This is a genomic window from Paenibacillus sp. FSL L8-0333 (assembly GCF_037965665.1).
GTDB classification, from domain to species: Bacteria; Bacillota; Bacilli; order Paenibacillales; family Paenibacillaceae; genus Paenibacillus_AQ; species Paenibacillus_AQ odorifer.
Map to the genome: position 1 here is coordinate 3,401,792 of NZ_CP150186.1, position 57,671 is coordinate 3,459,462.

The window sequence follows — 57,671 nt, forward strand, 5'->3', positions numbered from 1 at the left end:
TACAGCCTAGAAGATATTATCAAAGGTCTACAAGATGCTTATCGTGAGATGAAGCAAGAAGTTCAACAAAATTACGGAATCACCCTCCAAACCGTTGGTTCAATCGGGTTTTCTGCAATGATGCATGGATATATGGCTTTTGACGAACAGGATCAATTGCTCGTTCCGTTCCGGACTTGGCGTAATGCAACAACTGGTAAGGCAGCCAAAGAATTGACGGATGTATTTAAATTCAATATCCCGGAACGTTGGAGTATTGCTCATCTTTATCAGGCGATCTTAAACAAAGAAGAACATGTGCCGGAGATTCGGTTTGTTACGACGTTGGCAGGATACATTCATTGGTTATTGACCGGCAACAAAGCACTTGGTGTTGGGGATGCTTCAGGTATGTTCCCGATTGATGAATCCATAGGGAATTATAATGAATCCATGATACAACAGTTTGATGAGCTTATTGCTGGCAAAGGTTATTCGCTGAAGACCAGCGATCTTCTTCCTAAGGTGTATGTTGCCGGTGAGCAAGCGGGTCTATTAACCGAAGCAGGAGCCAAAATTCTGGATCCATCATTGCAATTACAAGCTGGGATTCCGCTTAGCCCTCCAGAAGGGGATGCGGGAACCGGTATGGTTGCTACCAATAGTGTAAGAAAACGTACCGGGAATGTCTCCGTAGGAACCTCTGTTTTTGCCATGATCGTATTGGAACAAGAACTTTCTAAGGTTTATCCGGAAATTGATATGGTGACTACACCAGACGGAAGTCCGGTAGGTATGGTTCATGCTAATAACTGTTCAAGTGACCTTAACGCCTGGCTCGGATTATTCCGTGAGTTCTATGAAGCAATGGGGCAAAAGGTAGAAGCTGATAAATTGTACAGCGTATTGCTGAATAAGGCTTTGGAAGCAGACGCAGATGCGGGTGGATTGCTCAGTTACGGTTATTTCTCGGGTGAGAACATTACGGGGTTAGAAGAAGGCCGTCCGCTATTTGTACGTTCGCCTGAGAGCAAATTTAATCTGGCTAACTTTATGCGTGCACATTTGTTCAGCGCCTTTGGTGCTTTGAAAATTGGAATGGACATTTTGACGAAAGAAGAGAATGTAGCCATAGATAGTATTTTAGGACACGGCGGTATATTTAAGACTCCGGTTGTTGGCCAAAGAATGATGGCAGCTTCACTGAATGTTCCTGTTTCCGTAATGTCGACTGCTGGAGAAGGCGGCGCATGGGGAATGGCTATTCTTGCCTCATACATGATGAACAAAAATCAGGAAGAAAGCTTGGAAGACTTCCTCGATCAAAAAGTGTTCAAAGATGTAAAGGGAGAAGAAATTCATCCCGATGCAACCGACATTAAAGGGTTTGAAACCTTTATCGAACGTTATAAAAAAGGTCTGGCGATTGAGCAATCCGCTGTTGATAATTTAGTCTGAGAATGGAGGGACCAAGATGTTAGAACAACTTAAAGAAGAGGTTTTTCAAGCCAATCTGGAATTGCCGAAACATGGACTTATCAAGTATACATGGGGAAATGTGAGTGCAATTGATCGCGAAAGTGGATTATTCGTAATCAAACCTAGTGGTGTAGATTATGAAACAATGAAAGCCAGCGATATGGTAGTCGTTGATCTGGATGGCAATGTGGTTGAAGGGGAAATGAGACCTTCCTCCGATACACCTACTCACGCAGTACTTTATAAACATTACTCCGAAATTGGCGGAATCGTGCATACACATTCCACTTGGGCAACTATCTGGGCACAAGCAGGACTTGACGTTCCTGTAATGGGAACTACGCACGCTGATACATTCTATGGCTCCATTCCTTGTGCGCGTTTCTTGACGCAAGAGGAAATCGATCGGGGTTACGAAGCGGAAACAGGTAATGTAATCATCGAAACCTTTGAACAACGCGGGATAGATATTATGGCGGTTCCCGGTGTTTTGCTTAAAGGCCACGGACCCTTTACTTGGGGAAAAAATGCAAAATCCGCTGTAATGAACAGCGTAGTGTTGGATGAAGTATCAAAAATGAATTTATTTGCTAGAGAGTTGAACCATTTTGCGGAAGAATTGCCACAACGTATTCTAGATAAACATTACTTGCGCAAACATGGGAAAGACGCTTATTACGGTCAAAAATAATCAAACTACAAAATGATGAAAAGAGGATGAATATGTCAACAGCAGTAGCAAAAGAATTTTGGTTTGTCGTAGGTTCGCAACATCTTTATGGGGAAGAAGCATTGGCTGAAGTTAAAGCGCACGCACAAACGATGACAGATGCTTTGAATAAAAGCGGAGTTTTGCCTTACCCACTAGTATTGCAGGATTTAGCTGTCAGCGCAGATAAAATCACCAACATTATGAAAGAAGTTAACTATCGTGACGAAGTTGCCGGTGTCATCACTTGGATGCATACTTTCTCACCTGCAAAAATGTGGATCCGCGGAACAAAAATGCTGCAAAAACCTTTGCTTCATCTAGCTACGCAATATAATGAAAGTATTCCATGGGCAACAATTGATATGGACTTCATGAATCTAAACCAAGCAGCTCATGGTGACCGTGAATATGGTTTTATTAACGCCCGTTTGAACAAACAAAACAAAGTGGTTGTAGGCTATTGGGAACGCCCTGAAGTTCAAAAGCAAATTGCAGAATGGATGGACGTAGCCGTTGCTTATAACGAAAGCTTCAATATCAAAGTTGCTCGTTTTGGTGACAACATGCGTAACGTTGGTGTAACTGAAGGAGATAAAGTTGAAGCCCAAATTCAATTTGGCTGGACGGTTGACTACTTTGGTATTGGTGACCTGGTTCAAGTCATTAATGAAGTTAAAGAAGAAGAAATCGATGGTTTGTTTGCTGAATATGCAGAGCTGTATGAATTCGACTATGGCACTAACAGCAAAGAAGCATGGGAAGCTAGCGTAAGAGTTCAAGCAAGCTATGAAATTGCTATCAAACGTTTCCTTGATCAAGGTGGCTACAATGCCTTCACCTCAAACTTCGAAGATTTACATGGAATGAAACAACTTCCAGGACTTGCTGTTCAACGTTTGATGGCACAAGGATATGGTTTTGCTGGAGAGGGAGACTGGAAGACTGCAGCTCTCGACCGCTTGCTTAAAGTGATGAGCCATAACCAATCCACTGGCTTTATGGAAGATTACACTTATGAATTGACGGTTGGACAAGAATCTATTCTTCAATCCCATATGCTTGAAGTAGATCCTACTTTGGCAAGCAACAAACCAAAAATCATCGTGTCTCCACTAGGTATTGGTGGCAAAGACGATCCAGCCCGTTTAGTATTTGACGGTAAAGCAGGAGACGGTGTAGTGGTTTCCATGGCTGACTTCGGTACGCATTACAAACTTTTGATCAATGAAGTGACTGCTTTTGAACCAACTGTTCCAGCTCCAAACCTTCCAGTAGCTCGTGTGCTTTGGAATGTTAAACCAAACTTCCAAGACGGGGTAAAAGCTTGGATCGAAAATGGTGGCGGTCACCACACCGTTGTTTCTTTAACTCTTACAACAGACCAAATTATTGCTTACGCAAAACTTGTTAACTTGGAATATGTAGTAATTAAATAATAGCAAAGCTTTATTACGATTAATAGGACTCCATTCCTCGACCTTTTCGAGGAATGGAGTCCTATTGTTTTGTTCGATATACTTCAATAAATGCGATAGTTTCCACTTAGGGCCAATAAACTAAAGAAGTACAGACAGTTATCATAATAACGACTTTGTCCAGTTCGCAAAGGTGTATCCCAAAACAAACGGACAAAATGCTCTGCCTCCGGGCCATCCGAAGCAAGCGAAGCCATGGCGATGGTTGCCAAAAGGCCTACCGGATGCAGCGCCGGTTCGTCGAATGCCTGTCCCTCAATAGTATACCGCCGGTAATTGGAAACTTCGATATTCCTAAAAAAAGCTTGAATCCGGTTACATTGATCGACCTGCCAGCTGTCCTTTTGGAACCATGCCCAGTCCAGACCGATATTAGCCGCAACCCGGTAAGCATCACTGAAAAAATGGCTGAAATCACCATGAGGCTGGGGTTCTGCCGGAGTGCCGTTAAAATTGGCATATTCGGGAGCGAGACCAGTTACAGGATGGCATGTAGTGTGTAGATAAGTGCGGCTGGCTTCCGCCGCTTCTCGCCAAAACATGTGGTCACCTTCATCAGCCCACAAAGCGAACAAATCATAGAAATGGGGGAGATGGTAAGATGGATCACTGAAGGTGGATTCCGGTACGAATTTAATCAGTTTCGTTTCCGCGTCCCACATTGAGTCACCAGCACCTGTTTCAGTTTTATGTACACAAGCACGCAATATTGTTCGAGCCTGCTCAGAATAATTATAAGGTTCCGGACCGTTTCCCCAACGTTTCGAGGCAAAAAACAGGGCCATGGCGAAAAACTCTTCCCCGTCCGGTGCGGGTCCCTGAGAAATTCTTGTGCCGTCAGGCTTGCAGTGCCAAGCAAAGTAATCGGCATAACGGCCATCTTTGTGCTGCATAAACGTCTTGGAGAAATTCCATAAACGATCAAACTCATCTTTTTTATTCATTTGAACAGCCATCATCATCCCGTAGGACATTCCTTCAGACCTAACATCCAGATTACCTGTATCCAGAATATAGCTTTTTTCCTCGTCCAGCGGATAGTAGATTCGTACGTTCGGATCTCCGTAAAACAAATCACTCCAAGTTTCTTCGAGTTTAGCGTTGATTTGATCTTCAGAAAAGCCAAGCTCCTTAAATAAATTGCGATATTTCCCGGTATAAAAAGCACCTTGTTGTGTTATTGGCATGATATTTCCCCTCCTGGTGCACTACAGCATGCACTCCATTTCAATAAAAACTAAGGATGGATGGTTTGAATGGTGCCATCATCGTTGTATTTCAGCTCCGTATATTTTACAGATCGCTTGTTGTCAGCACCACCAGATAAAGAACTATCATGATAAAATAAATACCACTTCTCTTTAAACTGAACAATAGAATGGTGTGTTGTCCAGCCCAGGACGGGTGTAAGTATTTTTCCTTGATATACAAAAGGCCCAAGCGGATCTTTACTGATAGCGTATACAATATTATGGGTAGTTCCCGTGGAATAAGAAAGATAATAATAACCGTTATATTTATGAACCCATGGACCTTCAAAATATCTTCTTTCTTCATCTCCAGCAAGAATCGCATTTCCGTTCGTATCGATGATGGATATTTCTCTAGGCGCACCTTCAAAGCTCAGCATGTCCTCGCTCAGCTCCGCTACGATAGGTCCAAGAGCTGGTGCCGTTTCAGCCGGTCCCTCGGCATTCGCAACAAATGAGCCGGTTTGCCATTTTTCAAGTTGACCGCCCCAAAGACCCCCAAAGTATATATATGATTTGCCATCATTATCAACGAAAACAGCGGGATCAATGCTATAACTGCCAGGAATGTAGCTTGGTTCAGGTGTAAAGGGTCCGGAAGGTGAAGTTGAGGTGGCAACCCCGATTCGGAAAATATCGTCATGGTCTCGGGCTGGGAAAAACAAATAGTAGGTATTGTTTTTGTATGCTGCATCCGGAGCCCACATTTGCTGTTTAGCCCATGGAACATCCTTCACATGAAGTACTTCACCGTGGTCGATACAAGGGGAGCCATCTCCATCAATAGACAGAACATGGTAATCCTCCATATTATATTGGTCACCGTTGTCATTAGAGATCATATCGTGATCCAGGTCATGAGAGGGATAAATATAAATCTTGCCTTCAAATACATGAGCAGAAGGATCCGCAGTATAAATATGAGTTACGAGAGGTTCATTGGGTTGCACTGGCTTTGTCAAGTCATTTCCTCCTATAAAGTTAATCGCTTACAAAGTTAATGGTATAAGAACTTTAGGACTCTGTATATATAGCAACTATAGTTTATACCCCACAAAGTTTAGATGTTGCTTCTTGACCTTGCAGACCCTTTCTCATTTATGCTGCCTCGCAATATTTTCTCTAGATAATCTGGTACAATAGAAATCTCCAAACTTTGACCTTACAAATACATTGAGGTGGGATTAACATAAGGGAATATAAATCATAATTTTACACAAGAATGAATGTTAGAGCGAAAGTCACCAAGTATTCCACATTATATTTTTTAAAAGATGAGGTTAGCTTAATGCAAAAAATTCAAAATTCTAGAATCTACTTTATAGGTATACATGTGCTTTTGTTAATCTTATTGTTCACCTCTTTGTATGCTTATTCCCCCTGGATTCGCATTAAAGTAAAGGAAATTATCATGCCTGCGGATAAAGTATATACAATCGCTCACCGTGGTGCTTCAGGATATGCTCCTGAGAATACAATACCTGCATTCGAACTAGCTATTGATATGAAGACCGATTATATCGAGTTAGACATTCAGTTAACAAAAGATCATGTTCCTGTTGTTATTCATGATGGGACCGTAAATCGCACCACGAATGCTAAAGGGTATGTAAAGGATTTTACTTTAGAGCACATCTCAAAATTAGACGCGGGTTCATGGTTTAATGAACAATATCCCATGTTCGCTAGAGATAAATATGTAGATTTACGTATTCCGACACTAAAAGAGGTATTTGAAAGGTTCGGAAAAGAAGTGGACTATATGATTGAGATTAAAGATCCCACGTCGAATTCGAACATCGAGGCATTGTTAAATGAAGAAATCTTAAATTATGATCTGTCGGCTCATGTTGCTATACATTCATTTAGTGAAGCGAGTTTACGTAGATTCCATTCCATAAATCCAGCAGTCCCTCTTTATCAAATTGTATGGTATGATTTTCCTGTTTATAAAATATCAGAATCCTATGTGAATAGATTAAAAACTTATGCGGTAGGCATAAGTCCTAACTTTCAAAAAATAAATGCGGCATATGTCGCGCAGGCAAAAAATTCAGGGCTAAAGGTGTTTCCATATACTGTGAATTATCAAGTGAATATGGATAAAGCCGTAATTTGGGGTGTAGATGGTGTACATACAAATTTCCCTGACCGCTTTAGCGAAGTAATTAAGAATAATAAAAGGTAAAGGGATGTGAAATCACCCTTTTCTGGACATAAATAAAGCTGTCGAGACTTTCTCGACAGCCGAAGAACCTTTATCCGAAGGTTCTTTTTTTACGGAAAAATAAAATATTTTTGATTCTTCGTATTACTGAAGAAGTCTTTTCTCGTGAAATTGTAGATGAAGCTCCCGTACTTGTTCTGCAAGATCCGGTACAGGGCCATCTACGAACGCATCGTGAATAACCTCTTGAATCCTTAAATTACGGACGGGTGATGCTGCAATTCCCATATCATTTAACCACGCCGATAATTGCTTCGAGGAACTGGCATATACAATTCGTCCTAAACGAACCCAACCGTGTGCCGCTGCACACATAGGGCAATGTTCTCCGGAGGTATACACTGTTGCCTGCTTACGTTCTTCCAGTGTCATATTCTGAGCTGCCCAGAGGGCTAAAGCGAATTCGGGATGCTGAGTATGGTCACCGCTACCTACATGGTTGCGGTCTTCCGCCAGCACTTCTCCACTTGCTGATACAAGGACTGAACCAAAGGGTTCGTCCCCAGCTTCTAGTGCAATTCGGGCAAGTTCAATACAACGCTTGAGATGTTTTATATCCGTGTCGTTTATCATGATGGTAGAACCTCCTGGATTTTAATTTATAGATAAGTTTCATGAATAGTAGGCCTGAGCCTGTTTGTTCACCACATTCTTCTATGTTAGCATGTAAAGTATTCGATGAAAAATATATCATGCAATATCAAGCTAGAGAGGATATATAAAAATGAAGCACCCATTTATATTGAACGCCGTATGGAACGGTGGCCGTAACAGTGACGGAACTATTGAAGCTGGACAGCTTAAGACTCAAATTTCCATTCCGAAAGAAATGGGAGGACCCGGAGTAGGAACGAATCCGGATGAGATGCTTTTGGGAGCAGCAGCAACCTGTTATCTCATTACACTTGCAGCAATGCTGGAGCGGGCAGGGCTGACGACTTCAGAGCTGACGTTAACCTCAGAGGCGACGGTCGATGTAACGAATAACATTTTTACATATGAAGCCATCAAACATTCACCCCTAATCACCCTTACCAAAGATGCGTCACAGGACGATATTGATAAAACCATCCGTATTGCCCATAAAGCAGAAGGCTCCTGCATGATCTCCAGAGCTGTTGCAGGAAATGTAGAAATCACGACAGAGCCAACGGTGCTGACTGCAAGCCTATAAAATTGAGTTCTAGGTAATCAGAGAGGAGACGTTAACTTTGAATGTTGAGTTATATAAGGATTTGATCAAGGATGATCGCGGAAATTATTACGTAGCTGTACAAAAAGAGGGCAATGAGCTGACTTTGGTAAACGCAATGCTAGAGCGGTCTTACCAAGAGCTGTGGGAGTTTAATGAAGCTTTCAAAAAGAAGTACGCGGAATACGAGCATCAGTTCATCGGCAAAATGATTATGGATAAGCTGCGGCACGATGTTGTTTTTGCCTCCAAAGAAGACGGCCATGGCCAAATGTATGATCTGGCCGCGGTTGCAGTTGATTACAAGCTTATTTTTATCGATATGATCGAATTTTACCGAAACCCTCGAGTAGGACTTAATCATGACAAGAACATCCATTAAGCTTAGTGTATTAGATCTCGTACCTGTTTTTAATACGGTGGATGCTATTACCGCATTGGGACAAGCAGTGAAGCTGGCTCAGACAGCAGAAAGACTGGGATATTCTCGTTATTGGGTTGCTGAACATCATGATATGCCGGGATTAGCATGTACCTCTACGGAGGTGCTTTTATCGCATATTGGAGCGAAAACAGCACACATTCGCCTTGGCTCAGGCGCTTTATTGCTGCCACATTATAAGCCGCTAAAGGTGGTGGAAGCATTTCATTTGCTGGCCAGTTTGTACCCCGGACGCATCGACCTTGGATTAGGCAGAGCTCCCGGAGGTACTGCTGAAGTAAGTTTAGCACTGAGTGGCAATTTTCTCGAAAATGTTTGGAAAATGCCAGAACTACTTAAAGGAGTCACTGAATTATTACAGGGCAACTATTCCTATGAAGGACGTTCAATAACCGCCCGGCCGGTCCCACCCGTATCTCCAGAGCTATGGCTGCTGGGTACAAACAAGAAAAGCGCGGCATATGCTGCCGAGTTTGGAGCAGGTTATGTGTTCGGCCAGTTCATGAGCGATGTAGCAGGGGAGGAGGTTTTGCAAGCTTACCGTGAAACATTTACTCCTTCTTCACTTTCTCCTGAACCGCGGGCCATGGTTGCTGTTGGCGTCATTTGCGCCGAGACTGAGGAAGAGGCAGAGCGATTGGCCTCATCTGGTACGGCATTATTCCAACAAGAAGGTTCTGCCGAAGCGAAGTCTGAGCCCTTGGAACGCAAGCTGCTGGTAGGTACTCCGGAAAGTGTTAAAGGTAAGTTGGAACGGTTATCTCTTTTGTATGGAGTTAATGAATTCATTATCGTTACCATGATTCCAGATTATGAGAAACGATTGCATTCGTTCGAACTGCTTGCCCAAGCGTGCTGGAGTTCTTAATAAAGGAGGTCCATATGTATGAAGTCTCATACCTCTGATCAAATTAAAATCCCACCAGGATTTTGGGCTGGATTAAGTCAATTAGGGATAACTGCACAAGATGTAGCCAGCAAAGCAAATCTTCCACTTAGCCATCTCAGAGAGTCAGAAGTCACCACTGCTCAATATTTCGCAGTCTGGCAGGCATATAACGATCTCATTGGGGATACTGCCGAAGGAATCATTAAGCTTGCAACCGTCTTTGAAACCACACAATATCCGCCGACGGTTTTAGCAACATACCATGCTAAGGACTATCGCGATGCTCTTAACCGAATGGTACGATACAAACAAATGTGCCCTCCTGAAAGCTTGCGTATTACCGAGGAAGGCGAGCTATGTACAATCGAATTGGAATGGCAGCATCCCGGGCATTCTGGTCCACCGCTGCTGCTCGGCCTCACTTTGGCATTTCTTCTAGAACTCGGACGGCGAGGCACAGGTCTACCTTTGACAGCACAGCTTGTCGAGTTTTCACAGCCTATAGGAAATGTAAAGATTCTTGAAGCTTATTTCGGTTGCCGAATTCAGATAGATGCTCAATATAATCGTTTGACGTTGCGTCGAAATGATTTGAATCATCCTTTTATCTCGTACAACGAAGAGTTGCTGGAGATTCTGACTCCCGTTTTGGACCGGACGCTTGCTGAACAGAAGGGCACACGCTCTATAACCGAGAGGGTCAAATGGATCATGAAACGCAGCTTCAGCGGAGGACGCCCTGACATTCAAGCTGTTGCGAAGGTATTAAGTATGAGTGACCGTACCTTGCAACGCAGGCTTACTGAAGAAAACACAAGCTTCAAGCAATTGCTGACACAAGCTAGACATGAGCAAGCACGAGAGTATCTGGCAGATCCTTCGCTTGATATTAAAGAAGTGGCTTTCTTGATTGGATATGAAGACCAGAACTCGTTCTACCGTGCCTTTCGTCTTTGGGAAGGTGATACTCCTTCAAATTGGCGTAATGAACATTTAGGGTTAAACACGATACCCTCTTCATAAAGACAGTATTTTCAGAGTTTTATCATTGGCGTGTTAAACAAGAACTTTGGCGCAATCCGCTAGTTACTGAACAACCCCGGTACGATAATATAATCCTAGCCGGCACACAGGACTGTTCTTAAAATGACAACTACTCAGCACGCCGTGATAAAAGGAGAAATGTAATATGGATATGGGATTAAATAATAAAACAGCTTTAATTACAGGATCAACAAAAGGTATTGGTAAAGCAATCGCCATTGAACTCGCTAAAGAAGGAGTTAATGTACTAATTAATGGACGGAATTATGATCAGGTAGAACAGACTGTAAATGAAATAAAGTCGAATTTCCCGGCTACCTCTCCACAAAATGCTACAGCGGATATTGTGGATATTGCGCAAAGAGAAGCCTTATTCGAAAAATACCCTAATATAGATATTTTAGTTAATAATATGGGTATCTATGAAATTATGAAATATGAGGACGTTAACGACGAAATATTTGAAAAATACTTCCGCACTAATGTCCTTGCTGCGAATGGATTAACAAAATTCTATTTACCTAAAATGTTACAAAAAGATTATGGCCGCATTCTCTTTATTGCTAGTGAAGAAGCCATTATGCCTTCAGGCCAAATGCCTCAATATGCAATGACCAAATCAATGTTATTATCATTGTCAAAAAGCTTATCTAAGTTAACGATAGGAACTGAAGTTACAGTCAATACAATCATGCCAGGACCAACACTATCTGAAAATGTGCATCAAATTATTGATGGGATATACTCCAATGAGGATATGACTTTTTCAGAAAAAGAAAGAAAATTCTTGACTACAAATCTTCCTCAATCTGAAATACAACGATTTATTAAACCTTTTGAAATAGGCAGACTAGCAGCATTTGTATGCAGTCCTTATGCCTCTGCATTTAAAGGTTCTCCAATTCGCATGGATGGGGGAATGGTGCCGACTATTTTTTAAGCGTACTCTAAGAGGATATAGATAACGATACAAAAAAGCCACTCCTTATGGAGCGGCTTTTTTGCTTGAAAAGTTATCACTGTCCTCTGGTACAACAAAGGATACCAAGGTGCCTTCTCCAGGCTTACTCTGGATCGAGAGACCTTGACCATATAATTGACTTAACCTCCGATGGGTGTTGGCCAGCCCGATGCCACCTTTGCCTTCCATCAATGGCTTCAGCAGTAAAGAGAGTGTTCCGGAATCTATGCCTTGCCCATCATCCTCCACTTCAATCTTTACAGCCTTGTGCAGACGGATAATACGTATTTGAACAGTTCCACCCTGTTGGCGCTTAAGTATACCGTGCTTAACAGCATTTTCTACCAACGGTTGGATGGATAGAGGAGGGATTAGGATATCAATATTCGGATCTATCTTCCAGACAACAGATATCCTTTCTGCAAATCGAGTCTGTTCAATATACAGATAAGATTCTACCAATTCCAGTTCATGGGAGAGGTTCACGAGCTCTCCGACATTTAAAAAGTCAAAACTGATTCTTAAGAAAGAAGTAAACGCACCAATGAGCTCCTGCATTTTTTTAGTATCCAAATCACTGAGTGCGGCAATAGAGTTTAACGTATTGAATAAAAAATGTGGTTGTATCTGTGCTTGTAGATATGCTGCTTCTATCCGCACCCGTTCATTGAAGGATAGCTTCATTGCAGTTAAAGCCCGAATACGATATTTAAGCTCCACTGCGTCCACAGGTTTTGTGACATAATCATTGGCACCGGACAAAAATCCAGTATAAATATCCTCAGGCTGACTACGGGCAGTAAGCAATAGAATTGGAAGCTCATATAAGGAGTAGCGAGTACGAACCTTCTGTGTTAATTCGTATCCCGACATCTGTGGCATCATAACATCGCCAATAAGTAAGTCCCAGTTCCTTTTATCCAACAATTCCAATGCTTCATGGGCTGAGTTCACGGTAGTTATGATATAAGGTTCGGTTTCAAGAATACCCTTTAGTACATTCAGATTGACAGGATCATCATCTACCACCAGAATATTTACCTTAATCTCTGTAAAAAGCGGTGGAATTTTTTCAGAGTGATTACTTGGCTGATGTTCGGAAATTCCCCACTCAGTCATCTGTCTATGAATCTCATCTGCCATATACGAAACTGTAGGTTCCGTCTGTCTTATTATCTGTTCGCTGTAAGAATCGGCAAGAGAGAGTGTGAAACTAAAAGTTGAACCTTTACCAAGCTCTGATTGAATGCGTAGGCTGCTTCCATGCAGTTCTACCAGCTGCCGGCATATGCTTAATCCCAGCCCAATTCCACGCCCGTCATTTATTCCGTGAGGGCCTTGCTCATAGGGTAGAAATATCCTTGCCATAGTCTCTTCAGTCATGCCCACTCCGGTATCTGTCACATAGATAAGAACCTGTCCGTCCTGTTCCTCAGCCTTAACAGCTACAAGTCCTGCTTCGGTGTATTTGAGCGCGTTGTGCACCAGATTTAATAAAACCTGCACCAGTCTTTTCTCGTCCGCAAGAACTGGCGGCATAGCTTCCGGGATATCCATAGATAGCTGTACTGGCTTACCTTCAATCATATATTGAAGCATACTAATCACACCGGGAACTACCGATTGAACCGAAATAGGTTCCTGTTGTAAAATAACACGATGCTCCTGAAGACGGACCACATCCAGTAGATCACCAAGCATATGAGACATACGGCGGCTGATTGTAATCAGCAGCTCCATATCTTGACGGCTACTTTCGTAAAGTCTGTCCTTTTCCTTTGTGACAATATTTTGTGCGATATTCATGATTCCGTGAAGCGGTGTGCGCAGCTCATGTGAGGTGTTAGCGAGAAACTGGTCCTTAAGTTTGTCTGCTTTTTTCAGCTGCTCATTCAGTTCCATGTTCTCTTTAGCATTTTGAAAATACTTTTTAAACCAATATGCTGAGAAGCCCACGATGGCTGCGATAATATCCAAAGGATAATAGACAATTGAATAGTGTCCGTTACTATCCCACAAATTCCATAACAAATTAGAAACGATCGCCGCACCTGATAACAGCAGAAAAACAACATCTTTATCATCTTGCTTTTTGAATAATAAGCGCCCTAAGCTATAGAGCAACCAAATGAAGGGAATATACTGGAACACTTGAATGATTCCCAAATGAATGGATGTGCTGACCCAATAAGCTGGGACGGTAAGTATAAAAACAGAATAAAGACCAAGACTCACTACGTATGCACGTAACCCCTTATTGATTTTGGCAACTGAGGTGAATTTTCTAAAAACAAGCAGAATAAAAAGATTTTGCCACAAAAAAGCAAGCAATCGGATCTTTAATGACCAGGTATAATTAATCGGCACTATTGCAAGAAGTAAGTTGTCATTACGGGCTAAAATGATAACAGCTACGGATAATGTCATTAACCCTACAAGAAACAAAGCACGTTCTTTAGGATTAAATAAATAAAGAATGCAGGCATAGAGCCCATGCAATAACAGGATAATTGCTGTTAACAATTGAAAACCTACGGTATAAAAGTATGTACGGTCAACTTTTTCCTGAGAACCAAAATAAACAGGCCCTGCAATCCCCCCCTTATAAGGTAGATCAAAGTTTGCTACACGAATAAGCACATCAATTACTGTTGTGTTTTTTGTGAAATAGGATACTTTATATGAGGTGGTTTTGGGCACATAAGTATCGGCATCAAGAGATATTGTCCCATTATTGAGCAATAGGCTACCGTTAATTTCTACGCTGGATGCAGTATAGATTTGTTTGATCCACAATGCTACAGGCTGCTGAAGGGGTTCTACCAAAATTCGCAGACGGTAAGTACCAAAACCGTACGAAGAAGGGTCATCCGTTCCTATCGCGCGGCTCCAGTCTCCGGGAACTTGAAGCGGGAGGGAAGGTTCTGGTAAAGTTGAAATATCCTTGGACGTTACGAATTGCGAAGGATAGAAGCTCCATTCACCATCCAGCCTGAATAAGTTAGACTGCTCCAGATCCTGGCCGCGTAAATCCAGTACACCATTGTTAATCACAGGTACAGGGTTGGAAACCTTAAATATACTCAACCAAATGCAGCGTAGGCCAAAGAGAATGCTTATAAAAAGTAGAATGATAGCTAATTTGTTTAGAATAGTTTTATTTTTCATGAGAACATTATAGCAAATAATTCTAATCTAGAATCTAAAATGAAGATTATTTACATAAGAAGGAGAAGTAATGAGCAATGGACACTGCGTGGGGTTAGGAGGAATGATCTCCCCATGGAAGAAGCATGATGTAACTCCTTGAACACTTGAGTACTCGAATTTGCTGTAGGGCGTTTGTATTACTTGATGTGCGACTATGCTGCTTGTTTGGCGTCTGTGATACCGAATGTGCTATTTTGCTGTTTGTTTGGCGTCTGTGATACCGGATGTGCGACTTTGTTGCTTGCTGCTTGTTGTAAGTTTTGCATTCCCACACTCTCTCTTCACGATGAGCGATCGGACTCAGTTGCAGCTATTTGGCTGAATTTTGTCTTTTAAGAAGTGTTTCGGACCCCAGAGGCGTTATTCGTTCCAAATATGCGCGATATGAGGGATTTTCGAGCCAATAGCGACTATAGAGTCCGATAGGTTCTCAAATGAGCCGAATTATGGCTAATAGCGACTCTGGAGTCCGATAGACTTCACTCATGCTTCTATTGTCATTTGTCTTAAGCTTGGCTTCTCGTTTATTGGTGAATATGATGTTGAATACCCCGTTGGCACTACCATTCGATGTAATGACTGGAGGTTAACGGTGGATTCTCCTTAATCCTAAAGGGTATATTATTAGATAATTTAATGCAGACAGGAGTGTAGATACGATGATTAAAGGTTTCGGAGGAATATTCTGGAGAACTAAAAATCTTGAAGCTACAAAAAAGTGGTACAGTGAGGTGTTGAAGCTTGACATAGAGAATTGGAATGGGACTGTGATAAAACCTCAAGTGGGAAATAAGACTATCTTTTCTTTCTTTACCGAGGATGATAGTTATTTTCCAACAGAACAACAAGTGATGTTAAATTTCCAAGTGCATGATCTAAACGAGACGATTAAGCATTTTGAACAGATTGGTGTACCTCTTGCAAAGAAAATAGAGATTAGTGAATTTGGAAAGTTTATTTGGATTGAAGACCCAGAAGGTCGACTGATCGAGCTTTGGGAGAAGTAAGGAGTTGCACATCTTTGCTATTGAGCTAACAGGTGCGTTAGTTTAATAAAAACTCAGTTCAACATCTAACTGTAAATGAATTAGGGATTAAAGTTGAATTAACTCCTTGGGTAATACTTCTTCAAAGCTTTCAGCTCCTTGGAAGAATTCATTAGCTTCTATCACCTGAGGTGCGGCGCTTGCGCTGCATCCACGGCTAACAGAATACTATAGGCAACCTAAATAGGGAGCATACCGTCGAGGTGTACTCCCTATTGCATTGAAGGAACTGGAAAATTAGTGCAACATTTCACCTATTAATAAAGTCAATAAAGATGTTATGAAATAAAATCATAAGAGCAGGTGGTAAATTGAATCTTCGTTTAATCACGTTAATATGTTTTTTCACATTCGCGTTCTTTATTGCAAATGGACAAGATGCTAAAGCTTTATCCTGTGTCGAGATAGGAAGTCCCCAAGAAGCCCTAGAGGTCTACGGTGGAGCTATTTATGGTGAAGTAAAACAAATAAAGGTTGATTTGAAACAAGAAGGATTTGCGGGGCCAAAAGAGAAAATCAGATATATATTAGTGGATGTTGAACGAAGTTGGAATACTGAAGTTGACTCTCAAATTATTGTGGGAACAGACTACACTTGGGGTTTTGATTTTAAGGAAGGTAATAAATACTTAATATACATTAGCGAAGTGGATGGCGTAACAAGCAGTAGTCCATGCAGTTCAACAATTGAAATGAATAACCTTAACCAAGCAACAGAACTATTCGGTGAAGGACTTCGACCCAAACAGCAAGTACACATAGAATACAAGATGGGGTTTATGTTTGAGCAGGATATTGATTTGTATGTCGTAATTGCAATAGGACTAGTAGTGATTTCATTCATTTACCTGAGAGCAAGAAAGAAAAAGAGCTAAGTGTAATCTTATTGCACTAACGGTTAGGATAGTTCAAATAAAATTAAGAAAAAGATAGCTGAACTAATTACTATTTCATTCATAACATGTGAGGTGCGAGTTGAACTTAGTAGAAACGATCATAAAAAGATTTAACCTTAATGTATTAAGTATAGATAATGTTCCTGAGTCCTTTAGTTCACAAGTATACAAGCTGAATCTTACTAATGGAGAAACGGTGTATGCGAAGATCCCTTATAACAGGGATAAGCTATATCGCGAATATTGTATGCTTGAAATGTTGAGAGAGGTATTACCGGTTCCAAAGGTGTTAGACTTCTGGAGTGGGGATGACTTAATCTCTGGTGCATTACTTTTATCTGAGATTAAAGGTATACCATGTACAGGTGCTATTGACGATGAATTAGCATTTCAAATTGGGTTACTTCACGCAAGGCTGCATGAAGTTAAAATGCCGGGATATGGTGTGGAAGGATTAGACGGTTTTCAATTTTTTAATCAGAACAATTGGAGACTTTATATAAGAAATAGCTTTGAAAAATTTATAGAACCTTGCAAGGAAGTCCTTGAGAGAGGACTTTTCGAAAAATGTATTAATCACTTTGAGAGTGTTTTTTCAGTTTTGCCTCCTCCTGATGACCCCTGTGTTGTTCATATGGACTTTCGACAAGGTAATATACTAACAAATAATAATGTGGTTGTTGGAATTATTGATTTTGAGAGTGCACGGGGTGGATCCTCGGAAATTGATTTCACAAAAATTAACCGATATGTTTGGGAAGTGAATCCTCAAAGTAGAATTTCGTATAAAGAGGGATATTCAACAATTCGTCCTCTAATGGATTTGGAAACAATACTACCCTTTTATGATTTTTACCATGCTTTTAGTGCTGTTGTCTGGTGTAAAAATAGAGGGATTGAAAAGAATAGGGCGTTCCTAAAGGAAAGTATTTCTGTATTGCAGAAATCCGTAGGTTGCTGAAATTACGGGACACGATATTTAAAGACATTTTAAGACGATGAGCTACCTGCATGATGAATAGCTTTATTACGTTAACGGACATTATGGTAAATAAAGGATATAATTATATAAAATGGTGAATATTAGATCGGCAGTATGCTGTAAAATTATAATGATGCAATCATGAATACAATAGCCTATCGTAATGTATGGATCAACAGACCTAATAATGAAAAAATCGAAACCCGAAAAACGCAATGGGGAGTGTGTTTATGGAAAGTATATATAACAAATTAAATACCGCTGAGATACTGAGCCGTATCGAGAATTTAAGTCCAAATTCTAAACCACAATGGGGAAAGATGAATGTTGCTCAAATGTTGGCTCACTGTTCAGCGTTTCAAGACATCGCAATCGGAAGTTCCTTTCCCCCAAGACATTGGCTAGGAATATTAATAGGAAGGTTTGTAAAATCTATTTTTTACAATGACAAACCGGTACCACACAATATGTCAACAATTCCGACCATACTTATTTTAGATGACAGAGATTTTGGAGAAGAAAAAGAAATACTGAAACAAAAGATTATGAATTTTCAAAGTAACGGTCCGGAGAAATGTTCATCCCATCCACATCCTTTTTTCGGGAAATTCACTCCAGAGCAATGGGGTAAAGGGATTTATAAACATCTAGACCATCATTTAAGACAATTTGGTGTTTAGTGTTTTTTCGCAATGAACAATAATATATTATTGACATAAAATCCCTATTACTTTATATTGTATCTAATTACATTGCAATCAAATGCGACGAAGAGGACAAGTAAATCCGGAAATGTCGATCAGAGAACTGCCGGTTGGTGCGAGGCAGTGGACACCCGAATCGAACAATCGCCTCAGAGCTGGCTCCCGAAATCATAGTAGGCGGGCCCGGGATTCTGCCGTTACAAAGAAGCATCGTTGTTGGACGATGGCAGAGAGGGTGTATTCACGAATACACTAATCAGGGTGGTAACGCGGAATCTACTCCGTCCCTAATGGGACGGAGTTTTTTGCGTTCATATAAATAAATAAGGAGGAGTAACGATGTTCCAAAAAATCAATGTTTCCGATCGCATACTAAGCCAGGATATGTTTATTGCTGATGAGGTTCAATACAACCTGATTCACCTTATTTGCGAGTCGAAGAGTTCTAGATGCTTAAAAGATTCTGGTGAAACAATGATCTATGCCCAGTCAACGGGACATAACGCATGGCTTTGGAGTTCTAAGGAGATTGCCGAGGATAAGAAGATCGTTCTCTACGAAGAACTTATAGAATTCCTTAAAGGGACAACATTATCGGGAGTATCTGGAGAACCAAAAACAACAGAACGTTTTGCGCAGCTGTATTCTCAGGCAAATAATCTTCAATATGAGTCCACGATGACTATAGAATCTTATTTCTGTACAGATCCAAAGAAACCTTTGAACGTAAAGGGAATAATGCAACAAGCAACGAGAAAAAATGTGGCCATTGTAGCAGAATTTTTGGCGGGTTTCTCAGAGGGAGCTTATGGGATTACGGTGAACCCAGAAACTAAAATTCTAGATGCCAAGAGGATGATTGAGACAGGTGACTTGTATTTATGGTTTGTAGACGATAAACCTGTATCGATGGCGTACATTGCACATCGGTCGGCAAGATATTCCAGATTAAATGCGGTATACACACCTCCGTCTTGCAGGAAAAAAGGTTATGCAAGTGCACTAGTAGCAGAGTTATGTTCTGTTCTTTTATCGGAGGATTTAGTGCCCATGCTTTATGCTGATTTAAAGAATCCTGACTCCAATAAGGTTTATCGAAATATTGGTTTTGTGGAAAGCGGAAAGATTGTTGACATCAAGTTCAAATAGGCACGAAAGGGCTACCGCAAGGTAGTCCTTTTTCTATGATCAATATGTTACTTGGCATTACTTTTATACAATTTAACATAGTTTGTAAGTTCAGCTATCGCGAAAAATTGCTTCGTTAATTGAGAATTCAATTTTTGTAAGGCAAGCTGAAAGGATACCTCCACTTTTTTGTAGTTATGTGTTTCTATTTCATTCAAAAGCTGTTTCATATTCTCGATATAATAAACGGTTTTCCTTAAACTGCTGATAAGAATAATTTTTCTTAATTCCGTTAAAGTGAAGACTCTGTAGCTATTATCTTTGTTCCTATTCGAAGAGATTAGCCCTTCTTGTTCCCAATGCCGAATAGCTGATGGATTAACTCCTGCCATTTGTGCAACTTCACCAATCGTCATTGAATCTGTTACAGTTAAATCTTTGTATTTTGATAAATCAACATCCCGAAACATGCGTAAAACTTCCTCTAACCTTTCTTTTTCCACTTGGGTCTTATGTTGCTCTTGATTGATTGCCCAAAGAGCAGACTCCATCTGCTGGCCTTTAATCTTCCTCATCACATCGTACACAACCGGAATTTCATATCCCTGCAATAATGCGCGAATGGTAATAAAAGCTTGTACATGGATGGAAGTGTAACATCTGCGGTTGCTGGCGGTCCTTGATACATCTGGAATTAAGTCTTGATCTTCGTATCTCCTTAAAGTAGTGGTACTCACATTTAATTGCTTAGCTATCAGTGTAGGTGTATATATCTCTTCCATAATCATCATCGCCCCGAAACATTAAAGTTGAACCTTCAAGTGCTACAACAATATTAAATCGAATTTAGGCAGATATATCAAGGGAGGTAAAGGGATAAACCGAAAGATTGCATGAATGTTATATGATACTTTTATAGAACACAAAGGAGTGAGTTCATTGAAAAAGATAATACAATTAGCAAACCAATCAGAAATAGAAGTAGGTATGGCAGGGCTTCCAGATCGTCCAACCATCATGTTACCCATCGCTAAAAAATCTGTGTACAATCAAGAAGCAGAAAACTTAAAGCTATGGGGAGTAGATCCCGAATTAGGTAAACATTTTGTTGAAGGATTAGCGGACACTTTTCAAGTGCTTTATTTCGATTATGAAGGTCATCTATTTCAACATCCAGTGGAAAATCTAACAGCAGATCATATTGTGAAGGATCTTCTCCACATTGCGGATGAAATGAATGTTACAAGCTTTAGTTACTACGGTTATTCCTGGCTTGCGTTGATTGGATTGCAAATGGCTATAAGAACAGATCGCTTGGAGAGTTTGGTAATGGGAGGTTTTCCACCCTATAATGGCCCCTATCAAGAAATGAGGGTTGTGACCCATAAAACACATACACAAGCTTTGAGTAACCAAAATGAATCTGTGGAAAGCCCTGCTGGACCGGATAATCCAAACGAAATGGATTGGGACAATATAAAGGTTACCATAGATACCCGTGTTACAGCACAATTTGTCTCCCTATACCAGAGCCTCACAGCCTTTGATGATCGCAGAATTCAACATTTGCCTAGTCTCCCTAAACTAGCTTTTGCAGGTGGAAATGATACGATCGTATACGGTGAAAATTTCGGGAGCGTTACCGTTGACATCGTCGGGTTGTTAAAAAAGAATAAGGAGCAGTTGGCGGATTTAGGCTGGGATGTTGAAATCCTTTCGGGAGCCCAGATGGACCATACAAAAGCTATGCAGCCAGCAGTAGTTGTACCACTGATTAAGCCATGGTATATGAACGTGTTACTAAAAAATACTGGATTGTAATTGTGGCAGATACAAAAATCCAGTGAATTAGGTATCCCAAAAGAACAATACTTTTTAGGGTAAAATCTTTAATTTGAAGAGATTAAATAGTAAACGATCTATGATAAGATTCCATATGTAATCGCTTACATTAATATATATGGAAGGAAGTGGTGTTGCGAATCTGCCCCAACAAGAAATTGCTCGACTACTAGAAATACAGACAAGCAGTATGTAGGTATGTAGTGACAAAAAAATTTCAGGAGGTAGATTATGTTTAAATTTAACAAGAAAATCGTGACTGTAATTATGGCCGCTTCAATGAGTTTCAGCTTGTTTGCAGCAACCTCAAGTGCAGCGACAGACTATTGGCAAAATTGGACCGATGGTGGCGGGACAGTAAATGCTACTAATGGATCTGGTGGGAATTACAGTGTTACATGGTCAAATACTGGTAACTTTGTTGTTGGTAAAGGTTGGAATACTGGATCCCCATCTAGAACAATAAACTACAATGCAGGCGTCTGGGCACCATCCGGCAATGGGTATTTAACTCTTTATGGGTGGACGAGAAACTCCCTCATAGAATATTACGTCGTTGATAGTTGGGGCACTTATAGACCTACTGGAACCTATAAAGGTACCGTGACTAGTGATGGAGGCACATATGATATATATACGACTACGAGAACGAACGCCCCTTCTATTGATGGTACGGCAACCTTCACACAGTTTTGGAGTGTAAGACAATCCAAGCGAGCAACGGGAAGCAATGTCGCGATCACTTTTGCCAACCACGTTAATGCTTGGAAAAGTTACGGAATGAATCTGGGCAGCAGTTGGTCTTACCAGGTATTAGCGACAGAAGGATATCAAAGTAGCGGAAGCTCAAACGTAACAGTGTGGTAATAACAGGTTATCTATAAGTAATCACTATCATTGCTAAGGTTGTCGGTCCACAACCGGCAGCCTTAGATCATTCTAGATCATTCAGCAAATGATACTTAACTACATACCAGTGGTTGGAAAGGAGATATATCCATGAGAAAACTATTAATTTCTCTTTTAATAGTTGTTGCTATCAGCGCTTGTTCGCAAGAAAAGCCTGAACAGAAGGATACTTATGTATTGGTCAAAGGTGGAAATTTCATTAACACAAATTCCAACTACAAAAGTACAACTATATCAAATTTCTATATCGGCCAATATGAAGTTACTCAGAAAGAGTGGGTTGAAATAATGGGAAGCAACCCTTCAGCATTCAAAGACGACAACTTGCCAGTAGAAATGGTTAACTGGTATGACGTAATAGATTACTGTAATAAAAGAAGTATAAAAGAGGGGCTCAAACCCTATTACAATATAGATAAAAATAAAAAAGATCCGAATAATAAAAGTGATAACGATACTTTAAAATGGACAGTAACACTCAATGCAGGAGCTAATGGTTACCGATTGCCTACAGAAGCAGAGTGGGAATATGCTGCGGGTGGAGGACAGTTGAGCAAAAGTTACACCTACAGTGGAAGCAATAAAGCAGATGAAGTAGCATGGTATTGGCAAAACGCTGGAGAGAAATTCTTATCAGGAGATTGGAACTGGCCGATCATAGAAAACAACCATAACAAAACAAAATCTATTGGTGGCAAAAAACCTAATGAGCTAGGTCTTTACGATATGTCAGGGAATGTTAGGGAATGGTGTTGGAACTGGTACGGAGATATAGATAGTAAGAGCGGTTCTTTCCGGGTTGTAAAGGGTGGCGGGTGGATCGGCGGCATTAACAACAACGAGATTTCATTTCGGGGAAAGTTCGAAGCGAATGGTATGGGTCCTGATCAAGGTTTTCGAGTGATTCGTGGTGAGTAGACGGGAACAAGACATACCAAGTATAATCGGAAAAAGCTGAAAAGGGTTTGATTAATATACAAGCTTTGCGCTCGAATATAATCAAACCCCAATATGTATGTTGCTATATTTCTTCGATCATTTGGATTAATTTTGACAACGCACTAGTAAAAACCGCGTTCCGGCGATACACAAACCATACCTGCAAATCTCGATATCCTTCAGGCAGACGGTGGGAAGTAATTACTCCCGCCTCTTCGGCCTTAGAGATCGAAGATTGGGGCAGCATAGACACGCCGAGTCCAGCGGAAACCCCACTTAGAATTACATCTAACGTTCCGTATTCCATAATCTTATAAGAGCTCATCCCGCTTTCATTTAGGAAACTCTCAGCTTTGGCACGATGTGTACATCCGACGTCGAAAAACAACATTGGCTTTGTAAGCAATTCGCGCATATCGCTCTTACCTGGTTGTGAGATAAGCACCAGCTCCTCTTCGAAAGCAACTACATGTTCTATATCAGGCTGGTCAATGGGTCCATAAACAAAGGCTCCATCTAGTTGGTAATCAAGCACTTTTTGTAAGAGTTTATGCGTTTCTCCCGTTATAAGCGATAGATTAACATCGGGATATCGTAAGTGATATTCGGTTAGCAGAGGCGTTAGATGAGTAGCCGCTGTTGTTTCGATGGAACCTAAACGGAGCGGACCAGTAGGGTGCTCAGAGTATTGTGTGGTTATTACAGCCTCGTCCATTAGTAATAATATTTTGTCTGTATATGCCAGTAAGTTCTCACCTGCCGGCGTTAACGTCATCCCTCGATTGGATCGGCGAAATAGGGGGATTTTCAGCTGAGCTTCTAGATACTGAATCCGGTTTGTCACATTTGACTGGACATAATTTAAGACTTGAGCAGCCTTCGTTATGCTACCCTCGCGAGCAACCGCTTGAAATATTCTCAAATCTCCACTTTCCATTTCCTTTGCACCTTCTTGGTATGATGATTTATGATAGTCACCTTCAGTTTTGATCATTTTACTGGATTACACCCACTATGTAAAATTTATTATAGATTCATTAATAACAACTTGAGGAAGGGGCTTGGATGATGAAAGCCATTGTACATGCTGGAGAAGGTGGCCTGAAGGGCTTGAACTATAAAGAGATTATGGATAAAAGACCGGGGATTGGAGAAGTGAAGGTTAGGTTAAAGGCTGCAGGGCTGAACCACAGGGACTTGTTTATCATGGATGACAGAACAAAACAGGATACTCCTTTGATTATCGGCTCTGATGGCGCGGGGAGAATTGAAGCAATAGGTGAAGGTGTACTTGATCATAATGTTGGTGAAGATGTCATCATTAATCCGTGCATCGGATGGGAATATGCCGACAATGTTCCTAACGTTCCAGCCATTATAGGGGGACCTTCAGAGGGTACATTCGCTGAGTCAATCATCATTCCAGCGCAAAATGCCGTCAGCAAGCCAGCTTACCTGTCATGGGAAGAAGCCGGCGTGCTGCCCTTATCAGCCTTAACAGCCTATCGGGCGCTGTTTACTAGAGGCTGCTTAAAGAAAGGTGAACGCGTTCTTATACCTGGCATTGGTGGTGGGGTTGCGACTTATGCCATGATGATGGCTTCAGCGGTGGGTGCACGTATCAGTGTCACTTCACGCAGTGAATCGAAAAGACTAGCTGCACTCGCTCATGGAGCTGACCATGCTTTTGACAGTCATAGCAATTGGAAGGAAAGCATGAATGGAGACACCGTTCATCTCATCCTCGACAGCATTGGGCCTGCGACGTTCCCGCATTACTTTGATATTATTAAACCCAATGGACGTATTGTCACGTTTGGTGCAAGCTCAGGAGATCGAATGGAAATCCCGACGCGAGCCATATTTTTCCCGCAAATTAGTATTATAGGTAGCTCAATGGGAAGTGGTGAAGAGTTTGCGGATATGCTTCAATTTATGGAACACCATTCGATTCGACCTATCATTGATCGAGTGTATCCTTTACAAGACACAGTTCAGGCATTTCACCGAATGCAGCAGGGAGAACAATTTGGTAATATCGCGATAAGAATAGAATGAGCTGAGTCCCTTATAACTGGAAGTCAAATGCCAAAAATATCGATTTCGGAGACAGGAAACCACTTTTTCGAAGCCACATCTTTAAAAAAAACTTGAATAGTGTAGGTGCCCTTTGTATTAAAGGAATATGTATACTCGTTGGTTTTGAACCAAAAGTTTTCTTCGCTGTTCTTAATTTGTTGAGCATCAATGGTTTCTGTTTTGTCCGCAGGATCGGTGATCACAACCTTAATATCTGAAATTTCTGTTTTTAAATGATCCACCTGTAATAGAGTAGAAAATGCAAAACGTGACGGGCTTTTTACTTTACCAAAAATCTCTCCGTTATTATCGAGCATAACCATGTTTATATTAGGCTTGTAGATTCGAACGGTTTTACCTGATTCATCCAAGTCGAATAGTGTAAATAAATCTTTAGACAACTGTTCAGTCGTCAAGGAAATCGAACCTTCGGACAATATTGCGGGCTGTTTTTGAAGCATATTATTCAAATATAATGATACTTCAGATGAGCCAGCTGCAGCATAAATCACGGTTCCCGGTAAAATCATGATGCAAAATCCTAAAAGAATCAGCTTCCTTATTTTTCTCAATGATTTTCCCTCCTATAGAGCTTTATGTTAATTATACCCATAAGATGGAAGATAGTTTCTTTTACACCATTAATAAAATATAAGAAGGTCAGTAGAGGGAAATACCCTTACCTGATCTTCTTGGTGTTAAATGAAAGAGTTATTTTTTCTCAGGAGCCAGGATAAGAATGTAACAAAACATTGTGGCATAAAAATAGCATTGGGACTAGATTTCATTTGACAGAGGAGATGTGTTTGGTAAAATTATACATAGGTTTTATTAATAGGAGGTTAGCAATGGATATCGCCATTGAGTTAATTGAAAGTATGTTGGTTAAATTTAGATCGGAAAAGAAATGGACGCTCCAAGCAATCGAGCAATGCACCCAAGAGGATATTACCTGGTCCCCAACCGTGGAAAGTAACAGTATTGCAAATTTGGTTGCTCATATTAGCGGGGCAGTACACTCACGAATTGAAACCATCCTTTTAGAAATTCCTGATACAAGAGATAGAGAGAGGGAGTTTGAAAGAGGTCTAGAAATGACAAAAGAACAAGCCATAACTATGACCAGGGATGCTTTTGATATTATTATCCAATATCTTGAACGGCTCCAATCTAACCCGGAGTTATTGATGTCACAACCCTTTCTTAATTTACCACCACTTACATATAGCCAAGTAAATAACGAGACTACTGCTCTTAATCTCATGATAGCGATGGTGAGAGAAGTCCATTATCATACAGGCCAAATCATCTATGCAGCAAAAATAAGAAAGGGTCAGCTTGTATGGCAATGACAGTTTAACTAGAGGATCGATACATACACTAACAAAGGACTGCCAAGAGGCAGTCCTTTGTTCACTCTAACTAGAATCCTCTCACACTGCTAGGGGTTACCTTTTTATGTTTTTTAAAGGTGCGGCTGAAGTAGTAGATATCGCTGAAGCCAGTAGTGGTAGCGATTTCAGAAATCGTTAGCTGGGTATGGCGGAGCAAATAATCTGCACGGTCTAAACGGACAGCATTTACATATTCCGATATCGTATGCCCAGTGAGTTCCTTAAAGAGACGGCTGAAATGGAAGCGACTTAACCCCGTTAGCGCCGCAAGTTCGTCAACTTGAATCGGCTCCTGGTAATGGGTATCGATATAACGCAAAACAGGTGCGAAGCGTTCAACGGTCTGAATACGTCTTTCTTGCTCCGCTTGTGAGAGTACGGTGACGATATGTCTGCGCAACAACAGTGTTAGCAGGCGGTACAGCTCGGATTTGACAGCCAGCTCGTAACCAAATTCGCGACGTTCCAGTTCCCGGATAATCGCCAACGCACAGTCTGTAATGTGCTGATCCCCTCGGATATGGTTACGTAACAGCAGCTGGTTCCGCTGAATCGGGGCGATGAACTTGGTTTCGGCAGCGTCGCTTACCGCACTATGCAGCAAGGAAGTATCTGCAATAATCGCATAATACAATAAATCAGAAGAAGCGCTTACCCCATAATGCAGCTCGTTGCTGTTCACAGCAACTAAATCGCCAGCCCGGACGTTAATTGGTGTTCGTCCGCACTCAAAAACAGCCTCACCACTTTCAATAAATATAAACTCAAGATGCTCATGCCAATGATGTGGGAACAACATAACTCCTTCTTGGTTGAAGCGCTGGGTATGTACTTTAATCGGGAACTCGGGATCCGGCATGTCCATGGGTTCCTGTAGATGTTTATCATAGTCCAACATTTATAGACTGCACCTCCTATAGCACAATTGTACAAATGAAACCGCAAGGCTCTGCATGGTATTTAGGGTTGAAATCATTATAATACGAATCATAACCTATGCAAAATAAAGGAGCGAGTGTTAATGGATAAGATCAAAATTGGCGTAATAGGTACGGGCTCTATCTCCGGCATGCACTTAAGTGCTTATCGGAATAATCCGCAGACAACCATATATGCGGTATGTGATCTGAATGAAGAACGTGCACGCGAAGTAGCTACAGAATATAACGTCGAGAAGGTATACACGGATTACCGTGAATTACTGGCCAATTCCGAAATAGATGCAGTCAGCATCTGCACATGGAACAACTCCCATGCCGAGATCAGCATCGCGGCGCTTGAGGCAGGCAAGCATGTGCTTGTGGAAAAGCCGCTTTGCCGTACGGTTGAAGAAGCGCTTCAGGTACAGCAAGCAGTGGAAAAGAGCGGCAAGATTTTGCAAGTAGGCTTTGTACGACGTTATGACTCCAATGCCCAGCTCCTTCAGACATTGGTGGAACAAGGAGAATTCGGCGAAATCTACTATGCAAAGGCAACGACGTTCCGTAGACTAGGCAATCCCGGCGGCTGGTTCAGTGATATTGAACGCTCCGGCGGCGGACCGCTGATCGATATTGGCGTCCATGTGATCGATCTTTGCTGGTATTTGATGGGCCGTCCGAATCCAGTATCGGTAAGTGCCAATACCTACCGGAAGCTCGGCAATCGTTCTAATATCAAGAATCTCTCTTTCTATAAAGCCGCGGATTACGACGCAGCGAACAATACGGTGGAAGATTTAGCGAATGCACTGATACGCTTTGAGAATGGAGCTTCACTGATGGTCGATGTCAGCTTTACACTGCATGCCAAAGAAGACGAGCGTTCGGTACGCCTGTACGGTGACAAGGGTGGTTTTGAAATTGATCCTGAGATAGTCATTGTTAAAGAACAGGCGGATACGATCGTCAATACCTATCCGCAGACCGATAATAAGGGGTTTGAGTTCAACAGTGCATTCCAGAATGAAATTAATCATTTTGCGAGCAACATCAGCACCGGCTCTACACCGATTAGTCCTGTGCAAGACGGCGTTACAATCATGAAGATACTCGGCGCGATCTATGAATCCGCAGCCAAAGGTGAAGAGGTGAAACTATGAAGTTAGGAATCAGCACATACAGTCTGCATTCAGCTTTTTCGACGGGTGAGCTCACGATTGAAGGTGTCATTGAGACGATCGCCGATCTGGGCGCAGAACATGCGGAGATTGTACCTTTGGGTATCAATTTGGTTGAAAATCCTGAGCTAATTGATCAGATTGTACGAACAGCAGCGGGTCGTGGACTAGAGTTATCCAATTATGCTATCGGGGCGAACTTTGCCGGGCTAGAGACAGCGGAAATGCAGCGGGAAGTCGAGCGGGTAAAGCGGGAAGTAGACGTGTGCGCGGCATTAGGCATTCAGCGGATGCGGCATGATGTAGCTTCCTCAAACGATCTATCCATCACGCATTTTTTGGAAGAGCTTCCACGTTTGGCTGAAGCCTGCCGAGAAATTGCCGATTATGCCGCAGTTTTAGGCATTACGACCAGTGTGGAGAATCATGGATACTTTATTCAGCACAGCGATCGTGTACAGGCGCTGATTCATGCGGTAGGAAGAGACAACTTCCGTACAACACTCGACATTGGGAATTTCCTGTGCGCAGATGAGAACCCGCTAATAGCTGTACCTAACAACATCAAGCTTGCTTCGATGGTGCATTTCAAAGATTTCTATATTCGTCCGCAAGACCGCCAGCCTAGCGAAGGTTGGTTCCAATCCTCCGGTGGAAACTGGTTGAGAGGTGCCATCGTTGGTCAAGGAGACATCGATATGCCGAGTGTAATTCGAATCGTTAAGGAAAGCGGTTACGATGGATATATCTCTGTAGAATTTGAGGGAATGGAAGAGTGCCGTAAGGGAACAAGACTGGGGCTGGAATATATCAAGCGGGTTTGGAACCAAATCTAATTCATTATACTGGAGGATTATGCCATGGTTAAACCAATTATTACTAATAAAATCGGTGTTATCGTAGACAGCTTTCAGGTTGGAGTGAAAGAGGGATTGCGCAAGGCAAAAGAAGCTGGGGCAGATGGAGTTCAGATTTATGCGGTACAAGGCGAATTTGATCCCGCTAATCTCTCACAGTCAGCACGCCGTGAATGGAAGGATTACATTGCTTCGCTGGGTTTAGAAATCTCTGCCCTCGTTGGAGATTTAGGTGGACATGGCTTTCAGGACCCTGCCCAGAACCGTGCCAAAATTGAAAAGTCCAAGCGCATTATGGAGCTGGCCAAAGAGCTAGGTACAGATATCGTAACTACACATATCGGAATTGTTCCCTCTAACCCTGCCAGTAAAATCTATGAAACCATGCACATTGCCTGTGAGGAACTTAGCAGATATGCACATGAGATGAATTCTTATTTTGCGATTGAGACTGGGCCAGAACCCGCTGCACGTCTGAAGACGTTCCTCGACGGTCTGGGTTCCAGAGGGGTTTCCGTTAATTTTGATCCGGCCAATATGGTCATGGTGACTGCTGATGATCCGGTGCAAGGTGTTCATACTCTAAAAGACTACATTGTACACACCCATGCTAAAGATGGTCTCAAGCTTGCCGATATCGATCCACGCGATGTTTACGGTCAATATGGTTATGAAGCACCAGCATTAGACCATGAGAAAATCGCTGAAATGGCCGAGACCGGCTCGGCGTTCCGTGAAGTTCCGCTCGGAGCGGGTTCTGTTGATTGGAACAACTATCTGCAAGCGCTGAACGACATCGGTTATACAGGATTTCTGACCATAGAACGGGAAGTTGGCACTAATCCGGAGGAAGATATCCGCCAGGCTGTGAATTTTTTAAAGGCTTTTCGGGTCTGAACACGGTAGTGGTAAAGAATAAATAGTTCATCCAAACAGTCCCTGTGAAAAAAGCTCCTACATCCATTGGGACTGTTTGTGTTATAGAGTGTGCGGGAAAGACCTAGGACGGTAATGTTCTGAATTTGGAAAGAAGGTGTGACGATGACAGCAGAACGTTTGCTCCTCCGCCGGGCGAAAGTCCTGAATGGAACGGAAATGGACATTGTCATAGCTGATGGCAACATAGTCCAGATAGTTCCCGGTGGCACCGCCGAAGAGCATGGCTTCAAGATCGTGGAAGCCAATGGGGCGTATGTTTCTAGCGGCTGGATCGACTTACATGTACATGCGTTTGCAGAACTGAATCCGTATGGTGACGAGATCGATGAGATTGGAATCAGATGCGGCGTGACTACGCTCGTGGACGCAGGTAGCTGCGGAGCGGAGCGGATGGGTGAGCTGGCGGAGGCGGGGAAAAAGTCAGCAACGCAACTGCTAGCTTTTCTTAACATTTCAAAGATTGGCCTAATGCGAATTGACGAGTTGTCCCAACTAGAGTGGATTGATCATGAAAAGGTGCTTCAGGCGGTAGTTGCTTATCCAGAATTTATCGTAGGCTTGAAGGCCAGAATCAGCAAAAGCGTAGTGGGTGACAATGGCATTCAACCCCTTCATCATGCGCTGGAGCTCTCGGAGAAGACCGGGCTGCCGCTGATGGTACATATTGGCTCCGCTCCGCCGGATATCCGTGAGGTTCTACCGCTACTTCAACGCAACGACGTGATAACCCATTATCTAAATGGTAAAAGCAACAATTTATTCGATAAGGAGAATCGTCCGCTCCAGGTATTGAGAGATGCTATTGAGCGAGGAGTTCACTTGGATGTGGGACACGGTACGGCTAGCTTCTCGTTCGCTGTGGCCGAGGCGGCCAAACAAAACGGTATTGATCCGGATACGATCAGCACGGACATATACAGAGGCAACCGTATGAATGGTCCCGTCTACTCCATGGCGAATCTGTTGAACAAGTTTCTCGCACTGGGATATTCCCTTGAAGAAACAATTGCGCGAGTGACGAGCAGAGCAGCCCAGTGGCTGGGACGCCCGGAACTTGGGGAGATTCGGATCAATAACAAGGCGAATCTGACCCTTTTTCGTGTGACGGATGAGAAGATTGAGCTGGTAGATTCTGAGGGGGAACGCCGGGTAGCGCAGCAAACCATTCAAGCAATAGGGGTGATCATAGGTGACAAATACATGGAATGCGAAATACGGCCTGAAAAGAGTTATTAATGCAAGCGGCCGGATGAGCATCCTCGGGGTATCGGCACCGACCGATACGGTGATGGAAGCTATGCGTCAAGGCGGACAGAGTTATGTGGAAATCGCCGATTTGGTGGATAAAGCGGGAGATTATGTTGCACGTCATACAGGTTCTGAAGCAGCGGTGATCGTGAACTCGGCTTCCAGTGGAATCGCTTTATCGGTGGCGGCGCTGGTAACCCGCGGTAATATTCGTACAAGTCTGCGGCTCCATCAGGATAGCATTTCTAGAAATGAAATTGTAATGCTAAAAGGTCATAACGTACAATACGGTGCACCAGTAGAAACCATGGTTTATCTCGGTGGCGGTAAGGTGGTGGAAGCAGGTTATGCCAATGAAGGACGGGCGGAGCATTTGGCCGCTGCGATCTCGGATCAGACTGCAGCTATTTTGTACGTCAAATCTCATCATGCCGTTCAGAAGAATATGATCTCTGTAGAGGAAGCTTGGGCTGTGGCCCAAACTCATAACGTACCGCTTATTGTAGATGCTGCAGCGGAAGAGGATCTGCAGAAATACGTGCAAATATCCGATCTGGTTATTTATAGTGGCTCCAAAGCTATAGAAGGTCCAACATCCGGACTTGTGGCGGGAAAACGTCTTTATATTGAATGGCTGAAAGTGCAGCTTCACGGCATTGGCCGCAGCATGAAGGTTGGTAAGGAAACATCCTTCGGCCTGATGCAGGCGTTGGATGAATATGCTCACAAGCAGGATACAAGCGAAAAGGAAAAAGCTACGCTCCAATTGCTGATGCCGCTCGACGGGCTTCCCGGAATTCGGGTAGCTATCGTGCAGGATGAAGCAGGCCGGGCAATTTATCGTGGACGCATCCATGTGGACCCGAATCAGTGCGGAATAACAGCACTTGAGCTATCCCAGCAGCTTCAACAAGGTGAAGTGGCTATATACACTAGAGACTATGGGGTAAGGCAAGGTTATTTTGATATTGATCCGCGTCCGCTAATGGGTGATGACATAGAAATGATTACTGCGAGGATAAGGGAATTGACAGGAGGGGCAAGCAATGTCTGAAATTAACAAGCGGTTCTATAAAGGTCGGGTGGCCTTAAACGTATTGGCTAAGGATATAGAAAATGCCAAAGAAGTGTTTACTGCCGCCGAAGGTTATGTACTGGTCGGTGTATTGTCCAAAGACTATGCAACGGTAGAGGAAGCCGTACAGGCGCTGGAGGCATATGGGCGGGAAATTGACGGTGCGGTATCGATAGGACTAGGTGCGGGTGATAATCGGCAAGCTGCTGTTGTTGCAGAGATTGTCAAATCCTATGCTGGCAGCCATATTAATCAGGTGTTCCCGGCAGTTGGGGCGACCCGTGCCAACCTTGGAGCGAAAGATAGTTGGATTAACAGCATGATCGCACCAACGGGACAACCTGGTTTTGTGAATATCTCCACCGGCCCGGCCAGTGCGGCACAATCTGTCCCGGCTGTAATTCCTGTGAATGCGGCCATTGCATTGGTCCGGGATATGGGCGGAAATGCTTTAAAGTATTTTCCGATGCAAGGGCTGAGCCGTAAAGCGGAGCTAATCGCTGTGGCCAAAGCCTGTGCGGAAGAGGGTTTTGCGCTGGAGCCGACCGGCGGTATCGATCTGGACAACTTTGAAGAGATCTTGTCCATTATATTGGAAGCAGGAGTGCCGCAGGTGATTCCCCATGTCTATACATCGATTATCGATCCGCAGAGCGGAGCAACGAGAGTGGCGGATATACAACAGCTCTATCGGACGATGAAAAAGCTGGCGGATCAATATGCCTAAACATATCGCCGCTTTTGGTGAAATAATGATGCGGCTACAGGTACCAGGCTTTGAACTTTTATCTCAGGGTAACCTGCTGAAGTATTCCTTTTCCGGCACCGGCGTCAATGTACTGTCTGCATTGTCCCGATACGGACATCAAGGAAGCTTGGTGTCGAGGCTGCCTGCGAATCCTATTGGTGACGCAGCAACAGCCTATCTTCGGCGACTGGGTATCCAGCCGGAGCATATCCAGCGCGGGGGCTCAAGTATAGGGATGTACTTTCTTGAAAACGGATTCGGGGCTCGCCCCTCCCGAGTGACTTATTCCGGTCGCCCGGAGAGCAGCTTCAATACTGCTCCTCCGGGCACTTATCCATTCGCAGAGCTGGCAGACCTCGCGGATGCTGTTCATTTCTGTGGGATAACGCTGGCAATGAACGACGGTGTGCGAAAAGCGATGAAAACTTATGCAGAAACGGTTAAGCAGCGCGGTGGTCTAGTCGTTTTTGACTGCAATTACCGCCCATCGCTTTGGGGAGAGAGAGGCTATGAGCTGGCGCGTTTCCATTACGAAGACATGCTGCATTTGGCCGACATCGTGCTGATGAATGAAAAAGACGCAATGCTAATCCTTGGTATGAAGCCCGAGGGAACTTCAAGGGAAGAACAACTTCAGGAGCTAATTCCCGCAGTAGCTTCACGCTACAGTCTATGTACGATAGCAGGAACGCATCGGTCCATCCATGAAGATAACCGCCATTCGTTGCGCGGTTATATCTTCAAATCCGGTCGCTTCGCATATTCCGAGACCTTAAGCTTTCCGGTGCTTGATAGAGTCGGGGCTGGAGATGCATATGCCAGTGGTATAATTCACGGAGAGCTGGAAGGTTTTGATCCTCAGCATACTGTAGCCTTTGCGGCCACGGCCGGTATGCTAGCCCACACAGTAGAAGGAGATTCTCCGCTGGCCACCGAGCAAGAAGTTATTGGTGTGCTGACAGGTGCTGTAAGAGATATATTGAGATAAAGAAGAAGCTGCCTTACAGGAGAACAGGCCTGTGCGGTGGCTTTTTTTATCGCTACAGACACTGTAACTTTGCTCAGATCAAGAATCTGATCCAATGGCTACAGGCTAGATTTGGCTTATTTAGGTCTTTTTAAATAGGTGTAAAATCTCATTTTTTGCAACTTTATCCTCTAACCGGCGTCAAAGAAGAGAGAATAAGAAGGGGGAGGCTATATGAAAAAATTAAATCTACTAGCCCTTTTAGCAGTTATTTCAATAATCTTTGTTGGATGTGTCAATACAGGGGATAAAGATAAAGCGAATCAAACGCTAATCGATCTGAGTTCTGCGGACTCCATTACAATCCATGATGATAGCGGCGGATTAATAACCATAACGGACCAAAAGCTAATAGAACGTTTCAATAAAACTATACATACTGCTAAGTATGACAACGCGAAGCTTGATATTGCAGCACCTGAATATGAGGCTACTGTTGAATTGAAGAATAAAGAAAACGAAAAGTTCTCATTCTGGATTATGGGCATGAATAATGGTCTTTTCACCAAATCAGGACAAAATGGGCATTACAAGTTATCTGAAACGGATAAGGCTGCTTTGCTTAACTTATTTGAATCAAATGATCAGCATGTAGAATCCGATAATCTAAAGATCGATGAGACCATCAAGCGAATCACATTAGCAAACTCTCTAGCACATGGTTCAGTGAATGCTAACATAAAGGATGAATACACAGATCATGAAACCATAGATATTTTCGTCCGAGCCATCCGTACCGCTGTACAAATACCAGGGAATTTAAATACCGCAACGCCTAACTACGATATCGTTCTAATTTCTGATAATAATAAATATGCCTTTCATTTATGGATTACCGAGACAAGCGAGCAAGGCATGTTAATGAATGTGAACGAAACGGATACAGGCTACACAATTACTAAGGAATCAACTGCTGAGTTAAAAAAGATTCTGTTCTCGGAAGCAAAATTTAATGGTTTGGAGTTTAATACAGAACGGAACTCTATTGGAGATCTGGTGGCCAAACCGATGGGCCTATCCGAAAATAACTATCTATTAAATGGTGGAGCAGTAGTTGAACTGCAAGGGATCTCTTATCATACCATTCATCTTTTCTATGGCGACCACAATGCTGTCAACGCTTTGTTAGCCCATGATCCTGCTACGGATGAGGTGAAGGTGAAATGGAGCGACGAACTCAACGATTCCAATAATCGATGGAATAACGCTTTTATGAGCAACTATAATATGCTAATCCCGCTGGATGAGGATCATCTATTATTTCTGGAATCGGATGTGACGAAAAAAGCTGGGCAATATCATTTGTCCTCATATAATGTTCTTACAGGAAAGATTGAACGACTTCGGGAAAACTTCTGGCCGCTTTCTGATGATTATGATTACATTTATAAATTTCAATGGAAAGCTGATGAGCAAAAATTGTTTATGCAGAGTTATCTCGGCAATGTATGGATCTTTGATCTGAAAACAGGAAAGGACGATATCCATCTTCTGAAATATCGCGTAATCCCACATTCGACGACCGGGGCGCCATCCCTGTTCCTCTCACCAACTTTTAAGAGATTTGTACATGATGATGAGAGCGGCGAATTAACTTTTTACGATAATAAAGGAGTTTCGCTACGTACTGTACCGTTACCACAAGAGCAATATGTACCTTCTGAGAAAATAAAGTGGAATCCGGCGGGCACGATTGCCTGGATGGATACAGCAGAAATCAACGAAAACCGAATTCTTGACATCGATATCGATTATCTGAAAATAGCTGCACAAAAAATTAATTTTTATAATCAGGATGGTCTTTCCATCGGTTCCATTAAGACTGAAGGCAACCATGAAGATACGGCTATTGAAGTTGTGGGGTGGATGGATGCTAATGTAGCCGTGATAAAATCCTATACTGTAGAACTTATACACAAGGATAATGTAGGGCTTAATGTTAAGGATGTTTCTTATTATCTCTATGATGTAAAAAAGAAGCAGAAGGGGGCAAGCTTTTCGTCCATCCCTTCCAGTGCTACCGTTACTACAGATCTTCGAATGGGCGATGCTGATAATACGGGCGAAATCACTGTGAGTTTTAAAGAAATTACTTATAAAAAAGAAAAATAAATAAGCCTCGGGAGTTCACCGTAACGATCACACAAGATCATTGGGTAAGCTTTCCGAGGCTTCTTTTTATATTTAAAAGACAAATATTTAAGAATTCTCGAATTCTATATTTGTCCCGCTGTAGAACGGACGGAGGACAGCAGGTCTAGCCGGAAGCCTTGTACTAGAGTGTCACCGTTCATAAGATCGGTCTCATACGCACGATTAAAGCCTAAGCGCTGGTACAGTTTGATGGCTGAAGACATCATTTCCGAGGTGTGCAGGTTCAAGGTGGTGGCACCCAACTGTAGTGATCTCCGTGCAGCATCGCGAATCAGAAGGGTTGCAACGCCAAGACCACGAGCGGATGGAGATACGGCTAGCAGACGTAGGATAGGGGAGTGAATCCCGAGCTCCGGTTTCCCGTAAGCCGTTTCCGAGGAACTGAACAAGAGTGCGCTACCAACGATTTTCTTGTCGATTTCAGCGATGATCCGAACGAGCGGGGTATCACCATGAACGGAATCAAGAAGCGATTTCCGATACTCCAGCCACAACGGCTCAGGCATGATCTCCGAATATTGGTGGTATGCATCTAACAGCACATCAGCGATAGCATTTCGATCTTTATTCTCAGCTTCACGGATAATGATCTTTTGTGACATGTTTTCGCTATCCCCTTTCAGACAAATGTAATGTTCATTCGAATGAGATTATTATATATGATAATTCCCAGTGGAATAAGAGGGGTTTCATAATTCTGATATAGGAATAGAAAAGTTCTATACGAAATAAACATAACGTTTGATCCGAAATCCGATTGATTTACACGGAATTAATTGTTGACAAAAAATAGGGCGATGACTAAGATATAAACAAAATCTATAGGGAAGCATCGCTATAATTCATTGTTTTTACATCGGAATAGTTAATTTAATAAAAGCATAGGGGGATTAGGGATGAACATTGAAAATATTGAGGCTTTTGTCTACATCAACCATTATGGAAGCTTCAATAAAGCGGCCGAAGTTCTATATATCTCACAGCCGACAGTAACGGCCCGGATTCAATCGCTAGAGAGGGAACTGGATTGCAAAGTGTTTGATCGGTTGGGCAAGCAGATTAACCTAACGGATAAAGGTAAACAGTTTCTTCCCTATGCCCAGCAGATTCTCCAGATCTATCAGAACGGTAAATATCAGGTTCAGGCTAAGGGACACATTCCAAATGAACTGAGAATCGGCAGTACGGTCTCGGTTTCCAATTATTTAATGCCCCATCTGATGCTCCATTTAAAGCGCAGATATCCTCATATCACAATCAAGCTGATGACAGCTTCTACGGAAGTATTGACTGAAAAGTTGAAATCGAAGGAGCTTGATTTGGCTTTTATCCGTAAGATCGTAAATCCGGCAATTCAAACCTTTCCTTTCTGCGAGGACCCCATCTCACTGTATGTACATGAGGGACATCGCTTTGCTAGAGCACAGCGGGCTTCACTGGAGGATATCCGCCAGGAGACGTTGGTTTTTTTTGAATGTGGCTCTTTAGATTGGATGCGGCTGCATCGTGTATTTGAGAGCATGGAACAGCCGCCGAAGATTGAATATCAGGTAGATAACCTGGAGACAGCCAAAAAGCTGGTATTGAAAAAAGCAGGCATCTGTTTCCTTCCCGCCCTCAGTGTGCAAGAGGAAGTGGCGACGGGGTCGCTGATCCGGGTGGATATTGCGGAGACGGAAGGCATCTCCTTGCGAACCAGCCTGATTTCGCTAAATGGAGAGAACGCAGAATTCATCGAAACCCTGCTTGAACTGGGGATTGGTAAAGTCGGAGATCGACTAATTGTATAGATGTATTAAAAAACTCTATTAGCGCATGGACACATGCAGTGATAAAGTTAATTGCATATAATCACGACTAATTCGATAGGGATTATAAAATTAATTTTCGAAAGGCTGGAGGGCATGTGATGAGTGAGGTATACAGGCTGGCAGAACTGAAGGATGCGGAGCAATTGCTGGATGTTACATATCGTGCTTATCAGCTGATTCGTGAACTTGGGCTGCATTGGCCGGCGGCCACAGCCGACTTGGCGCTTATTGAAGACAATATAGCTACGAATGAGTGTTATGTGCTTGAAGTTGACGGAACGATAGTTGCGACCATAACCCTTTCAAAGGAAGAAGAGATTAAGAAGATTAGCCCACTGCCTTTTATTAAATGGTTTGCTGCTCATCCAGATTACAGTAACAGAGGTTATGGTGGAAAACTTTTGGATTGGGTGGAAGAGAACATTATTGCTGGACAGTTAGGTTCGGCTGCAGTCACGCTGGCAACGGCGAAGAAACATCCGTGGTTGGTTCAAATGTATGAACGCCGGGGGTACGAACGGTTTTTAGAACTGGATCAGCAGAACGGTGACGGCATTATGTATCTGCTGAAAAAAACACTTACAGACAAACCACAGTTCATTCAAAGGGGATAAAACAATGAAAAAGTCCATTTCACTAGTATTTGCATCGATATTGACACTGGCGATTGCCGGCTGCGGAAACAACAGTAACAGTGCTAGCAGCAATCAGAATGGAAATACAGCAGAAGCTGCGGCACCGGCAAAGGATTCGGCTAAGGTAACTAAGATCATTGTGGGCACGGGTACTGCTTTTCCGAAAGTCTGCTTCATAGATGAGAACGGCAAACTCACCGGATTTGATGTGGAGCTGCTCAAAGAAATCGATAAGCAGCTGCCAGAATATGAATTCGAATTTCAAACCATGGATTTCAGCAATCTGCTGCTGAGCCTGGAAACCAAAAAAATCGATTTGGTCGCCCATGTCATGGAGAAAAATCCGGAACGGGAGTTGAAGTACTCTTTTAACAAAGAAGCCTATGCCCACTGGAGAAACCGCATTGTAGTGGCAAAGGATAATAATTCAATCCAATCGCTTGATGATCTCAAAGGGAAAAAGGTGCTTGTAGGTGCAACGAGTGCACAAGCACAAATACTCGAGAACTACAATAAAGAGAATGACAATGCGATTGATATCGTGTATCAGAATGGTGCAGCGAATGATACCGTCGCACAGATTAGTACTGGGCGTGTGGACGCAACGCTGGCTGCAGATTTTGTCCTGCCGATCATTGATCCGCAGAATCAGCTAAAAGCAACGGGCGAAGAGCTGTCCTCCGCGGACATTCTCTATGTTTTCCGTAAGGATGATGCCGATTCGCAAAAGCTGTCAGATGCGATTGACAGTGCGATTAAAGAGCTGAAGACAGACGGCACACTAGGCAAGCTTAGTACGGAATGGTTGGGTGCGGATGTTACAGCGGATTCGGTGAAATGATTGAGCCGGTGAGCACGGGAAGGGAGGGAATATATGGGCGCACAGTTTGATATCAGCTTTGTATTTTCGTTTTTGCCTAAGTTACTAGAGACTTTAAGCACCACGCTTCTGATTGTCGCCTGTTCTCTACTGACAGGAATTCTTGTCGGCTTTCTCGTAGCTCTGCCAAGACTTTATAAAGTGCCTGTGTTAAAAACCATCTCCGAAATCTATATTTCTTTTTTTCGGGGAACTCCGATTCTTATCCAGCTCTTCTTGTTTTATTATGGTCTGCCCGAAATTATGAAGCTGGTTCATGTCGATATGACCCGGACTCCCGTGCTTGTTTTTGTGATACTTACTTACGGGCTGCATACGGGGGCATACATGTCCGAAATGATCCGGGCTTCTGTAATGGCGGTGGATAAGGGGCAGGTAGAGGCTGCTTATGCTACAGGAATGACGGGGGTTCAAGCCTTTACGCGAATCGTGCTGCCGCAGGCGCTCGGAATCGCAGTTCCGGTATTCTCCAATCTGGTGATTGCTCTACTGAAAGATACGTCATTGGCCTTTACTCTTGGGGTGATGGAAATGTCAGGTAAAGCACAGACGCTAGGCAGCTTAACTCAGCATTTTATTGAAACGTATATCGCGCTTGCGCTAATCTATCTGGTCATCAGCTTTACAATCGAGAAACTGCTGCTTATAGCAGAACGCCGGCTGCTGCGGCATGAGAAACGGAATACACCGGAGAAAAAATCGTTCAAAATCAACAAAAGCTGGTCCTACCGCCGCATCATTGCTGAACTTGGACCGGGTAAAGGAGGTAGCGGATTATGAAGCTGGACCCATCTTTTATCTGGACTGCTCTGGTGCAAATTTTAAGTGCAATTCCTGTGACCTTATCTATTACTGTTGTCTCAGTACTCATTGGATTTGTGATTGGTGTGGCTGTAGCGTTGATCCGGATATACAGAATTCCGCTGCTGTATCCGCTGGCTGTCGGTTATGTTACGTTCATCCGCGGGACACCGATGCTGACGCATCTTTTGCTCATCTATTTTGGGCTTCCCGTATTAATCGATGGTCTGGCGGTACAGTTCGGCTGGAGCTTCAGGTCAGTATCGATTCCGATGATCGGTTTTGCCTATATTTCGTTCTCGATTACAGCGGGAGCCTATATGTCCGAAGTCGTCCGTTCCGGTCTGCTTGCGGTGGATCGCGGTCAGTTGGAAGCGGCACATTCTATCGGCATGACCACGCCCCAGGCACTGCGGCGGATTGTTTTTCCTCAGGCGCTGGCGGCGAGTCTGCCCAATCTCTCAAATTCGGTAATTGGTATGCTGCATGGATCTACCCTTGCTTTTACCGTTTCGGTGGTGGATATCAATGCTAAGGCGCAAATTGTTGCTTCAACGAACTGGAAGTTTTTTGAGGCTTATCTGGCGGCAGCACTGATTTTCTGGGGACTTACGTTCCTGATCGAACGCGTGACGTCGCTGATTGAAAAAAGAATTAATCTGTACAATCGAGGTGGAGTAGCATGATCAAGCTTGCGCAAATTTCGAAGTCATTCGGTCGGAATCAGGTGCTCAACAATATAGATTTAACGGTGACGAAAGGTGAAGTTGTCGTCATTCTCGGTCCCAGCGGCTCAGGCAAAACGACACTTTTACGCTGTGTGAATTATCTGGAGAAGCCAAGCAGCGGAGAGATCGCCATCGGCGATTTCAAAGTGAACTGCAAGCACGCCCGTAAAAAGGAGATTCATCTGCTCCGGCAAAAAACGGCAATGGTGTTCCAGCAGTACAATTTATTCCGCCATAAAACCGCGCTGGAGAACGTGATGGAGGGACTGCTGATTGTCAAAAAGCTTCCGAAGGAAGAAGCGAAAAAGCGGAGTATTGCTCTACTTGAAAAGGTTGGTCTTGGCAGCAAGCTGGACGCCTATCCAAGTCAGCTGTCCGGAGGCCAGCAGCAGCGGGTTGGCATTGCCCGTGCCTTGGCACTCGAGCCGGAGGTTATATTGTTCGACGAACCCACATCGGCGTTGGACCCAGAGTTAGTGGGTGAGGTGCTGGCCGTCATCCGTAAAATTGCTAAGGAAGGCATCACAATGATTGTGGTGACTCATGAAATGGGCTTTGCTCGTGATGTGGCGAATCATGTGGTTTTTATGGACGGAGGCGTCATTGTTGAAGAAGGGACTCCGGCAGAGCTGTTTAACCATCCGCGCGAAGAAAGAACGAAGCAGTTCCTGAAGCGGATCACACCTGAATTTAACTATTCCATATAGGAGGAAAAACAATGGCTATTACAATCAGCGTACTTGATCAAAGTCCGATCTATCCGGGAGAAACGCCGGAGGAAGCATTCCAGCATACGATCAAGCTGGCACAATTGTCCGAAGAGCTTGGATTCCACCGGTTCTGGGTTTCAGAGCATCATGACTCCGAGCAGGTAGCCGGCTCTTCCCCGGAAGTACTTATCTCACATCTTCTGGCTAAAACAGAGCGAATCCGCATTGGCTCCGGTGGAATCATGCTCCAGCATTACAGCCCGTATAAGGTAGCGGAGAACTTCAATGTGCTGTCTACACTGGCTCCTGGACGAGTGGATCTCGGTGTGGGACGTGCTCCCGGTGGACTCCCGCGCAGCACACAGGCACTGCAGCAGGGAAAAGCTGAAACCCCAGACCTGACGGGCAAAATCATCGAGCTGGAAAAGTATGTACATAACCGCCTCGAAGAAAACCATCCGCTGGCAGGGTTGAAGGCAGGTCCCCTTCCTGGTATTCCTCCCGAGTTGTATGTCCTTGGTGCGAGTGTAAGTAGCGCGGAAATTGCCGCTGAACTGGGGTTACCGTACGTATTCTCCCTGTTTATTAACAGCGATAAGGCGGTAGCGCTGGATGCCATTCGTGCTTACCGCAGCGGTTTTGCTTCTTCACAGGGCAGACAACCGCAAGCGATTATCGCTTTATCGTTAGTGGTGGCTGAGACTGAGGAGGGAGCGAAAGAACTGGCAGGTGCGCATAAGCTGATCCGGATTCAACTGGCGAGCGGGAAGAAGCTGACAGTAGGGACCTTGGAACAGGCGGAAGAATTTGCCCGCCAGAGCAATGAAGCCTACACGATTGAAGAGCTGGAACCGGAGATTACCAAAGGAACTAAATCATCTGTCCGTGAACAGTTGTTGGAACTTTCAGAGGCATCCGGTGTCGAGGAGTTCATCATAACGACGAATGTACAGCCCTTTGACAAACGGCTCCGATCCTTTGAGCTATTGAGCGAAGCAATCGCTGAAGTGGCGGCAGAGGCATAAAGCGGGCGGGCTCGGTATCACACAGGAAATCGTGTAAAGGAGGGTGACTGTATATGACAAGTAAAGCTAAAGAGTTAAGTGCGGAAGCGCTTGAAGAAGAATTAATCGGGATACGCCGTCATCTGCACCGGCACCCGGAACTGTCCAATGAAGAATATGGCACAACAGAATATATTATTTCCCTGCTGGAGCGGGCAGGAGTCAGGATCGTAGAATACGGTCTGTCTACCGGCGTGATCGCAGAGATTGGCGGCAAAAAGCCTGGTTCGGTCATCGCACTGCGCGCAGATATTGATGCCTTGCCAATCCAGGAGGAAAGTGGAGTATCCTTTGTTTCATTATATCCCGGCAAAATGCATGCCTGCGGGCATGATTTCCATACGGCTGCCTTGATGGGTGCCGCCTATCAATTGAAACAGCGAGAGCAGCAATTACAGGGAACGGTGCGCCTGTTATTCCAACCAGCGGAGGAGAAGGCGCAGGGTGCACAGCGAATCATTGCTAGCGGGGCACTAGAAGACGTCCGGGCAGTGATCGGGCTGCATAACAAGCCAGACTTGCCAGTCGGAACCATCGGTATTAAGGGTGGTCCTTTAATGGCAGCAGCTGACGGGTTTGTGATTGAAGTGCAGGGTGGCAGTTCTCATGCTGCCGTTCCGGAAGCTGGCATAGACCCGATTGTAGCGGCTTCGCATATTGTGACGGCATTCCAGTCCATTGTAAGTCGCAATGTCAGCCCACTGCAGAGTGCGGTGGTCAGTGTGACGCAGATTCACAGCGGCAATTCATGGAACATTATCCCCGAAAAAGCCGTGCTTGAAGGGACGATCCGCACCTTTGATGAAACGGTGCGCAGCAAAGTGCTGAACCGGTTTCAGGAAGTGGCGGTCGGTGTAGCAGCGGCTCTTGGAGCAGAAGCTACCGTTCGCTGGATAGAAGGGCCACCTCCGGTTATCAACGACCCCTCCCTAGCAGCGCTTGGAGTTGAATCGGTCGAAGCTCTTGGTTACCGAGCGATTCAGCCAGAGCTTTCTCTGGCTGGAGAGGATTTCGCCTTCTATCAGCGCGTGATACCCGGACTGTTCGTTTTTGTTGGTACTGAAGGAAGCCAGGAATGGCATCATCCGGCCTTCAATCTGGATGAACGTGCACTCCCTGTGGCAGCACGTTTCCTTGCGGATGTAGCTGTTCGTTCCCTAGTGCAGTACAGTCCCGATGGAGGTGCAGAATTATAGCTGAATATAACAGTTACGATGTAATTATCGTCGGCGCAGGCTCGATGGGCATGAGCGCCGGTTACTATCTTGCGAGGCGCGGAGTGAAGACGCTGTTAATTGATGCCTTTGATCCTCCACATACACAGGGAAGCCATCACGGGGAAACCCGGCTGATCCGGCACGCTTACAGTGGTGATCCCGCTTACATTGATTTGGCTCTGCGGGCAGATCGTTTATGGAAAGAAGCCGAGCAGTTGAGTGGAATAGAACTGCTTGTCCGCTCGGGCGTATTGAATCTAGCAGATAGTGCAGTGTATTCCTTCAGCGGTCGTCTCGCGGAAGCGAAGAAACGGAAGGTGCAGGTTCAGCATCTGGATGCCGGAGAGATCCGGCGGCGCTGGCCGGGATTGAACATACCAGAAACATTCGCAGCAATGTATGAACCAGATGCCGGGTATTTGTACAGCGAGCGCTGTATCTCCGCCTACCGCCAGCTTGCCCTTGGACAGGGTGCGGAGCTGTTGACGAACACTTCGGTAGTAAACATCACCGCCCGCGAAGGCAGTGTGACAGTTCATACAACAAACGGCGATTATCACGGAGCGTCAGCTATCCTTAGTGCCGGAGCCTGGTTTGGAGCGTTAGCGCCTTTTGTGCATTTGCCAATCAAGGCGATCCGCAAAGTTGTGGGCTGGTTTGAGAGCTCACCTGCTTTTTCAGCCGGTAACTTCCCTGGCTTCACGCTAGGGGCTGAGGAAGGTGGCTATTATGGCTTTCCCAGCATTGATGGAACCGGTCTGAAGATCGGCCGGCACGATACGGGGCTGGAATGGAAACCAGGCACACTACTTGCTCCCTTTGGCAGTGAAGCCAGCGATGAGCAAGACCTTCGTAGAGTACTGGAGTCTTATATGCCGGGTGCAGCTGGCCGATTACTTAAAGGTTCTGTATGCAAATATGAGCATACGCCTGATGAAGATTTCATTATTGACCGCCATCCGCTCCACTCCAATGTGCTGGTAGCCGGAGGGTTCTCAGGGCATGGTTTTAAATTTTCTAGTGTTGTAGGTGAAATACTTGCTGATATGGCGACAAGTGGAGCTACCAACCACAACATCCAACCTTTTTCGTTATCACGTTTTGCACCTGATCATTCGCAAGCAGGCTTTATATTGGAGGGGATTTAATGAGCAAAGTTCAAATCAGTAATTTTTTAAGTACTTACAACCAGCTGGTGCATGCAACTGCAGGGTTAACAGAGGAACAGCTGAAATGGAAGGCGGAACCAACAAGTTGGAGTGTCACTGAGGTGCTGGCTCATCTAGCTGATCACAGCATTGTGGTTTCGTTCCGCATCCGTGATATTCTCGCTGCTACAACTGCGCAGCTGCCAGTCTTCAATCAGGACGCTTGGGTCAGCGGCCAGTACGCCAACAGTGGTTATGCTTCCGATAGCTTGGAGTTGTTCCGCAGCCTGCTTTATTATAACAGTCTATTGTTTGAACGGCTCAGCGCAGAGGATTGGGAGAAAAGCGGGATTAACTTCAAGGGGGAGATCGTGAAAATTTCCGATATCGTCCATAGCTTCACCGCACATGTGGAAAGGCATCTTGGCCAGATCGAGCGAATCAAGCAGGGCGCTGCCAATGCATCGTTCGTGCAATAAATGCTTATAAAGTGAGTTTTGCACAAAGTAAAACCTGGGAATCGTATGCTCACAAAACTTTTAGGAGGAATGAACATGACCAAACCAAAACAACTGAAGCTAGGCGCACTGCTGCATGGAGTAGGAGGCAGCACGTCGATGTGGCGCCATTCTGATGCTAAGCCGGATGCAAGTGTAAACTTTGAATTATACAAAGCGTGGGTACAGAAGGCAGAAGAAGGCAAGCTGGATCTGATCTTCATCGCAGACGGTTTGTACATTAATGAAAAGTCCATTCCGCATTTCCTTAACCGGTTTGAGCCGCTGACCATCCTTAGCGCACTCGCCGCCGTGAGCACCAACATTGGTCTGGTTGGTACCCTGTCCACCTCCTACAGTGAACCGTTTACTGTCGCGCGTCAATTCGGCTCACTGGATGTAATCAGCGGAGGCCGGGCCGGCTGGAATGTGGTGACTTCACCGCTGGAAGGCTCTGCCTCTAATTACAGCAAAACAGAGCATCCTGACCATGGCAAGCGCTACCGCATTGCTACCGAATATTTGCAGGTGACGCGCGGATTATGGGATTCCTGGGAAGATGATGCGTTTGTCCGAGACAAGGAATCAGGTGTATTCTTTGATCCGCAAAAAATGCATACCCTGGACCATCAAGGCGAGTTCTTCTCCGTGAAGGGACCGCTCAATATTGCTCGTTCGAAGCAGGGGCAGCCAGTCGTGTTTCAGGCAGGTTCCTCAGAAGTTGGTAAAAATTACGCCTCAAAGGAAGCGGATGCTATCTTCACTGGCCACGAAACGCTAGAAGATGCCCAGGCATTCTATAGCGATGTTAAGACACGGGTAGCTTCATTTGACCGGGATCCGAATGAGGTGCTGATCTTTCCTGGCATTGCACCAATCATTGGCGACACACCAGAGGAAGCAGAGCGCAAATATCAGGAGGTTGCTGGTCTCGTGACGATTGAGAATGCACTGAACTATTTGGGCAGATTCTTCGAACATCATGATTTCTCGCAATATCCGCTGGATGCACCGTTCCCTGAGCTTGGCGAGTTGGGGCGCAATAGTTTTCAGAGCGGCACGGATAAAATCAAAAAGGACGCGAAGGAGAGAGGCTTAACACTAAGACAGGTCGCCTTACAATCCGCTACCCCGCGCAGCAGCTTTATTGGCACACCTGAGCAAGTGGCGGATCAGATTCAAACCTGGTTTGAGGGTGGAGGAGCAGACGGATTTATGATCGCAGCTGCTGTTCCTAACGGACTGGAGGAATTCGTCGATCGGGTAGTGCCGATTCTGCAAGAGCGGGGTCTGTTCCGCACTGAATACGAAAGTAGCACCCTGCGTGGAAATCTCGGTATTCCATTGCCTGAGAACCGCTATTCCAAGGCATCTCAACCGGCAGGGCATAAAGCCATACATTAACAATAATATTAATTTGAATTTCAATATTTAGCTTTCGTCATAAAAAATGTAACGCAGCCGTTTAAGGCTGCGTTTATTTGCGTGCGCGCGGAGCTTGTCTATCAACGTAAGCGCTTTAAATATCCAATCAGAGCAATAGATAACCAATCACTGTTATATAGGCAGGGTTCCCGCTGCACCTTATGATAGAAATATCAAGGAGGGATGTAAATTGTACGCTAAGTTCTACAAGTACCGATGGCAATATTTAATGATTCTTCCGGGAGTTCTGTTGCTATTTCTGTTCAGCTATATTCCGATGGCAGGGATTCAGGTCGCCTTCCGCGACTTTCAGATTGGCACCTCGATCTGGAACAGCGCATGGGTGGGATTAGACAACTTTTCTTTCCTGCAAGATCCCCAGTTTTTAACTGTTGTCAAAAACACGTTATATATATCCGTGCTTAAGTTCATCTTCGGATTCCCGGCACCGATTCTGCTGGCGCTGGTGATTAACGAGGTAACCCGGCCTGTATTTAAACGATTCGTGCAATCGGTCAGCTATTTGCCACATTTTTTCTCATGGATTGTAGTCGCTTACATCCTGCAGTCTTTTCTGACTTTGGATGGTGGGCTGGTCAATCAGTTCATCGAGAAAGCAGGTGGTGATCCCGTATTTTTTCTAGGTTCCACGGAGTGGTTCCGGCCCATGGTTATATTAAGCGGCTTGTGGAAAGAGACCGGCTGGAACACGATTCTCTATTTGGCTGCGATCACAACGATTGATCCGCAATTGTATGAGTCCGCCAAGGTAGAGGGGGCAGGAAAGCTAGCCCAGATTCGGCATATCACCTTCCCGGGTATTCTACCGACGATATCGATTGTGCTAATTCTAAGTATCCCAAGCCTGATTACTGTAGGGATGGATCAGATTTATCCGCTGATGAATTCTGCTAATCAAGGGGTCGCGGATGTACTGGATACGTATATCATCCGCAACGGATTGCAGCAGGGATATTTTGGGATGGCGACCGCAGTAGGACTGTTATCCTCAGTGATCAGCTTGATATTGGTTGTTTCGACTAATCAGTTATCCAGAAAAATAAATGGTGAAGGATTATGGTGATGGCATATGAAGCTCAGCAGAGGTGAAAAAATAGCTCAATACGTCATCGTCATAGTACTGGCCGGTCTGTGCTTGTCTGTACTATATCCATTCCTGTACATGCTGGCAATCTCACTGAATGACGGTGCAAGTGCGGCCAAAGGTGGCGTGTATCTATGGCCCAAGAATTTCACATTAATTAATTATGAGATTGTATTAGGAAATGAGATTATCCGGCAGTCTTATCTAATTACAATCGCTAGGACAGTCATTGGCACATTCGCAGGACTTATCGTCACACTTCTGGTGGCATTTGGCTTGTCCTACCGCGGTCTTCCCTTAAGAAGCACGATACTAGGCTATATTCTTTTAACCATGTTATTCAGTGGAGGACTGGTTCCTTTCTATATTCAGCTTAATAATCTCGGGCTTATCAACACGTTCTGGGTGTATATTTTCCCCGGGCTGTTCTCGGTCTGGAACATGTTTGTCATGCTGAAGTTTATACAGGGAATCCCTGAAGCTCTGGTAGAATCCGCTGAACTAGATGGAGCCGGTCCTGTTCGTACTCTGATTCAGATTATTATTCCACTCTCTCAACCTATGCTTGCAGCGCTGGGACTGTTTACCGCAGTGGGACACTGGAATGATTGGTTCGCCGGTGCTTTCTTCGTCACGAAGCAGAATCTGATTCCGGTGCAGACCTTCCTGCAGCAATTGCTCGCTGCTCAGGATTTATCCGCTGTCCTTGGCTCGAATACCAACCAGGAAGCTTTGGCGAGGAGCTCACAAATGCAGAATATTACGCTGATGTCGATTAAGATGGCAGTCGTTATGGTGAGTGCAATCCCCATCCTGTGCGTGTATCCGTTCCTGCAGAAATATTTTGTGAAAGGAGTTCTTGTAGGGTCAGTAAAAGGTTGATCTACAATAATAGAACAGGGGGAATTAAACAATGATGATCAAAAAAACGGGTCTAGTCGCCTTGGCTGCAGCAACCTTACTGATGTCTATTGCCGGATGCTCCGGATCAGGTGGGAATACTGCGAACAAGCCTGGAAGTGACAATGAAACGTCAAATAACCAGCCCGCCAGTGGCTCGACTTCCTTTAATCTCTGGCTCGGATGGACGGCAACCATCAATAATGATAGTTTGGTCCAGAAATATTGGCGTGAACAGGAGCCTGGAGTAAATGTGAAGCTGGAAACCACTCAAGGCGACGCGATGACTGCACTTAATTTGAAGATAAACACTGGCGGCTTTGAGGATGCAGCTATCTTCAGCCGAAACGAAACGGTCAAAAGCGCGATGAACCGGTCGAAACAGCTTATGCCGCTAGAGCAGTATTTCGACATGCCTGACAAATATCCAGGACTTGCGTCTATTCCAAAGCAGTATCTGGAACTTATGAAGGATAATGAGGGCCATATCTGGTCCATACCTACCTGGTTTGACCAAAACCCGGAAGATCCGTGGCCAGGTTGGGCATCTCAAGCCTGGATTGTCAGAAGTGATGTGCTGGAGAAAACAGGTATGACCAAAGAGGACTTAGCAACGTTAGAAGGAGTTGAGACCTTCCTTCGGAAAGCTGCAGAAGAGAAGGATGCTTCCGGCAAATCGCTGATTCCTCTATCATTCCTGATGGACACTAGTGATAATCTGGGCTGGAGCGATGAAAACGCAATTTTGACAGCATTTGGGGTGACTACAGCAGGTAATGGCGTTGACAAACGCGGCGATGATTTTGTATTCGCTTACGACGATCCCAATTATAAAGCAGCTTATCAATGGATGAACAAGATGTACCAGGAGAAGTTGATCGATCCAGAGGTCGTTACCAGCAAAAAAGAACAGTATACAGAAAAGAACAAATCAGGTCGTATTGCCTTCAATGTCGGCAGCTTCTGGAACATTCCTGCCTCAGCCTGGGAGACATTGGACGGCCCAACAGAGCCAGGGTGGTTTTACGAAGCGATCCCTTTTCCTAAAGTGGATGGTGTAGAGAAAGTCGGAATTAATCAGGTTACCAATCCGAATCCAGGCTATGATGTCTATGTTAGTGAAAAAACTAAAAATCTGGAAGCTATTCTGAAATTCTTCGATTATACCTTGCAGCCGAAACCCGAACAGCAGCAGGTCATTAATGAAGGACCGGCGGGATTATACTGGGATTGGATTGATCAACCGTTGGGCAAATGGAAATTCACAGACGAAACCTACAAGACGAGCCGCAATTCCGGAGACACCGCACAAAAAGCTAAAGTCACCCCGGAGCTTTACATGACTGCCTCTTACAGCAATGAATGGTACCCATGGTGGAACACAGAGGATGCAGGAAAAGCCGGAGCTGCTAAGACAATTAAGTTCACAGAAGCTATCGGCAAAATGGGAACGATCCGCGTGGCAGAGCCTTATGATCTATTCCAGATGAAACAGGGCGGCGCATGGGAGAAATATTCACCGGAGATCGAAAATATCCGCAAGGAATATCGAGCCAAGCTTTTAATGGCCAAAGACGAGGGGCAATTCGAGAAGAATTGGAGCGATTTCCAAGCAGCACTAGAGAAGCGTGGGCACTGGAGTGAAGTCAAGCAGGAGTGGCTGGATACGTACAAGGAGGAAGTAACCGCCTTGCAATAGACAACCGTGATGCTCTTTCAGTCACGGATCTTAAACGATAAAAAAATTAATGGAGCACCTCTCACTTGGAGGGGGCTCCCTTTGCACTTCATGGGGGGAATCTATGATTAAACAACAAATAGAGAAATGGATCATCCGTATGACCCGTTCTATGAACCTGAGGAGTAAGATTGTATTATTCTACGGACTAATTGTATTTCTCCCCACCGTACTGCTGGCTGCAGGTGCAGGGTACATGATGCTACATACGGTGCGGGCCAATTATATGCTGACGATCAGGGAAGCCGTTCGGCAAAGTGCGCAGAGTATTGAATTCAGGAAGCAAAGCTATGATCTGCTGGCTACCCGGACGGCTACGGATGGTGAGCTGATCTCTAGATTAGCCAGGGACTATGCGGATATCGATGAACAATTGGGTACGGTCAATTATGTGGACCGTTCCTTCCTGCTCACCAGTAAATACTTGCCAGGTATTGAGAATTTCCGGATCTATCATACCAACGATACACTAGTGCAAGATGGAGGGCTTCTGTGGAAGCCGGAAAAACGGAGCCTTTCGGGAATTCGAGAGCGGGAATGGTATACGAAAATGCTTCGCACAACAGACAATCTGGTATGGACTAATGCAGCGGACGACAGGACTAAGCTAGTAGTATCCCATAAAATTCTGAACGCATATGGAGATGTTTACGGGATTGTGTACCTGTTACTGAACTATAACGGTGTCTTCATGGAATCGTTCGAGCATCCTTTTGAAGGGGCCGGAGAATTGTATATTGTTGACGACAACGAACGAATTATTGCATCCTCGGAGCCCTCTGAAATTGGCAGCCGGTTATCCTCATCCTCCTTAGGTCAGTACTGGAATAACTCGTTGGAAACATCGGCTACAAAAAGCGGGATGATGCTGATCACTCAGGAGATTAAGTCTGGCTGGACGGTTGCCGCGCTTGTGCATCTTGACAGACTGGAGGAGCAGTCTACGCGGATTATGTACTATATCGGAGCAGGTATTGCATTTTTCCTGCTGTTGTCCATCTTTCTAATCATGATTGTACTTAAAAATGTGATTTGGCGGATCCGCAAGCTGGGCACCCGAATGACAGATATCTCACAGGGCTATTTCGAAGTTACAGTGAGAAACCGTGACAACGATGAGCTGGGTGAGCTTGAGGTATTGTTCAATTCCATGTCTGGCCGTTTGAGAAAACTGGTCGAAGAACATACAGAGGCCATGCTCAAAGAGCGGGAGCAATCATTCAGGGCGTTGCAGGCACAGATTAACCCTCATTTCATTTATAATTCGCTAAGTCTGATCCGTTGGCGGGCATTAGATCAGCAGGACGAATTGCAAATCCGAACCATAGATGCGCTGACGACATTCTATCGGCTGGCACTCAATAACCGGGTTAATGTGACGCTGATCCGTGACGAAATTGAGCATCTTAAGGCGTATATCGAAATTCAGCAGCTGCGTTATCCCGGTCAGGTATCCGTAGAGTGGCTGGTAGAGCCTGACGTTCTTGACTTGTACAGCATTAAGCTGATCCTACAGCCTACGGTCGAGAACTGTTATCTGCACGGGGGCATCACAACTAGAACTCATGCTTTTATACAAATTACGATCAAACGAGTGGAGAATACGGTGCAGTTTCAGATTTTTGATAATGGAAAAGGGATTGGCAGTGAGAAGCTGGAACAGATCCGTACCGGCAGCTACACGGGTACGCAAAACGGATTCGGGATGAACAATATCCGTGAACGTCTTGCATTGTATTTTGGCACAGAGGGCGGCTTTGAGATTGACAGTGTAGAAGACGAATGGACTTGTGTAACCATTGATATCCCTGTTTGCAAGGAAAGTCCTGAGATAAAAAAGGGGGATGGAGCTTAATGCGGGCATTAATTGTCGACGACGAGCCTATGCAGATTCAAGGGCTTCTTCGTCATATTGGCTGGAAAGCTCTGGGGTATGAGGAACCGTTAACTGCATTATCTGGTGAAGAAGCACTAACAATCCTAGGAGAAACTCTTGTGGATGTGCTGATCGCTGACGTCTCGATGCCCGGTATGACAGGGATCGAACTGCTCGCAAGATGCAGAGCGGATTATCCGTTACTCCAGTCTTTACAGACTGTGATGATCAGTGGATATGACGAGTTTGAATTTGTGCAGGAGGCTATACATCTGGGAGCTAAAGCTTACGTTCTGAAGCCCATCAAGACGGAAGAACTCGAAATGAAACTGGCTGCGTTCAGAGAAGTAGTTGAGAAGAAAAAACAGATTGAACAGGAAACCACTGTACTTAGGGAGAAAGTAACAGAGAGCTATGAGGTGCTGCAGGAACGTTTCGTCAAAGATATGGTCGAAGGCTGGATCCACAGTGATGAGCTGCTCGAATCCTGGCGGCGTCTGCTGGATCTGCCTAATGGGGAATGGCAGGCAACATTATTCCTGTTCGGATATGACCGCAGGTTTCTAGATAATCCGCATGATGCCAAGGATCGGATCCTGCTTAGCGAAGGGTTATTGAACTGCGTTAAGACTGGTCTATCTGGCTTCACCGGTACCTATATAGGGAAGACAGGAGCGGATGAACTGGCCGTCATTGTGCTGAACGCAACGCCATTGGTGCGGGCAAGACTTGAGAAGCAGCTTGCGTTTATCCAAGATATCCTAAGAGAGCAGTATAAAGCTTCCGTCTCGGTCGGAATCAGCAGAGAGTGTTTGTTCTGGACGGAAATACCGTTGCTGTATAAGGAAGTAAGGCATATGATGACCGGTGCCAGGCTAGCCGGCTACGGACAAATCCTATATTTCGACCAGAACTTGATGAATGAATATCATGATTTCCGGTTGCGTGAAGAATACATTCCGGAAATCGTTAAGCTACTGGACAGAGGAGAGAGCGATAAAGCTTCCGCTTATTTCAATCATGCTTTCGAAGTGTTACTTGCGCGAGAGCCTGTATCCTTTTCCTATGTGCAGGCTTTCGGAATGGGTTTGCTTAGCGAACTAGCCAGAAAACTGAAGCGTATACATGAGAAGGATACAGAGTTGAACATCCTCATGTGGCAGCGGTTGATCGACTGTACAGGCGTAGATGAAGTCAGGAAGGTCGTACTGGAATATTTGGCGCAATATGCTAAGCTTAATCAAAGAGAGCAGGTCGCTCAGCAGCATAACCTTATCCAGCGGGTCGCCCGCCAATTGGAGGAGCATCTGCATGAGAACATGACTGTAAAGCAGCTTGCTGAGCAGTTTCACTTGAATCACAGCTATTTAAGTGTTCTCTTCAAGAAAGAAATGGGCCGGACGATTTCCGATTTCGTGCAGGAAGCGCGTATGAACAAAGCCAAGGAACTACTTCGTGACCCCAATATTAAGGTTTACGAGGTTGCCGAGCAGGTGGGCTTTCAAACCGCGGCTTATTTTGCCTTCCTTTTTAAGAAAACAACCGGCACTACACCTCAGGAGTTCAGAGATTATCATTATTAGGAGTGATATTTTGCAGACAAAGATCAGCCTGGAAGGCGAATGGAAGTTGCAATTGGGTGAGGGAAAACAAGGACTGGCATTGCCTTTTACAGATGTTATCACACTGCCGGGAACAACGTCCTACGCACGCAAAGGTCCGAAGAACGAGGATGTTTTAGTAAGCGCATTAACGGATGAGTATTTGTTTGAAGGACAAGTCTGGTATTCAAAAGAGGTCGTCATTCCGGAAGAACTAGCCGGCAAAGTCTGCATTCTATATTTGGAACGCACGAGGCTGACGACTCTATGGCTGGACAATCAGGAAATAGGCAGCCGTAACAGTCTGAACACCCCACATATATACGAGTTGCCGCAGCTTCAACCTGGGAATCATACGCTCACCATCCGTGTGGACAATACGGGTTACCCAACCAAAGGTGGACATTTAACGTCGCAGGATACCCAGACTAACTGGAATGGGATTACCGGACGTATGGAGCTTCAGTTCTACGGTGAGTCACGGCTCAGCGGCATCCGGCTCGATCCGGATCTCTCAGCCCGCTCAGTCCGAATCACGGCAACCTTGGACAGCAGGAACGAATCTATATTTACAGTGTCTGCGCAGAGCTTCAACAGCGACAATACACATGCTGTGGACGAGCGGGAGTACCCAGTCTCACCGGGTCGTTTTTCCGTCAACTATGAGCTTGGTCAAGACGCGCTGCTCTGGAGTGAAGGCGCTCCCAATCTTTATAACATAAACCTTGTTTTGAAAGACAGCGATGGATATATAATGGACCGACAGGAGCTCGTTTTTGGATTGAAGGAATTCCGGGCAGAGGGCGATAAGTTTACAATCAACGGAGAAAAAACCTTCCTCCGCGGCAAACATGACGGCCTGATCTTCCCGCTTACCGGTTATGCCCCGACTGACGTCGAGGAATGGGTAAGAATCCTTGGCATCTCCAAGTCTTACGGCATCAATCATTATCGCTTTCATACCTGCTGTCCGCCGGAAGCTGCTTTCACCGCAGCGGATATGCTCGGTATCTACATGCAACCAGAGCTTCCATTCTGGGGAACAATCACAGAAGAAACCGACGAGGGCCATAATCAGGCGGAGCAGGCCTATCTGATCAGCGAAGGCTATGCCATTCTTCAGGCTTTTGGCAATCACCCCTCCTTCGTGATGATGTCGCTTGGCAACGAGCTATGGGGCAGCAAAGCCAAGATTGATTCCTTCCTAAAGGACTATAAAGCATTTGATAACCGGATTCTCTATACACAGGGGTCCAATAACCACCAATGGGTGCCAGAAATTCTGGAACATGACGATTTCTTCAGCGGCGTGCGCTTCTCCAGAGATCGGCTGTTCAGAGGCTCCTATGCGATGTGTGATGCTCCATTAGGTCATGTCCAGATCGATCTGCCAGGCACGATGAAAGACTATGACGATCAGATCGTCCCTCAGGATTTCTTCAACGGAGAGGGGATGGAAGCTGCCGCTGGCGGCGAGATCCAGATCCAGTATGGTACGGAAGCCAAGACGGTGAAGGCTGGAGACGCTTCCGCAGAATGGATACCGCACATTCCGGTAATCTCGCATGAGATCGGACAGTATGCTACCTATCCTAATTATGAGGAAATCGATAAATACAACGGTCCGCTCAAAGCTGAGAATTTCAAAATTTTCCGTGAACGACTGGAAAGTAAAGGGCTGGGTCATTTGGCCGCCAAATATTTTGAATCCTCGGGGCAACTGGCAGTAGCTTGCTACAAAGAGGAACTTGAGGCGGCATTCCGCTCCCGGCGGCTTGCGGGCTTCCAACTGCTTGATTTGCAGGATTTCAGTGGCCAGGGAACGGCGCTGGTGGGTGTCCTCGACGCCTTTATGGATTCCAAAGGAATGATAAGTCCGGAGGACTGGCGAACTTTTTGTAATGATGCCGTTCTGTTGGCAAGATTCCCTAAGTATAACTATGTCTCTGGTGAATCGTTCGATGCCCATGTTGAACTGAGCTGTTTCCGCAGTGGTATGCCGAGTGCATTTGAACTGCATTGGGAGCTTACCGCGGATAATGGTATACTCGCCGCAGGTTCAACCGAGGTGGACGTACCTGCAGGAACGAATTATATCGATATCTGCGATCTGGCAATAAAACTACCTGAAGTTGACCGTATGAGTACTATCGTATTGTCCCTCTCCATACAGGGAACAGATATCCGTAAGAGTTACGACCTGTGGATTTATCCAGTGAAGAGTGGCAACATGCTGGAAGGTGTCCATGTCTTCGACAAGCTGTCTGATGATGCGCTTGCATTGCTGGAGCAAGGTGAGAATGTGCTGCTTATGCCGAAACCGGAATCTCTCCAAAATGCCGTTGAAGGTTATTACTGCACAGATTTCTGGTGTTATCCAATGTTCCGCTCGATCTCAGAGAGCATGAACCGGCCAGTACCCATTGGTACTATGGGGCTGTTGATTGATAACAAGCACCCGGTGCTTCGTGAGTTCCCGAGCGAGGAATATTCTACCTATCCCTGGTGGAGTATTGTTGAGAATTCGAAATCGCTCATCATGGATGCAGCTGACCGCGATTGGAATCCCGTTGTGCAGACTATCGATAATTTTGAACGCAATCATAAGCT

General features: G+C 44.5%; 53 protein-coding genes and 1 other annotated feature (2 of these 54 running past the window's edge). Of the genes, 44 read left to right on the forward strand and 9 right to left on the reverse strand.

Translation table 11 applies throughout. The features are described from left to right. The 3 genes in view from NYE72_RS15210 to araA are tightly spaced (at most 32 nt apart) and all read left to right on the forward strand, a layout consistent with a single transcriptional unit that may run on beyond the window. Positions 1–1,437, forward strand: the 3' portion of a protein-coding gene (locus tag NYE72_RS15210) for an FGGY-family carbohydrate kinase (RefSeq protein WP_076214843.1). 171 nt of this gene lie to the left of the window's left edge; 1,437 of the gene's 1,608 nt are visible here — the last part of the coding sequence; the start codon falls outside the window, past its left edge; its stop codon occupies positions 1,435–1,437. Between the two features lie 16 nt (positions 1,438–1,453). Next, positions 1,454–2,149, forward strand: a complete 696-nt coding sequence (locus NYE72_RS15215) for an L-ribulose-5-phosphate 4-epimerase (protein ID WP_036677359.1) — start codon at positions 1,454–1,456, stop codon at positions 2,147–2,149. Between the two features lie 32 nt (positions 2,150–2,181). Further along, positions 2,182–3,606, forward strand: coding sequence for an L-arabinose isomerase (gene araA, locus NYE72_RS15220; RefSeq protein WP_038571054.1), 1,425 nt, complete (start codon positions 2,182–2,184; stop codon positions 3,604–3,606). A gap of 83 nt (positions 3,607–3,689) precedes the next feature. Here araA and NYE72_RS15225 read toward each other — a convergent pair whose 3' ends face one another. Both NYE72_RS15225 and NYE72_RS15230 read right to left on the reverse strand, forming a co-directional pair. Then, on the reverse strand, positions 3,690–4,832 hold the full coding sequence (locus tag NYE72_RS15225; RefSeq protein WP_076214847.1) for a glycosyl hydrolase family 8: 1,143 nt from the start codon (positions 4,830–4,832) through the stop codon (positions 3,690–3,692). Positions 4,833–4,882: 50 nt separating this feature from the next. Further along, a complete protein-coding gene (locus tag NYE72_RS15230; protein WP_038571060.1) occupies positions 4,883–5,857 on the reverse strand; it encodes a glycoside hydrolase family 43 protein in 975 nt (324 codons plus the stop codon). A 326-nt stretch (positions 5,858–6,183) separates the two neighbouring features. Here NYE72_RS15230 and NYE72_RS15235 point away from each other — a divergent pair, with 326 nt between their 5' ends. Beyond that, positions 6,184–7,083, forward strand: coding sequence for a glycerophosphodiester phosphodiesterase (locus tag NYE72_RS15235; protein WP_339212033.1), 900 nt, complete (start codon positions 6,184–6,186; stop codon positions 7,081–7,083). A gap of 123 nt (positions 7,084–7,206) precedes the next feature. Here the strand turns inward: NYE72_RS15235 and NYE72_RS15240 are convergent, their stop codons facing one another. After that, positions 7,207–7,695, reverse strand: a complete 489-nt coding sequence (locus tag NYE72_RS15240; RefSeq protein ID WP_076214850.1) for a nucleoside deaminase — start codon at positions 7,693–7,695, stop codon at positions 7,207–7,209. A gap of 151 nt (positions 7,696–7,846) precedes the next feature. Between NYE72_RS15240 and NYE72_RS15245 the strand changes: the two genes are divergently transcribed. From NYE72_RS15245 to NYE72_RS15265, 5 genes are all read left to right on the forward strand, one after another. After that, entirely contained in the window at positions 7,847–8,296 is a 450-nt protein-coding gene (locus tag NYE72_RS15245; RefSeq protein ID WP_038571065.1) for an OsmC family protein, read from the forward strand. Positions 8,297–8,333: 37 nt separating this feature from the next. After that, complete coding sequence (locus NYE72_RS15250) at positions 8,334–8,696, forward strand: hypothetical protein (RefSeq protein WP_076099232.1); 363 nt, start codon at positions 8,334–8,336, stop codon at positions 8,694–8,696. Further along, on the forward strand, positions 8,677–9,624 hold the full coding sequence (locus tag NYE72_RS15255) for an LLM class flavin-dependent oxidoreductase (protein ID WP_076099231.1): 948 nt from the start codon (positions 8,677–8,679) through the stop codon (positions 9,622–9,624). The genes NYE72_RS15250 and NYE72_RS15255 overlap by 20 nt, the downstream gene beginning before the upstream one ends. 18 nt (positions 9,625–9,642) lie before the next feature. Continuing rightward, entirely contained in the window at positions 9,643–10,668 is a 1,026-nt protein-coding gene (locus NYE72_RS15260; protein WP_038571075.1) for an AraC family transcriptional regulator, read from the forward strand. Positions 10,669–10,834: 166 nt separating this feature from the next. Continuing rightward, positions 10,835–11,629 (forward strand): SDR family oxidoreductase, encoded by a 795-nt coding sequence (locus tag NYE72_RS15265; protein WP_076099230.1) that lies wholly within the window; start codon positions 10,835–10,837, stop codon positions 11,627–11,629. Positions 11,630–11,674: 45 nt separating this feature from the next. Here NYE72_RS15265 and NYE72_RS15270 read toward each other — a convergent pair whose 3' ends face one another. Next, entirely contained in the window at positions 11,675–14,737 is a 3,063-nt protein-coding gene (locus tag NYE72_RS15270) for an ATP-binding protein (protein WP_305953513.1), read from the reverse strand. A gap of 782 nt (positions 14,738–15,519) precedes the next feature. Between NYE72_RS15270 and NYE72_RS15275 the strand changes: the two genes are divergently transcribed. The 5 genes from NYE72_RS15275 to NYE72_RS15295 all read left to right on the forward strand — a co-directional run bounded on the left by NYE72_RS15275 (position 15,520) and on the right by NYE72_RS15295 (position 19,637). After that, positions 15,520–15,867, forward strand: coding sequence for a VOC family protein (locus NYE72_RS15275; RefSeq protein ID WP_076099228.1), 348 nt, complete (start codon positions 15,520–15,522; stop codon positions 15,865–15,867). Between the two features lie 350 nt (positions 15,868–16,217). Beyond that, complete coding sequence (locus NYE72_RS15280) at positions 16,218–16,781, forward strand: hypothetical protein (RefSeq protein WP_339212035.1); 564 nt, start codon at positions 16,218–16,220, stop codon at positions 16,779–16,781. A gap of 100 nt (positions 16,782–16,881) precedes the next feature. Further along, entirely contained in the window at positions 16,882–17,763 is an 882-nt protein-coding gene (locus tag NYE72_RS15285) for a phosphotransferase (RefSeq protein WP_076099226.1), read from the forward strand. Between the two features lie 251 nt (positions 17,764–18,014). Next, entirely contained in the window at positions 18,015–18,464 is a 450-nt protein-coding gene (locus NYE72_RS15290; RefSeq protein ID WP_076099225.1) for a DUF1569 domain-containing protein, read from the forward strand. A 78-nt stretch (positions 18,465–18,542) separates the two neighbouring features. Then, positions 18,543–18,780, forward strand: a binding site (T-box leader). Positions 18,781–18,827: 47 nt separating this feature from the next. Further along, complete coding sequence (locus tag NYE72_RS15295) at positions 18,828–19,637, forward strand: GNAT family N-acetyltransferase (RefSeq protein WP_036677321.1); 810 nt, start codon at positions 18,828–18,830, stop codon at positions 19,635–19,637. A 47-nt stretch (positions 19,638–19,684) separates the two neighbouring features. Here the strand turns inward: NYE72_RS15295 and NYE72_RS15300 are convergent, their stop codons facing one another. Continuing rightward, positions 19,685–20,398: a MerR family transcriptional regulator gene (locus NYE72_RS15300; protein ID WP_076099224.1), complete on the reverse strand. Its 714-nt coding sequence runs from the start codon at positions 20,396–20,398 to the stop codon at positions 19,685–19,687. 157 nt (positions 20,399–20,555) lie between these two features. Between NYE72_RS15300 and NYE72_RS15305 the strand changes: the two genes are divergently transcribed. The 3 genes from NYE72_RS15305 (at position 20,556) to NYE72_RS15315 (ending at position 23,285) form a co-directional block, all read left to right on the forward strand. Next, on the forward strand, positions 20,556–21,437 hold the full coding sequence (locus NYE72_RS15305; protein ID WP_076272563.1) for an alpha/beta hydrolase: 882 nt from the start codon (positions 20,556–20,558) through the stop codon (positions 21,435–21,437). A gap of 252 nt (positions 21,438–21,689) precedes the next feature. Beyond that, on the forward strand, positions 21,690–22,325 hold the full coding sequence (locus NYE72_RS15310) for a glycoside hydrolase family 11 protein (protein ID WP_036677315.1): 636 nt from the start codon (positions 21,690–21,692) through the stop codon (positions 22,323–22,325). A gap of 132 nt (positions 22,326–22,457) precedes the next feature. Further along, positions 22,458–23,285: an SUMF1/EgtB/PvdO family nonheme iron enzyme gene (locus tag NYE72_RS15315; RefSeq protein ID WP_076099222.1), complete on the forward strand. Its 828-nt coding sequence runs from the start codon at positions 22,458–22,460 to the stop codon at positions 23,283–23,285. Positions 23,286–23,388: 103 nt separating this feature from the next. On the opposite strand, the gene NYE72_RS15320 is transcribed toward NYE72_RS15315, so the two are convergent. Then, a complete protein-coding gene (locus tag NYE72_RS15320) occupies positions 23,389–24,243 on the reverse strand; it encodes a LysR family transcriptional regulator (protein WP_038574483.1) in 855 nt (284 codons plus the stop codon). A 131-nt stretch (positions 24,244–24,374) separates the two neighbouring features. On the opposite strand from NYE72_RS15320, the gene NYE72_RS15325 reads away from it, so the two are divergent. Beyond that, positions 24,375–25,364, forward strand: a complete 990-nt coding sequence (locus NYE72_RS15325) for a zinc-binding dehydrogenase (protein ID WP_339212087.1) — start codon at positions 24,375–24,377, stop codon at positions 25,362–25,364. A 23-nt stretch (positions 25,365–25,387) separates the two neighbouring features. Here NYE72_RS15325 and NYE72_RS15330 read toward each other — a convergent pair whose 3' ends face one another. After that, positions 25,388–25,957, reverse strand: a complete 570-nt coding sequence (locus NYE72_RS15330) for a hypothetical protein (protein WP_339209911.1) — start codon at positions 25,955–25,957, stop codon at positions 25,388–25,390. 276 nt (positions 25,958–26,233) lie between these two features. On the opposite strand from NYE72_RS15330, the gene NYE72_RS15335 reads away from it, so the two are divergent. Then, on the forward strand, positions 26,234–26,737 hold the full coding sequence (locus NYE72_RS15335) for a DUF1572 family protein (protein ID WP_339209913.1): 504 nt from the start codon (positions 26,234–26,236) through the stop codon (positions 26,735–26,737). Between the two features lie 70 nt (positions 26,738–26,807). On the opposite strand, the gene NYE72_RS15340 is transcribed toward NYE72_RS15335, so the two are convergent. Continuing rightward, positions 26,808–27,677, reverse strand: a complete 870-nt coding sequence (locus tag NYE72_RS15340; RefSeq protein ID WP_036677307.1) for an AraC family transcriptional regulator — start codon at positions 27,675–27,677, stop codon at positions 26,808–26,810. A 123-nt stretch (positions 27,678–27,800) separates the two neighbouring features. Between NYE72_RS15340 and NYE72_RS15345 the strand changes: the two genes are divergently transcribed. The 8 genes from NYE72_RS15345 (at position 27,801) to NYE72_RS15380 (ending at position 36,883) form a co-directional block, all read left to right on the forward strand. After that, a complete protein-coding gene (locus NYE72_RS15345; protein ID WP_076125574.1) occupies positions 27,801–28,859 on the forward strand; it encodes a Gfo/Idh/MocA family oxidoreductase in 1,059 nt (352 codons plus the stop codon). Further along, positions 28,856–29,713 carry a sugar phosphate isomerase/epimerase family protein gene (locus NYE72_RS15350; RefSeq protein ID WP_339209915.1) on the forward strand — a complete coding sequence of 286 codons (858 nt, stop codon included), beginning with the start codon at positions 28,856–28,858 and terminating at the stop codon, positions 29,711–29,713. The genes NYE72_RS15345 and NYE72_RS15350 overlap by 4 nt, the downstream gene beginning before the upstream one ends. A 24-nt stretch (positions 29,714–29,737) precedes the next feature. Continuing rightward, positions 29,738–30,631: a sugar phosphate isomerase/epimerase family protein gene (locus tag NYE72_RS15355; RefSeq protein WP_339209917.1), complete on the forward strand. Its 894-nt coding sequence runs from the start codon at positions 29,738–29,740 to the stop codon at positions 30,629–30,631. A gap of 144 nt (positions 30,632–30,775) precedes the next feature. Then, the gene (locus NYE72_RS15360; protein ID WP_339209919.1) at positions 30,776–31,909 is read left to right on the forward strand and encodes an amidohydrolase/deacetylase family metallohydrolase; all 1,134 of its coding nucleotides are present in this window, start codon (positions 30,776–30,778) and stop codon (positions 31,907–31,909) included. After that, positions 31,863–32,975 (forward strand): DgaE family pyridoxal phosphate-dependent ammonia lyase, encoded by a 1,113-nt coding sequence (locus NYE72_RS15365; protein WP_339209921.1) that lies wholly within the window; start codon positions 31,863–31,865, stop codon positions 32,973–32,975. Before NYE72_RS15360 ends, NYE72_RS15365 begins: the two co-directional genes overlap by 47 nt. Then, on the forward strand, positions 32,968–33,723 hold the full coding sequence (locus NYE72_RS15370; protein WP_339209924.1) for a KDGP aldolase family protein: 756 nt from the start codon (positions 32,968–32,970) through the stop codon (positions 33,721–33,723). The genes NYE72_RS15365 and NYE72_RS15370 overlap by 8 nt, the downstream gene beginning before the upstream one ends. Continuing rightward, positions 33,716–34,732: a sugar kinase gene (locus NYE72_RS15375; protein ID WP_036677293.1), complete on the forward strand. Its 1,017-nt coding sequence runs from the start codon at positions 33,716–33,718 to the stop codon at positions 34,730–34,732. Before NYE72_RS15370 ends, NYE72_RS15375 begins: the two co-directional genes overlap by 8 nt. A gap of 213 nt (positions 34,733–34,945) precedes the next feature. Continuing rightward, positions 34,946–36,883 (forward strand): hypothetical protein, encoded by a 1,938-nt coding sequence (locus NYE72_RS15380; protein WP_339209926.1) that lies wholly within the window; start codon positions 34,946–34,948, stop codon positions 36,881–36,883. Positions 36,884–36,987: 104 nt separating this feature from the next. Here the strand turns inward: NYE72_RS15380 and NYE72_RS15385 are convergent, their stop codons facing one another. Continuing rightward, positions 36,988–37,527 (reverse strand): GNAT family N-acetyltransferase, encoded by a 540-nt coding sequence (locus tag NYE72_RS15385; RefSeq protein WP_076144094.1) that lies wholly within the window; start codon positions 37,525–37,527, stop codon positions 36,988–36,990. A 294-nt stretch (positions 37,528–37,821) separates the two neighbouring features. Here NYE72_RS15385 and NYE72_RS15390 point away from each other — a divergent pair, with 294 nt between their 5' ends. The 17 genes from NYE72_RS15390 to NYE72_RS15470 all read left to right on the forward strand — a co-directional run. Then, positions 37,822–38,715 carry a LysR family transcriptional regulator gene (locus tag NYE72_RS15390; RefSeq protein WP_038571124.1) on the forward strand — a complete coding sequence of 298 codons (894 nt, stop codon included), beginning with the start codon at positions 37,822–37,824 and terminating at the stop codon, positions 38,713–38,715. A 119-nt stretch (positions 38,716–38,834) separates the two neighbouring features. Beyond that, entirely contained in the window at positions 38,835–39,350 is a 516-nt protein-coding gene (locus tag NYE72_RS15395; RefSeq protein WP_036677287.1) for a GNAT family N-acetyltransferase, read from the forward strand. A gap of 4 nt (positions 39,351–39,354) precedes the next feature. Then, on the forward strand, positions 39,355–40,212 hold the full coding sequence (locus NYE72_RS15400; RefSeq protein WP_339209929.1) for a transporter substrate-binding domain-containing protein: 858 nt from the start codon (positions 39,355–39,357) through the stop codon (positions 40,210–40,212). A 33-nt stretch (positions 40,213–40,245) separates the two neighbouring features. Next, positions 40,246–41,031 carry an amino acid ABC transporter permease gene (locus tag NYE72_RS15405; protein ID WP_038571132.1) on the forward strand — a complete coding sequence of 262 codons (786 nt, stop codon included), beginning with the start codon at positions 40,246–40,248 and terminating at the stop codon, positions 41,029–41,031. Then, entirely contained in the window at positions 41,028–41,738 is a 711-nt protein-coding gene (locus NYE72_RS15410) for an amino acid ABC transporter permease (protein WP_036677282.1), read from the forward strand. The genes NYE72_RS15405 and NYE72_RS15410 overlap by 4 nt, the downstream gene beginning before the upstream one ends. After that, positions 41,735–42,487, forward strand: coding sequence for an amino acid ABC transporter ATP-binding protein (locus NYE72_RS15415; protein WP_076099209.1), 753 nt, complete (start codon positions 41,735–41,737; stop codon positions 42,485–42,487). Before NYE72_RS15410 ends, NYE72_RS15415 begins: the two co-directional genes overlap by 4 nt. Positions 42,488–42,498: 11 nt before the next feature. Further along, positions 42,499–43,515 carry an LLM class flavin-dependent oxidoreductase gene (locus NYE72_RS15420; RefSeq protein ID WP_094900819.1) on the forward strand — a complete coding sequence of 339 codons (1,017 nt, stop codon included), beginning with the start codon at positions 42,499–42,501 and terminating at the stop codon, positions 43,513–43,515. 53 nt (positions 43,516–43,568) lie between these two features. Then, positions 43,569–44,750: an amidohydrolase gene (locus NYE72_RS15425; RefSeq protein ID WP_076105728.1), complete on the forward strand. Its 1,182-nt coding sequence runs from the start codon at positions 43,569–43,571 to the stop codon at positions 44,748–44,750. Beyond that, the gene (solA, locus tag NYE72_RS15430) at positions 44,747–45,919 is read left to right on the forward strand and encodes an N-methyl-L-tryptophan oxidase (RefSeq protein WP_094900816.1); all 1,173 of its coding nucleotides are present in this window, start codon (positions 44,747–44,749) and stop codon (positions 45,917–45,919) included. The genes NYE72_RS15425 and solA overlap by 4 nt, the downstream gene beginning before the upstream one ends. Continuing rightward, entirely contained in the window at positions 45,919–46,398 is a 480-nt protein-coding gene (locus NYE72_RS15435) for a DinB family protein (protein WP_036677271.1), read from the forward strand. The genes solA and NYE72_RS15435 overlap by 1 nt, the downstream gene beginning before the upstream one ends. A 75-nt stretch (positions 46,399–46,473) precedes the next feature. Continuing rightward, positions 46,474–47,820: an LLM class flavin-dependent oxidoreductase gene (locus NYE72_RS15440; RefSeq protein ID WP_339209934.1), complete on the forward strand. Its 1,347-nt coding sequence runs from the start codon at positions 46,474–46,476 to the stop codon at positions 47,818–47,820. 211 nt (positions 47,821–48,031) lie between these two features. Further along, on the forward strand, positions 48,032–48,925 hold the full coding sequence (locus NYE72_RS15445; RefSeq protein WP_339209935.1) for an ABC transporter permease subunit: 894 nt from the start codon (positions 48,032–48,034) through the stop codon (positions 48,923–48,925). A gap of 6 nt (positions 48,926–48,931) precedes the next feature. After that, positions 48,932–49,828, forward strand: coding sequence for a carbohydrate ABC transporter permease (locus NYE72_RS15450; RefSeq protein WP_036677267.1), 897 nt, complete (start codon positions 48,932–48,934; stop codon positions 49,826–49,828). Between the two features lie 31 nt (positions 49,829–49,859). Continuing rightward, positions 49,860–51,545 carry a hypothetical protein gene (locus tag NYE72_RS15455; protein WP_036677265.1) on the forward strand — a complete coding sequence of 562 codons (1,686 nt, stop codon included), beginning with the start codon at positions 49,860–49,862 and terminating at the stop codon, positions 51,543–51,545. Between the two features lie 103 nt (positions 51,546–51,648). Further along, positions 51,649–53,439 (forward strand): sensor histidine kinase, encoded by a 1,791-nt coding sequence (locus NYE72_RS15460; protein WP_076099203.1) that lies wholly within the window; start codon positions 51,649–51,651, stop codon positions 53,437–53,439. Continuing rightward, positions 53,439–55,043, forward strand: coding sequence for a helix-turn-helix domain-containing protein (locus NYE72_RS15465; RefSeq protein ID WP_076099202.1), 1,605 nt, complete (start codon positions 53,439–53,441; stop codon positions 55,041–55,043). Before NYE72_RS15460 ends, NYE72_RS15465 begins: the two co-directional genes overlap by 1 nt. 10 nt (positions 55,044–55,053) lie before the next feature. Next, positions 55,054–57,671: the 5' portion of a glycoside hydrolase family 2 TIM barrel-domain containing protein gene (locus NYE72_RS15470; RefSeq protein ID WP_339209937.1), read on the forward strand. It continues 187 nt past the right edge of the window; the window shows 2,618 of its 2,805 coding nt (coding positions 1–2,618); it begins with the start codon at positions 55,054–55,056; the stop codon falls past the right edge of the window.

What these genes read in the sequence shown, in the direction of transcription:
- NYE72_RS15215 (WP_036677359.1), top strand. Translation starts at nt 1,454, where the DNA reads ATGTTAGAACAACTTAAAGAAGAGGTTTTTCAAGCCAATCTGGAATTG.
- araA (WP_038571054.1), top strand. Translation starts at nt 2,182, where the DNA reads ATGTCAACAGCAGTAGCAAAAGAATTTTGGTTTGTCGTAGGTTCGCAA.
- NYE72_RS15225 (WP_076214847.1), bottom strand. Translation starts at nt 4,832, where the DNA reads ATGCCAATAACACAACAAGGTGCTTTTTATACCGGGAAATATCGCAAT.
- NYE72_RS15235 (WP_339212033.1), top strand. Translation starts at nt 6,184, where the DNA reads ATGCAAAAAATTCAAAATTCTAGAATCTACTTTATAGGTATACATGTG.
- NYE72_RS15240 (WP_076214850.1), bottom strand. Translation starts at nt 7,695, where the DNA reads ATGATAAACGACACGGATATAAAACATCTCAAGCGTTGTATTGAACTT.
- NYE72_RS15245 (WP_038571065.1), top strand. Translation starts at nt 7,847, where the DNA reads ATGAAGCACCCATTTATATTGAACGCCGTATGGAACGGTGGCCGTAAC.
- NYE72_RS15255 (WP_076099231.1), top strand. Translation starts at nt 8,677, where the DNA reads ATGACAAGAACATCCATTAAGCTTAGTGTATTAGATCTCGTACCTGTT.
- NYE72_RS15260 (WP_038571075.1), top strand. Translation starts at nt 9,643, where the DNA reads ATGAAGTCTCATACCTCTGATCAAATTAAAATCCCACCAGGATTTTGG.
- NYE72_RS15265 (WP_076099230.1), top strand. Translation starts at nt 10,835, where the DNA reads ATGGATATGGGATTAAATAATAAAACAGCTTTAATTACAGGATCAACA.
- NYE72_RS15275 (WP_076099228.1), top strand. Translation starts at nt 15,520, where the DNA reads ATGATTAAAGGTTTCGGAGGAATATTCTGGAGAACTAAAAATCTTGAA.
- NYE72_RS15290 (WP_076099225.1), top strand. Translation starts at nt 18,015, where the DNA reads ATGGAAAGTATATATAACAAATTAAATACCGCTGAGATACTGAGCCGT.
- NYE72_RS15295 (WP_036677321.1), top strand. Translation starts at nt 18,828, where the DNA reads ATGTTCCAAAAAATCAATGTTTCCGATCGCATACTAAGCCAGGATATG.
- NYE72_RS15300 (WP_076099224.1), bottom strand. Translation starts at nt 20,398, where the DNA reads ATGGAAGAGATATATACACCTACACTGATAGCTAAGCAATTAAATGTG.
- NYE72_RS15310 (WP_036677315.1), top strand. Translation starts at nt 21,690, where the DNA reads ATGTTTAAATTTAACAAGAAAATCGTGACTGTAATTATGGCCGCTTCA.
- NYE72_RS15315 (WP_076099222.1), top strand. Translation starts at nt 22,458, where the DNA reads ATGAGAAAACTATTAATTTCTCTTTTAATAGTTGTTGCTATCAGCGCT.
- NYE72_RS15320 (WP_038574483.1), bottom strand. Translation starts at nt 24,243, where the DNA reads ATGGAAAGTGGAGATTTGAGAATATTTCAAGCGGTTGCTCGCGAGGGT.
- NYE72_RS15325 (WP_339212087.1), top strand. Translation starts at nt 24,375, where the DNA reads ATGAAAGCCATTGTACATGCTGGAGAAGGTGGCCTGAAGGGCTTGAAC.
- NYE72_RS15335 (WP_339209913.1), top strand. Translation starts at nt 26,234, where the DNA reads ATGGATATCGCCATTGAGTTAATTGAAAGTATGTTGGTTAAATTTAGA.
- NYE72_RS15340 (WP_036677307.1), bottom strand. Translation starts at nt 27,677, where the DNA reads ATGTTGGACTATGATAAACATCTACAGGAACCCATGGACATGCCGGAT.
- NYE72_RS15345 (WP_076125574.1), top strand. Translation starts at nt 27,801, where the DNA reads ATGGATAAGATCAAAATTGGCGTAATAGGTACGGGCTCTATCTCCGGC.
- NYE72_RS15350 (WP_339209915.1), top strand. Translation starts at nt 28,856, where the DNA reads ATGAAGTTAGGAATCAGCACATACAGTCTGCATTCAGCTTTTTCGACG.
- NYE72_RS15355 (WP_339209917.1), top strand. Translation starts at nt 29,738, where the DNA reads ATGGTTAAACCAATTATTACTAATAAAATCGGTGTTATCGTAGACAGC.
- NYE72_RS15360 (WP_339209919.1), top strand. Translation starts at nt 30,776, where the DNA reads ATGACAGCAGAACGTTTGCTCCTCCGCCGGGCGAAAGTCCTGAATGGA.
- NYE72_RS15370 (WP_339209924.1), top strand. Translation starts at nt 32,968, where the DNA reads ATGTCTGAAATTAACAAGCGGTTCTATAAAGGTCGGGTGGCCTTAAAC.
- NYE72_RS15375 (WP_036677293.1), top strand. Translation starts at nt 33,716, where the DNA reads ATGCCTAAACATATCGCCGCTTTTGGTGAAATAATGATGCGGCTACAG.
- NYE72_RS15380 (WP_339209926.1), top strand. Translation starts at nt 34,946, where the DNA reads ATGAAAAAATTAAATCTACTAGCCCTTTTAGCAGTTATTTCAATAATC.
- NYE72_RS15385 (WP_076144094.1), bottom strand. Translation starts at nt 37,527, where the DNA reads ATGTCACAAAAGATCATTATCCGTGAAGCTGAGAATAAAGATCGAAAT.
- NYE72_RS15390 (WP_038571124.1), top strand. Translation starts at nt 37,822, where the DNA reads ATGAACATTGAAAATATTGAGGCTTTTGTCTACATCAACCATTATGGA.
- NYE72_RS15395 (WP_036677287.1), top strand. Translation starts at nt 38,835, where the DNA reads ATGAGTGAGGTATACAGGCTGGCAGAACTGAAGGATGCGGAGCAATTG.
- NYE72_RS15400 (WP_339209929.1), top strand. Translation starts at nt 39,355, where the DNA reads ATGAAAAAGTCCATTTCACTAGTATTTGCATCGATATTGACACTGGCG.
- NYE72_RS15405 (WP_038571132.1), top strand. Translation starts at nt 40,246, where the DNA reads ATGGGCGCACAGTTTGATATCAGCTTTGTATTTTCGTTTTTGCCTAAG.
- NYE72_RS15410 (WP_036677282.1), top strand. Translation starts at nt 41,028, where the DNA reads ATGAAGCTGGACCCATCTTTTATCTGGACTGCTCTGGTGCAAATTTTA.
- NYE72_RS15415 (WP_076099209.1), top strand. Translation starts at nt 41,735, where the DNA reads ATGATCAAGCTTGCGCAAATTTCGAAGTCATTCGGTCGGAATCAGGTG.
- NYE72_RS15420 (WP_094900819.1), top strand. Translation starts at nt 42,499, where the DNA reads ATGGCTATTACAATCAGCGTACTTGATCAAAGTCCGATCTATCCGGGA.
- NYE72_RS15425 (WP_076105728.1), top strand. Translation starts at nt 43,569, where the DNA reads ATGACAAGTAAAGCTAAAGAGTTAAGTGCGGAAGCGCTTGAAGAAGAA.
- NYE72_RS15435 (WP_036677271.1), top strand. Translation starts at nt 45,919, where the DNA reads ATGAGCAAAGTTCAAATCAGTAATTTTTTAAGTACTTACAACCAGCTG.
- NYE72_RS15440 (WP_339209934.1), top strand. Translation starts at nt 46,474, where the DNA reads ATGACCAAACCAAAACAACTGAAGCTAGGCGCACTGCTGCATGGAGTA.
- NYE72_RS15450 (WP_036677267.1), top strand. Translation starts at nt 48,932, where the DNA reads ATGAAGCTCAGCAGAGGTGAAAAAATAGCTCAATACGTCATCGTCATA.
- NYE72_RS15455 (WP_036677265.1), top strand. Translation starts at nt 49,860, where the DNA reads ATGATGATCAAAAAAACGGGTCTAGTCGCCTTGGCTGCAGCAACCTTA.
- NYE72_RS15460 (WP_076099203.1), top strand. Translation starts at nt 51,649, where the DNA reads ATGATTAAACAACAAATAGAGAAATGGATCATCCGTATGACCCGTTCT.
- NYE72_RS15465 (WP_076099202.1), top strand. Translation starts at nt 53,439, where the DNA reads ATGCGGGCATTAATTGTCGACGACGAGCCTATGCAGATTCAAGGGCTT.